At 70.6% G+C, this 57098-nt stretch carries 46 protein-coding genes (1 of these 46 running past the window's edge); 16 read left to right on the plus strand and 30 right to left on the minus strand.

Annotated features, from left to right (window positions below; translation table 11 throughout):
- Positions 1–67 precede the first annotated feature (67 nt).
- The 3 genes from AB0J78_RS21610 to AB0J78_RS21620 form a co-directional block, all read right to left on the minus strand.
- Positions 68–442, minus strand: a complete 375-nt coding sequence (locus tag AB0J78_RS21610) for a cupin domain-containing protein (RefSeq protein ID WP_363791716.1) — start codon at positions 440–442, stop codon at positions 68–70.
- A gap of 78 nt (positions 443–520) precedes the next feature.
- Positions 521–1177: an SDR family NAD(P)-dependent oxidoreductase gene (locus AB0J78_RS21615; protein WP_363791717.1), complete on the minus strand. Its 657-nt coding sequence runs from the start codon at positions 1175–1177 to the stop codon at positions 521–523.
- Positions 1178–1275: 98 nt separating this feature from the next.
- Entirely contained in the window at positions 1276–4719 is a 3444-nt protein-coding gene (locus AB0J78_RS21620; protein WP_363791719.1) for an indolepyruvate ferredoxin oxidoreductase family protein, read from the minus strand.
- Positions 4720–5098: 379 nt separating this feature from the next.
- On the opposite strand from AB0J78_RS21620, the gene AB0J78_RS21625 reads away from it, so the two are divergent.
- Entirely contained in the window at positions 5099–6517 is a 1419-nt protein-coding gene (locus AB0J78_RS21625; protein WP_363791721.1) for an SLC13 family permease, read from the plus strand.
- A 5-nt stretch (positions 6518–6522) separates the two neighbouring features.
- On the opposite strand, the gene AB0J78_RS21630 is transcribed toward AB0J78_RS21625, so the two are convergent.
- On the minus strand, positions 6523–7005 hold the full coding sequence (locus AB0J78_RS21630; RefSeq protein WP_363791723.1) for an Lrp/AsnC family transcriptional regulator: 483 nt from the start codon (positions 7003–7005) through the stop codon (positions 6523–6525).
- Between the two features lie 157 nt (positions 7006–7162).
- Between AB0J78_RS21630 and leuC the strand changes: the two genes are divergently transcribed.
- Entirely contained in the window at positions 7163–8563 is a 1401-nt protein-coding gene (leuC, locus tag AB0J78_RS21635; RefSeq protein WP_363791725.1) for a 3-isopropylmalate dehydratase large subunit, read from the plus strand.
- Positions 8564–9175 carry a 3-isopropylmalate dehydratase small subunit gene (gene leuD / locus AB0J78_RS21640; protein ID WP_363791727.1) on the plus strand — a complete coding sequence of 204 codons (612 nt, stop codon included), beginning with the start codon at positions 8564–8566 and terminating at the stop codon, positions 9173–9175.
- A gap of 4 nt (positions 9176–9179) precedes the next feature.
- Here the strand turns inward: leuD and AB0J78_RS21645 are convergent, their stop codons facing one another.
- The 8 genes from AB0J78_RS21645 to AB0J78_RS21680 all read right to left on the minus strand — a co-directional run bounded on the left by AB0J78_RS21645 (position 9180) and on the right by AB0J78_RS21680 (position 25735).
- Positions 9180–10391, minus strand: coding sequence for a helix-turn-helix domain-containing protein (locus tag AB0J78_RS21645; protein WP_363791729.1), 1212 nt, complete (start codon positions 10389–10391; stop codon positions 9180–9182).
- Between the two features lie 464 nt (positions 10392–10855).
- Positions 10856–11842 carry an alpha/beta hydrolase family protein gene (locus AB0J78_RS21650; RefSeq protein WP_363792263.1) on the minus strand — a complete coding sequence of 329 codons (987 nt, stop codon included), beginning with the start codon at positions 11840–11842 and terminating at the stop codon, positions 10856–10858.
- 50 nt (positions 11843–11892) lie between these two features.
- Entirely contained in the window at positions 11893–13470 is a 1578-nt protein-coding gene (locus AB0J78_RS21655) for an acyl-CoA carboxylase subunit beta (RefSeq protein WP_363791731.1), read from the minus strand.
- Positions 13425–19817 carry an SDR family NAD(P)-dependent oxidoreductase gene (locus tag AB0J78_RS21660; RefSeq protein ID WP_363791733.1) on the minus strand — a complete coding sequence of 2131 codons (6393 nt, stop codon included), beginning with the start codon at positions 19815–19817 and terminating at the stop codon, positions 13425–13427. Before AB0J78_RS21660 ends, AB0J78_RS21655 begins: the two co-directional genes overlap by 46 nt.
- Positions 19817–21574 carry a fatty acyl-AMP ligase gene (locus tag AB0J78_RS21665; protein ID WP_363791735.1) on the minus strand — a complete coding sequence of 586 codons (1758 nt, stop codon included), beginning with the start codon at positions 21572–21574 and terminating at the stop codon, positions 19817–19819. Before AB0J78_RS21665 ends, AB0J78_RS21660 begins: the two co-directional genes overlap by 1 nt.
- The gene (locus AB0J78_RS21670; RefSeq protein ID WP_363791737.1) at positions 21469–23139 is read right to left on the minus strand and encodes an MFS transporter; all 1671 of its coding nucleotides are present in this window, start codon (positions 23137–23139) and stop codon (positions 21469–21471) included. Before AB0J78_RS21670 ends, AB0J78_RS21665 begins: the two co-directional genes overlap by 106 nt.
- A gap of 2 nt (positions 23140–23141) precedes the next feature.
- Positions 23142–24128 (minus strand): R2-like ligand-binding oxidase, encoded by a 987-nt coding sequence (locus AB0J78_RS21675; RefSeq protein ID WP_363791740.1) that lies wholly within the window; start codon positions 24126–24128, stop codon positions 23142–23144.
- Positions 24125–25735, minus strand: a complete 1611-nt coding sequence (locus AB0J78_RS21680; protein WP_363791742.1) for an alpha/beta fold hydrolase — start codon at positions 25733–25735, stop codon at positions 24125–24127. The genes AB0J78_RS21675 and AB0J78_RS21680 overlap by 4 nt, the downstream gene beginning before the upstream one ends.
- A 229-nt stretch (positions 25736–25964) precedes the next feature.
- On the opposite strand from AB0J78_RS21680, the gene AB0J78_RS21685 reads away from it, so the two are divergent.
- Complete coding sequence (locus AB0J78_RS21685; RefSeq protein ID WP_363791744.1) at positions 25965–27200, plus strand: lipase family protein; 1236 nt, start codon at positions 25965–25967, stop codon at positions 27198–27200.
- Between the two features lie 63 nt (positions 27201–27263).
- Here AB0J78_RS21685 and AB0J78_RS21690 read toward each other — a convergent pair whose 3' ends face one another.
- The 5 genes from AB0J78_RS21690 to AB0J78_RS21710 all read right to left on the minus strand — a co-directional run bounded on the left by AB0J78_RS21690 (position 27264) and on the right by AB0J78_RS21710 (position 32374).
- Complete coding sequence (locus tag AB0J78_RS21690; RefSeq protein ID WP_363791746.1) at positions 27264–29066, minus strand: NAD(P)/FAD-dependent oxidoreductase; 1803 nt, start codon at positions 29064–29066, stop codon at positions 27264–27266.
- Positions 29067–29208: 142 nt separating this feature from the next.
- Positions 29209–29343, minus strand: coding sequence for a hypothetical protein (locus AB0J78_RS21695; RefSeq protein WP_363791748.1), 135 nt, complete (start codon positions 29341–29343; stop codon positions 29209–29211).
- Between the two features lie 22 nt (positions 29344–29365).
- Entirely contained in the window at positions 29366–29527 is a 162-nt protein-coding gene (locus tag AB0J78_RS21700) for a hypothetical protein (protein ID WP_363791750.1), read from the minus strand.
- The gene (locus AB0J78_RS21705; protein WP_363791752.1) at positions 29524–30756 is read right to left on the minus strand and encodes an FAD-dependent oxidoreductase; all 1233 of its coding nucleotides are present in this window, start codon (positions 30754–30756) and stop codon (positions 29524–29526) included. The genes AB0J78_RS21700 and AB0J78_RS21705 overlap by 4 nt, the downstream gene beginning before the upstream one ends.
- 100 nt (positions 30757–30856) lie before the next feature.
- Positions 30857–32374 (minus strand): helix-turn-helix domain-containing protein, encoded by a 1518-nt coding sequence (locus tag AB0J78_RS21710; protein ID WP_363791754.1) that lies wholly within the window; start codon positions 32372–32374, stop codon positions 30857–30859.
- A gap of 242 nt (positions 32375–32616) precedes the next feature.
- On the opposite strand from AB0J78_RS21710, the gene AB0J78_RS21715 reads away from it, so the two are divergent.
- The 5 genes from AB0J78_RS21715 to AB0J78_RS21735 all read left to right on the plus strand — a co-directional run bounded on the left by AB0J78_RS21715 (position 32617) and on the right by AB0J78_RS21735 (position 37073).
- The gene (locus AB0J78_RS21715) at positions 32617–33588 is read left to right on the plus strand and encodes a thiamine pyrophosphate-dependent enzyme (protein WP_363791756.1); all 972 of its coding nucleotides are present in this window, start codon (positions 32617–32619) and stop codon (positions 33586–33588) included.
- Entirely contained in the window at positions 33581–34570 is a 990-nt protein-coding gene (locus tag AB0J78_RS21720; protein WP_363791758.1) for an alpha-ketoacid dehydrogenase subunit beta, read from the plus strand. Before AB0J78_RS21715 ends, AB0J78_RS21720 begins: the two co-directional genes overlap by 8 nt.
- A complete protein-coding gene (locus AB0J78_RS21725; protein WP_363791760.1) occupies positions 34563–34883 on the plus strand; it encodes a biotin/lipoyl-containing protein in 321 nt (106 codons plus the stop codon). Before AB0J78_RS21720 ends, AB0J78_RS21725 begins: the two co-directional genes overlap by 8 nt.
- Positions 34884–34886: 3 nt before the next feature.
- On the plus strand, positions 34887–35531 hold the full coding sequence (locus tag AB0J78_RS21730) for an alpha/beta hydrolase (protein ID WP_363791762.1): 645 nt from the start codon (positions 34887–34889) through the stop codon (positions 35529–35531).
- Positions 35532–35600: 69 nt separating this feature from the next.
- Positions 35601–37073: an amidase gene (locus tag AB0J78_RS21735; RefSeq protein WP_363791764.1), complete on the plus strand. Its 1473-nt coding sequence runs from the start codon at positions 35601–35603 to the stop codon at positions 37071–37073.
- A 39-nt stretch (positions 37074–37112) separates the two neighbouring features.
- Here AB0J78_RS21735 and AB0J78_RS21740 read toward each other — a convergent pair whose 3' ends face one another.
- Genes AB0J78_RS21740 through AB0J78_RS21755 form a run of 4 tightly spaced genes read right to left on the minus strand, consistent with a single transcriptional unit; the run spans position 37113 to position 40593 of the window.
- Positions 37113–38465 carry an acetyl-CoA carboxylase biotin carboxylase subunit gene (locus AB0J78_RS21740; RefSeq protein WP_363791766.1) on the minus strand — a complete coding sequence of 451 codons (1353 nt, stop codon included), beginning with the start codon at positions 38463–38465 and terminating at the stop codon, positions 37113–37115.
- Positions 38462–38701, minus strand: coding sequence for an acetyl-CoA carboxylase (locus AB0J78_RS21745; protein ID WP_363791769.1), 240 nt, complete (start codon positions 38699–38701; stop codon positions 38462–38464). The genes AB0J78_RS21740 and AB0J78_RS21745 overlap by 4 nt, the downstream gene beginning before the upstream one ends.
- Before the next feature lie 21 nt (positions 38702–38722).
- Positions 38723–39703, minus strand: a complete 981-nt coding sequence (locus AB0J78_RS21750; RefSeq protein ID WP_363791771.1) for a biotin-dependent carboxyltransferase family protein — start codon at positions 39701–39703, stop codon at positions 38723–38725.
- Complete coding sequence (locus AB0J78_RS21755) at positions 39700–40593, minus strand: carboxyltransferase domain-containing protein (protein WP_363792265.1); 894 nt, start codon at positions 40591–40593, stop codon at positions 39700–39702. The genes AB0J78_RS21750 and AB0J78_RS21755 overlap by 4 nt, the downstream gene beginning before the upstream one ends.
- A 179-nt stretch (positions 40594–40772) precedes the next feature.
- Between AB0J78_RS21755 and AB0J78_RS21760 the strand changes: the two genes are divergently transcribed.
- A complete protein-coding gene (locus AB0J78_RS21760; protein ID WP_363791773.1) occupies positions 40773–41543 on the plus strand; it encodes a 5-oxoprolinase subunit PxpA in 771 nt (256 codons plus the stop codon).
- Position 41544: 1 nt separating this feature from the next.
- Here the strand turns inward: AB0J78_RS21760 and AB0J78_RS21765 are convergent, their stop codons facing one another.
- Both AB0J78_RS21765 and AB0J78_RS21770 read right to left on the minus strand, forming a co-directional pair.
- A complete protein-coding gene (locus AB0J78_RS21765; protein ID WP_363791776.1) occupies positions 41545–42477 on the minus strand; it encodes a nitrilase-related carbon-nitrogen hydrolase in 933 nt (310 codons plus the stop codon).
- Positions 42478–42496: 19 nt separating this feature from the next.
- The gene (locus AB0J78_RS21770; protein ID WP_363791778.1) at positions 42497–43780 is read right to left on the minus strand and encodes a glutamate decarboxylase; all 1284 of its coding nucleotides are present in this window, start codon (positions 43778–43780) and stop codon (positions 42497–42499) included.
- Between the two features lie 390 nt (positions 43781–44170).
- Here AB0J78_RS21770 and AB0J78_RS21775 point away from each other — a divergent pair, with 390 nt between their 5' ends.
- Complete coding sequence (locus AB0J78_RS21775; protein WP_363792267.1) at positions 44171–44407, plus strand: response regulator transcription factor; 237 nt, start codon at positions 44171–44173, stop codon at positions 44405–44407.
- Between the two features lie 259 nt (positions 44408–44666).
- Here AB0J78_RS21775 and AB0J78_RS21780 read toward each other — a convergent pair whose 3' ends face one another.
- Positions 44667–45983 (minus strand): MFS transporter, encoded by a 1317-nt coding sequence (locus tag AB0J78_RS21780; protein ID WP_363791780.1) that lies wholly within the window; start codon positions 45981–45983, stop codon positions 44667–44669.
- Between the two features lie 92 nt (positions 45984–46075).
- On the minus strand, positions 46076–46942 hold the full coding sequence (locus AB0J78_RS21785; protein WP_363792269.1) for an amidohydrolase family protein: 867 nt from the start codon (positions 46940–46942) through the stop codon (positions 46076–46078).
- Positions 46943–47065: 123 nt separating this feature from the next.
- On the opposite strand from AB0J78_RS21785, the gene AB0J78_RS21790 reads away from it, so the two are divergent.
- A complete protein-coding gene (locus AB0J78_RS21790) occupies positions 47066–47905 on the plus strand; it encodes a PaaX family transcriptional regulator C-terminal domain-containing protein (protein WP_363791782.1) in 840 nt (279 codons plus the stop codon).
- A 57-nt stretch (positions 47906–47962) separates the two neighbouring features.
- Positions 47963–48571, plus strand: a complete 609-nt coding sequence (locus tag AB0J78_RS21795) for a class I SAM-dependent methyltransferase (RefSeq protein WP_363791784.1) — start codon at positions 47963–47965, stop codon at positions 48569–48571.
- Here AB0J78_RS21795 and AB0J78_RS21800 read toward each other — a convergent pair.
- From AB0J78_RS21800 to AB0J78_RS21810, 3 genes are read right to left on the minus strand one after another with little or no spacing between them, the layout of a single operon-like run.
- The gene (locus AB0J78_RS21800; RefSeq protein ID WP_363791786.1) at positions 48555–49769 is read right to left on the minus strand and encodes a CoA transferase; all 1215 of its coding nucleotides are present in this window, start codon (positions 49767–49769) and stop codon (positions 48555–48557) included. The genes AB0J78_RS21795 and AB0J78_RS21800 overlap by 17 nt on opposite strands.
- Positions 49766–50845: an acyl-CoA dehydrogenase family protein gene (locus AB0J78_RS21805; protein WP_363791788.1), complete on the minus strand. Its 1080-nt coding sequence runs from the start codon at positions 50843–50845 to the stop codon at positions 49766–49768. The genes AB0J78_RS21800 and AB0J78_RS21805 overlap by 4 nt, the downstream gene beginning before the upstream one ends.
- Positions 50845–51963, minus strand: a complete 1119-nt coding sequence (locus tag AB0J78_RS21810; protein ID WP_363791790.1) for an acyl-CoA dehydrogenase family protein — start codon at positions 51961–51963, stop codon at positions 50845–50847. The genes AB0J78_RS21805 and AB0J78_RS21810 overlap by 1 nt, the downstream gene beginning before the upstream one ends.
- A 152-nt stretch (positions 51964–52115) precedes the next feature.
- Between AB0J78_RS21810 and AB0J78_RS21815 the strand changes: the two genes are divergently transcribed.
- On the plus strand, positions 52116–52916 hold the full coding sequence (locus AB0J78_RS21815) for a crotonase/enoyl-CoA hydratase family protein (protein ID WP_363791792.1): 801 nt from the start codon (positions 52116–52118) through the stop codon (positions 52914–52916).
- Between the two features lie 127 nt (positions 52917–53043).
- Here the strand turns inward: AB0J78_RS21815 and AB0J78_RS21820 are convergent, their stop codons facing one another.
- Entirely contained in the window at positions 53044–54222 is a 1179-nt protein-coding gene (locus tag AB0J78_RS21820) for an NADH:flavin oxidoreductase (RefSeq protein WP_363792271.1), read from the minus strand.
- A 144-nt stretch (positions 54223–54366) separates the two neighbouring features.
- Between AB0J78_RS21820 and AB0J78_RS21825 the strand changes: the two genes are divergently transcribed.
- Positions 54367–54957 (plus strand): TetR/AcrR family transcriptional regulator, encoded by a 591-nt coding sequence (locus AB0J78_RS21825; protein ID WP_363791794.1) that lies wholly within the window; start codon positions 54367–54369, stop codon positions 54955–54957.
- A 184-nt stretch (positions 54958–55141) separates the two neighbouring features.
- Positions 55142–55807 carry a GntR family transcriptional regulator gene (locus AB0J78_RS21830; RefSeq protein ID WP_363791796.1) on the plus strand — a complete coding sequence of 222 codons (666 nt, stop codon included), beginning with the start codon at positions 55142–55144 and terminating at the stop codon, positions 55805–55807.
- A 191-nt stretch (positions 55808–55998) separates the two neighbouring features.
- Here AB0J78_RS21830 and AB0J78_RS21835 read toward each other — a convergent pair whose 3' ends face one another.
- Positions 55999–57098: the 3' portion of an FAD-dependent oxidoreductase gene (locus AB0J78_RS21835; RefSeq protein ID WP_363791798.1), read on the minus strand. 64 nt of this gene lie beyond the right edge of the window; only the last 1100 of its 1164 coding nucleotides appear in the window; its start codon lies beyond the right edge, outside the window; the stop codon is at positions 55999–56001.

Below are 57098 nucleotides of genomic sequence, written 5' to 3' on the forward strand. Positions count from 1 at the left end.
TCGCCGCGCCCCCCCCGCGGGGGGGGGGGGGGGGGGGGCGCGCCCCCCCCCCCCCCCCCGCCCGCGATCAGCTCCGCTTCGCGTAGTCGCTGGCGCCGTACCAGTCGACGATGACGACGTCCTCGTCGCCGACGACCCAGGCGTCGTGGCCCTGCGGCAGGGAGCTGACCGAGCCGGGGCCGACGTCGAACTCGTTGCCGTCGGACATCTTCACGTGCAACGTCCCGGAGACGTGGTACTGGAAGTGGGGTGCCTCGCACCAGTCGGTGCCGGCGATGGGTTTGACGTCCTGGCTCCACCGCCACCCGGGGTGCAGCACGAGACGCCCGATGGTGCCGCCCGCCATCTGCAGCACCTCGGCGCGGCCGTGCTCGAACTCGCGTACGTCGTCGGGACGGTCGAAGCCGCGGCATTCGACCGCTTGTGTGCTGTGCATGGTCATGATCCGCTCCTTCCGAGCGCTACCCGACCAGCGTGTTCCCGCCGCGAAACAGGTGCCAGGGGCTTTCTGCCCCGCCCGTCACGCCGGCCCGACGGTGACGCGGAAGTTGCCGCGCTGGACGTGCATCGTCCAGAGCTTCTCGGCCAGCGCGTCCGGGGCGAACATGGGGTCTCCCCCGCCGATGGTTCCGGGAACGACCAGCTGCCCGACGTGGATCCTGGGTGCGAGGGCGTCGTGCAGCATCGTTCCGTAGGCGGACTCGCCGGCGAACGCGACGGATGTGCCAGCGACGTTGCCGTTGGGCGTCGCCGCGCTGCCGCCGTTGACCAGCAGGATCGTGCCCTTGCCCAGCTCGGTCATCCCGGGCAGCACCTGCTGCACGGCGGTGACCGAGCCGTGGAGGGAGAACTCGACGGCGGCCGCGAAGTCGTCGACACCGGTGTCGAGCACCGGACGCAGGAATTCCCTGCGCGGTGCCGGGCTGTACTGCAGGACCTCGATCGTTCCGAGATCGTCTGCGGCGGATTTCAGCGCCTCCACCACGCGTTCCCGGTCCTGCACGTCGGCGGCGTACCCGCGTGCCCGGACCCCGTCGTTGCCGAGTTCGGCGGCGAGGCGGTCGACGTTGTCCTGCGTGCGCGAGATCAACGCGGCGGAGAAGCCCTCCCGCCCGAACCGGCGCGCCGCGGAGGCGCCCAGTCCCGGACCGGCACCGATGATCGCGATGGTGGTCATGGCTCTCCTTTCATCGGACGAACGTCCGGCACGTCGTGCCCTGCCCTCGGAAGCGCCGGGCCTCCATCCAACACCTCCGAGGCCGCTCCAGCGAGTGGTCAGGCCGGTACCTCCGCGGAGAGTTCGGCCAGGGTCTCGCGGATCGCGGTCATGCGCTCGCGGTACTTCTCGACCGAGTCGAGCTTGATCTGCTCGTAGCCGCGGACCATGTCGGGCAGTTCGGCGAGTTCCAGCGCCGCGGGCAGGGTGGTTCCGCTGAGGGCGGGCAGCGCTTCTTCGACGGCCGTGCGGTATTCGACGATGAGGGCGCGTTCGACCTTGCGGACGTGGGCGTGGCCGAACGGGTCGAGGGCGCTGCCGCGCAGTCGCCGGAGTCCGCGCAGCGCGCGGAACGCGGGGCGGAACCACGGGCCCAGCGCGATCTTGCGCCGCATGCCCAGGGCCCGGAGCACGGGCGGGTGCAGCCGGTAGCTCACCCGGGCACCCGGCCCCCACTGCGCGCGGACGTCGTTCTCCAGCGCCGGGTCGAGCGAGAGCCGGGCGACCTCGTACTCGTCCTTGTAGGCCATGAGCTTGAACAGGTGGCGCGCCACCGCCTCGGTGAGCGCCGTGCTGCCCGGGACAGCCTCGGCCTCGCGGGCCCGGACCTGGTCGACGAAGCGCCGGTAGTCGGCGGCGTAGCGGGCGTGCTGGTAGTCGGTGAGCTCGTCGGTGCGGTGCGCGATCAGCTCGTCGAGGGTCATCGGCGCGGGTTCGGGAGCGGGCTCGCCCACGAGGGCGCGGCGGCCGTGGCCGAAGGCCAGCAGGTTCTCCTCGACGCGCACGCCGTTGAGGCGGATCGCCTGTTCGACCGCCTCGGCCGGCAGCGGGAGCGCCCCGGCCTGGAAGGCCGCCCCGACCAGCAGCATGTTCGCGAACTGCTCGTCGCCGAACAGCTCCAGCGAGAGCCGGTCTGCGGCGAGGTGGTGCGCCCGCGCCACGTGCTCGTCGACGGCCGAGCGGATGCTGCCCTGGTCGGGGAAGGTCGCGGTGGGGTCCACGACCATGTGCCCGGTGGGGACCTCCGCGGTGGACACGACCGCGATCGTCCGGTCCGGGCTGGTGGACTTGAGCTGGCCGGGGTCGGTGGCCACGAGGGAATCGCATCCCAGGTAGAGGTCGCACTCGCCGTCGGTGATCTTGGACGCTCGCGCGATCGGGGTGGTGCTGATCTTGACGTCGGAGACGACGGCGCCGCCCTTCTGCGCGAGGCCGGTCTGGTCGAGGGCGCGCACGTGCCTGCCGTCGATGGCCGCGGCGGTGGCCAGCACCTGGGCCACGGTCACGACGCCGGTGCCGCCGACTCCGGTGATGCGCAGGGTGAAGTCGTCGACCGGGACCTGCGGCACCGCCTCGGGCAGGGGACCCACCGGCGGCACGACCGGTGTCGCGGAACGCTTCTCGGTGTCGGGGACGACGGTGACGAACGACGGGCAGTCGCCGTCCAGGCACGAGTAGTCGAGGTTGCAGGAGGACTGGTGGATCTGCGTCTTGCGGCCGAACTCGGTGTCGACCGGGCGGACCGAGAGGCAGTTCGACTTCTGCCCGCAGTCACCGCACCCCTCGCACACCCGCTCGTTGATCACGACCTTGGTCGCCGGGGTGGGCAGCGATCCGCGCTTGCGCTTGCGCCGCTTCTCGGCCGCGCACTCCTGGTCGTGCACGAGGACCGTCACGCCCGGTTCGCGGGACAGCTCCGTCTGGACCTCGACGAGTTCGTCCCGGTGGCGCACGCTCACCCGGTCGCGGAGCACTCCGGCTCGGCGCAACGCCTTTCGCACCCGGTCCGGCCGGTCGCCCGTCACGACGATGCGGGAGACCCCTTCTGCGAGCACGGTTTCCACCAGCTGCGTCAGGCCACCGCGAGCGCCGACCGCGTCCTGCCCACCGGTCATGGCGACCGTCGAGTTGAACAGGATCTTGAACGTCATCGGCGCCCCGGCGGCCACCGCCGCCCGGATCGCGAGGCTGCCCGAGTGGGCGAAGGTCCCGTCGCCGAGGTTCTGCAGGTAGTGGGTGGTGCTGACGAAGGGCGCCATGCCGATCCAGTGCACGCCTTCGCCGCCCATCTGCGTCAGCCCGGTGACGGTGCCGACCTGTTCCTCCGGCATCAGCAGGACCATCGCGTGGCAGCCGATGCCACCGCCGACGAGCGCACCTTCCGGCGGTTTCGTCGAGGAGTTGTGCGGGCACCCGGAGCAGAAGTAGGGGGTGCGGGCGGCCAGCGGCAGCATGATCCGCTCGGGTCGCTCCGCGTCCTGTTCGGACTGAACGGGGAATCCGTTGTCGCGCAGACGTCGTCGCAGTCCGGCCCCGGCTGCGCCCGGGTCGAGCTCGCCGACGTCGCTGAACAACCGGGCACCGTGCGGGTCCCGCTTGCCGGTCACGCGCGGAGCACCCGGAAGCCCGTAGAGGATCTCCTTGAGCGCGACCTCCAGGAAGGCCCGCTTGTCCTCCACCACCACGATCTCGTCGAGCCCGCTAGCGAACTCGCGCACGATCTCCGGTTCGACCGGGATCACCGCGCCCAGCTTCAGAAGCCGGATCCCCAGGTCCTCGCAGGCCGGTTCGTCGAGGCCGAGTTCGTCCAGCGCCTGCCGCACGTCGAGGTAGGTCTTGCCGGCCGCGACGATCCCGATCCGGGCCGAGCCGGTCGCGCCGAGGATCCGGTTGACGCCGCTGCGCCGCAGGTACTCGAGCGCGATCGGCATCCTGACCTGGTTCAGGCTCCGCTCCAGCTCGGCGAGCTCGGGGCCGAGCAGGCGCGCGTGCGGGACGTGCGAGTAGGCCTGCAGGCCACCGGGAAGCCCGTCCATGTCCGGGGCGGTCCACCGGGGATCGACGTGGGCGGTGGAGGCGCCGTCGGCGACGTTGGTGGCGACCTTCATCGCCGTCCACAGCCCGCTGGCGCGGGACAGCTCGACGGCGTGCAGACCGTGGTCGATGACCTCCTGGGAGTCCGCCGGGTAGAAGGTCGGCAGTTGCAGGTCCGCCAGGGCCGGTTCGGACGAGCAGGGCACGGTGGAGGACTTCGCGCTCGGGTCGTCTCCGACGAGCGCGACGACACCGCCCTTCGGGGACGTGCCGATCAGGGCGGCGTGCCGGATCGCGTCGGTGGCCCGGTCCAGGCCCGGGGCCTTGCCGTACCAGAAGCCGGTGACGCCGTCGGTGGTCAGCTCGGCGACCTGCCCGGCGAGCTGGGTGCCGACCAGCGCGGTCGCGGCGAGCTCCTCGTTGAGCGCGGGCGCGTGCACCACGCCGTGGTCCGCCATCAGCCGGGAACGGCGCTGGATCTCCAGGTCGTAGCCGGCCAGCGGGGACCCCTCGTAACCGGTGACGTACAGCGAACCGCGGTGCCCTGCCCGCCGGTCGTGCCGGCTCCGGTCGAGCAGGGCTCGCACGAGCGCCTGCACGCCGGTCAGGTACACCGCACCGTCCTCGGCCAGGTAGCGGGCGTCGAGCGAGAACGAACCGCGGGTCGGCGTGTCGATGGTCGTGCTCAAGCCGGCACCTCTTCCAACGCGTCGAGACGAGACGCGGGTCACGTTATGCCTGGTAAACCCGGTTGTTCAACTGATTCCACACTTTCTGGTCCAACGGCCAGATTTCGCGGTGCGCCGCGTTCCAGGAACTGTGCCAACGGTCGTATCGGATGTACTTCTGGTGCACAACCGGACCTCAGCCGACGGTTCACTGATCCCTTGGCTCGCCGTGGCAGGCAAAACCGTGATCAATTTGCACAACTGGTCCAGAAATCAGCCTGACTATTTACGCATTGGACACCGGCGGTTACGTTCTCGCTCCACAACGGCCCACCCGCAGCCCTCACGACAACGACGTCCGATCGCTCATCACCGAGCGCGACACGGGGATGCCACCGCCATGACCAACAGCCTGATCCTGCTCAACACCGCGTTCGCGATCCTCGCCGCGGTACTGCTGATCACCCGGTTCCGGGTCAATCCCGTGATCGCCCTGCTGCTGAGCTCCTCCTACCTGGGGATGACCTCCGGCCTGGGCGTCGACGGGACCATCGAAGCCATCACTCGGGGTTTCGGCGATCTCATGGCCGAGATCGGCCTGCTCGTCGCCTTCGGCGTCCTCGCGGGATCGCTGCTGCAGCGGTCGGGCGCGATCGAGCGGCTGATCGAAGCCCTCCTCAAGCACATCGGGCCCAAGCGCATGCCGTACGCGCTGTCGGTGAGCGTCGCGACCGTGCTCCAGTCGATCTTCCTGGACGTGCTGGTCGTGATCGTGGCGCCGCTGGCGCGCGGACTGGGAATGCGCATCGGCAAGGCGGGCACGCCCCGGATGATCTCGGCGATGGCGATCGGCATGGAGGTCGGCGTCGTCATGGTCGTGCCGGGCATCGCCACGCTCGCCCTGGCCGGCGTGCTCGGCGTTCCGCTGGGAACCATGCTCTCGCTCGGCCTGCTCGTCGCGGTTCCCACCACCGTCATCTCGGTGGCGATCATGCAGTTCGTGTTCCGCCACGGCTGGTGGGACGAGAGCAAGGACGAGCTGCCTGCGTCCGCGGCGGCCGGCAGCGACGCCGAGAGCGCACCGGGCCCGCGTGGTTCAAGCGGTACGCAGCCGGCGAAATCCGTTGCGTCCAGCGCTGTTGCGTCCGAGACCGAGGTGACCACGACCTCCCGGCCGCCGCTGGTCCTGCTGTTCGCCCCCGTGATGGGAGCGCTGGGGCTGATCGCGACCGGTGCGATCCTCGACATCGTCGAGCTGGAGATCGCGCCGCTGGCCTTCGTGTGCGACCCGGTCATCGCGCTGCTGGTGGGCCTCATCGGCACCATCCTCGTCACCCGGCGCGCGGTGGGGAAAGCAGCGATGGACGAGGCGCTGCGCAACGGGTTCCGGGAGAGCGGGCAGATCCTCATCCTCAACGGGGTCGGCGGCTCGCTGGCGCTGACGATCGAGAACATCGGCCTCGGCGACATCCTCGGCCGGCACTTCTCGGCGAGCACCGCCTTCCCGCTGCTGATGGTCTGGGTGGTCGCAGCGATCCTGCACATCGCGGTCGGCTCGGTGTCGATCTCGGCGATCACGGCGGCCGGGATCCTCGCGCCCCTCGCGCCGATGATCGGGCTCGACGCGGTGTGGATCGCGCTGGCGGCGGGAGCGGGATCGCTGTTCGCCATCCACGTCACCAGCAACACCTTCTGGCTGTTGCAGTCGCTGACCGGACTGACCACGCGCGGCACGCTCAAGACCTTCTCGGCATCGGTCTCGGTGGCCTCGGTCGTGGCCATCGCGGTGATCGTGCCGCTGTCGATGGTGCTCGGATGAGGCGCTCAGCGGCCGAGTTCGTCGTGCAGCTTGCGGATGAGCGGCGAGATCCTCGGCATGATGCGGCGGCTCAGCACCACCTCGGTGGAGATCCGCTCGACGCCGTCCACGGCGATGATCTGCTGCAAGACTTCCTCCAGCCCCGCGTTGTCCTTGGCGACCACCCGGCACAGCAGGTCGGCGTCACCGGCGACCGCGTTCGCCTCGATGACCTCGGGAATCCGGCTGAGACCGTCGAGCGCGTGGTCCAACCTGCCCTGCGCGAGGTTGAGCCGGACGTAGGCCAAGCCCTGATAACCCATGGCGGCCGGGTCGAACTGCGGTCGCCAGCTGATCAGGACGCCGAGGCGCTGCAACTTGTCGACTCTGGACTGCACCGTCGCTCTGGCCACGCCGAGCCGGCGGGCGTACTCGCGCACACCCGCACGGGGTTCCTCGGCGATGAGCCGGAGCACGGCCATGTCCAGCGGCTCGAAGGGGGATGACATGAGGGCTCCTCCTGGGCGAGTGATCTGGCTCCTGGACGTTGGCATCCAGCATCGTCGATCTGTTGTACCAGATGCTCACCCGTTCGGTTGCTCGCTGACTCAGAAGCAACCAGGAACCAGTCCGAACGAAACCGACGAGCTGAACGAGGAGGCCCCGTTGGCCCGGACGCTGGCCGAGAAGGTCTGGAACTCCCACGTCGTGCGCACCGACGGCGCGCAGGACCTGCTCTACGTGGACCTGCACCTGCTCCACGAGATCAACACCCCGATCGCGTTCGACGGCCTGCGCGCCGCGGGACGTGCGGTGCGCCGGCCCGACCTCACCCTCGGCACCGAGGACCACCTCGTCCCGACGCAGAACCTGCTCAAGCGCATCGAAGAACCCGCGATGCGGCGGCAGGCCGCGCTGCTGGCCGAGAACTGCGCGGAGTTCGGCATCGAGGTCTACCGGCGCGGCGACCCCGAGCGGGGCATCGCCCACGTCATCGGGCCCGAGCTCGGACTCGTCCACCCCGGCATGACGGTCGTGTGCTGCGACTCGCACACCACGACGATGGGTGCGTTCGGAGCGCTGGCGATGGGCATCGGGACCTCGCAGGTCGAGCACGTGCTCGCCACTCAGACCCTGCCGCTGACCAGGCCGAAGACGATGCGGGTCACCGTCACCGGGACGCTCGGAACGGGCGTCACCGGCAAGGACCTGATCCTCGCGCTCATCGCGCAGATCGGCACTCTGGGCGCGCAGGGCCACGTCGTGGAGTACCAGGGCCCGGCGATCGAGGCGCTGTCGATGGAGGCGCGGATGACGGTGTGCAACATGACCGTCGAAGCCGGTTCGCGCGCAGGCATGATCGCTGCCGACGACACGACGATCGACTACCTCGCAGGGCGTCCGCACGCCCCCACCGGGGCCGAGTGGGAAGCCGAGGTCGCCCACTGGCGGACGTTGCGCTCGGACGACGACGCCACCTTCGACAGCGAGGTCGTCGTGGAGGGCGACGAGATCCGCCCGTTCGTCACCTGGGGAACCAATCCCGCTCAGGGCGCGCCGATCGATGCGACCGTGCCCGATCCCGCCACCTTCGCGGACCCGCAGGAACGCGCCGCGGCCACCAGGGCTCTGTCCTACATGGACCTGAGGCCGGGCACGTTCTTGCGCGACGTCGAGATCGACGCGGTCTTCATCGGTTCCTGCACCAACGGCCGGATCGAGGACCTGCGCGCCGCCGCCGACGTGCTGCGCGGTCGCACCGTCGCCGAAGGCGTGCAGGTCTACCTCGTGCCCGGCTCGGACGCGGTCCGCGGGCAAGCCGTCGCCGAAGGTCTCGACGAGGTGTTCACCGCGGCAGGGGTGCAGCTGCGCACCTCCGGGTGCTCGCTGTGCGCGGCGGTCAACGAGGACCGGCTGCGTCCCGGGCAGCGGGCCGCGTCGACCAACAACCGCAACTTCGAGGGCCGCCAGGGCAAGGGGGCGCGCACGCACGTCGTCTCCCCTGCCGTGGCCGCCGCCAGCGCCGTCACCGGCCGCCTCACCTCACCCGCGGATCTGGAGCGCTAGATGCAGGAGTTCACCGTCCACACCGGACAGGCCGCGCCGCTGCGCGCCGGTGACGTCGACACCGACCAGATCATCCCGGTCCGGTTCCTGACCCGGCTGACCAAGGCCGGTCACGGCCAGGACCTGTTCGCCGACTGGCGCGACGACCCCGATTTCGTGCTCAACGTCGAGCCCTACTCGGCCGCGACGATCCTGGTGGCCGGCCCGAACTTCGGCACCGGCTCCTCTCGCGAGGGCGCGGTGTACGCGCTCACCGACTACGGCTTCCGCGCGGTCATCGCACCGCGCTTCGGCGACATCTTCGCCGGCAACGCCCACCAGAACGGACTGCTGCCGGTGGTCGTGCCCACTCCGGTCGTCGAACGGCTGTGGCGGCTGCTCGAAGCCGAGCCCACCGCGCCGGTCACCGTCGACCTCGTCGCCCAGCGGGTTCGGGCACGCGGGATCGACGAGCCCTTCCCGATCGAGCCCGACGTGCGCGAACGCATGCTCGCCGGGCTCGACGACATCGGCCTCACCTCGCAGCACACCGACGACATCGCGGGCTACGAATCCCGACGACGTCCGGCTTTGCCCACCACCGGCAGGAGGTGGGCGGCAGGCTGCCGGTGACCGGTCAGGTGCTGCGGGCCAGGAGGGTTTCGGCGCGGAGGGCGATCTCCATGGTGAGGCGGTCCTCGGGGTCGTTGAGGCGGTCGCCGAAGAGCTGTTCCAGCTTGTTCATGCGGTAGCGGACGGTCTGCGGGTGCACGCCCAGGCGTTCGGCGAGCTCCCTGGCGCTGCCGCGCGATTGGAGCCAGACCAGCAGGGTTTCGCTCAGCCTCGCCCGCTGCTTGACCGTGAGCTCGCCGAGCGGGGCGAGGCAGTGGGCTCCGATCTGGCGGACCAGGAACTCGTCGCTGAGCAGCCACAGCGTGGTGAGGTGCTCGGCGCAGCGGGTCAGGGGGCGGTCCGGGAGGACACCGCGCTGCACCAGGTCGATGGCTTGGCGCGCCCAGCGCAGCGAGCGGGCGGCATCGCCGAGCCGGACCTTCGGGCCGATCGCGGCGCGCCTGCCGCGGAGCTCGGCCGCCAGCCCCGCCGGGTCGGCCGGTTCGTCGGGAACGAGCATGCAGGGGGTGCTGCCGTCCACGTTCGCCAGCACCTCGCCGAACGGTTGCGCGGGGTCCTGCTCCAGCTCGTCGGGGCTGGGTTCGAGGGCGACGAGGGTGACCCATTCGGGCACGTCCCACCGGGCGCTGTCGGCGAGGTCGCCGATCGTCTGCGGGGATGCCGGCGGGTCGGCCAGCAGCAGTTCCAGGAGTCGGCGCCTGCGCCGGGCCAGCGTTCCGACCTCGCGCTCCTGGGCGGTGGTGTAGCCCTCGATCGACAGCTTGGAGAGGTCGTCGACGTAGGCGAAGATCGCCTCGGCGCACAGGCACAGCAGGTCGACCTGGACGTCGAGGCGCTTGCCGAACTCAGCGAAGTGCCGCCAGGCGACCCGGCCGCCCACGCGGTAAGCGGTCTGCAGGCTCTCCAGGCCGCGGCCCGCGGCGAACTCCAGCTTGCCCAGCAGGCGGAAGTACTCCGACCAGCTGTCGACCCCGTCCTCGCCGTCGTCGCGAATGTTGTTGAGCGGCTGGATGATCGCGTGCTCGATCCCGCGCGTGAAGTACACGCCGAAGGCGGTGTCCAGGGGTTGCGCGTACTCCGGAACCACGCCCTGGATCTCCCGCACGATCGCCTTGGCCAGCGGGGCGACGTAGGGCCGGAAGCCTTCCCCGATCTCCTTCGGCAACGCGGTGAACAGCGTTCTGGCCCGGCCGTTCTCGGCGATCCCCGGCCTCATCTCGTTGTGCGATGACGGAGTCCGACGCCGGGGATCCGTCCGCTGGCCGACGCCGCCGAACTGGGTTCTCCCGCGCGACCCCCCTTCTCGGACAGCTCCGGACCCGACGTCGATCGGCATATCTCTCCCCCAAGCGCAGCGAATCGGGGCTCAACGCGTTTCATTAGATAACGCGTTCGCAATCATGAGAACATATGGACGACAGCCGGAACTGTCAACGCACCACCCTTCCGGTTTGCATGCGCACATGTCGCTTTCGGCTATTCGGGTGGCAATTCTTCTGGCCGGTGCTAATTTTGCGGATTCCACTTGTGCCGGGATGACAAAACCCGCTCACGCCGTTGCGTTCACACCGCCGAGCTCCTACTTAAGCATCACGACCAGGACTTCGCGAAGAAGATTCACATCACCGTTTTTCCCACTTTTCTCGACCGGAGACGATCGGGGCAATTGATTCAACGCGACTAATCGGTCCGTTTTGACGAATTCCCGTCGTTCCCGTAACCGAATCCACCGCGCGCGGAATTCAACCCGAGAGCCGGGGCGAGCACCGGCCACGCGGATCGCAGCTCCCGCCGCCAGTAGGGCCAATCGTGCGTTCCGTCGCCGTAGAAGTGCGCTGTCACCGCAATTCCTTCGGCCGCCAGCCGATCGGTGAAGCTCTTCGACGTGGCCAACGACGCCGACTCCAGCGGGTCCATCTGCCCCGGCGGGTCCAGCGGTCCCGTCAGCCCGTTGCCGGACGAGATGTGCACACCGATGCCGCGCAGCTCCGCCACGTGGTCGAACGGGTTGTGCTCCGACCAGATCCGGTGGTTGACCACCTCGTCCCCCCACAGCGACAGCGGGTTCAGCCCCTCCCGCACCAGGAGCCCCTTGATCACCGAGGGCGCGCCGGGGTGCAGCGTGTTCGGGATCCCGCTGAGCGACGCGGCGGCGCCGAACATCCCCCGGTGCCGGAAGGCGTAGGCCAGGGCGCCGTACCCGCCCATGGACACGCCGGCCACCGCCCGCCGGGTGCCCGCGCGGTAGCTCCGCTCCAGGATCTGGCGCAGCTCGGTGACGTGGAAGGTCTCCCAGTCCGGCGTCCCGCCCGCGCCGAAGTTCCACCACGGCGAGTACATCCCGGCCGGACCGCCGCTGGGCATGACGACCAGCACGTCCTCGTCCGCGGTGAACTCCTCGACGTCGGTGAACCACGTCCACGCCTGGTAGTCGGCCGTCTCGCAGCAGCCGTGCAGCAGGTACAGCACCGGCCAGGCCCGGTCCGGCTCCGCCGCCCAGCGGGTGGGCAGCAGCAGCCGGACCATCGCGGTTCCGCCCAGCGCGGGCGAGGCGATCTCCAGATCGACCTCCCGATCGTCCACCCTGGACTCCCGAACCACCCTCGCCCCGTCGTCCGCGGCGGCGCCGGGCGGCGCCGCCGCGCTGGAACCGGCGCCGACCAGCATCGCCGCCACCACCAGCACCGCCAGCACCCGCGGGGAACGCGTTCCCCGCGTCACAGCGGCAGGTTCCCGTGCTTCTTGGCGGGCAACGACTGCCGCTTGGTGCGCAGCATCCGCAACGCCCGCGCGACGTGGAACCGGGTCCGGGAGGGCTGCACGACCATGTCCACGTGCCCGCGCTCGGCCGCCCGGTAGGGGTTGGCGAACGCCTCCGCGTACTCAGCGGTGAGCCGCTCGTGCAGGGCGTCGCGCTGCTCGTCGTCGGCCTCCCCCAGCTGCTTCCGGTGCAGGATCGCCGCGGCACCCCGCGCTCCCATCACCGCGATCTCCGCGGTGGGCCAGGCGATGTTGACGTCGGCGCCGAGGTGCTTGGAACCCATCACCGCATAACCACCCCCGTACGCCTTGCGCACCACCACGGTCACCTTCGGCACCGTCGCCTCCGCGTAGGCGTAGATCAGCTTCGCCCCGCGGCGGATGATCCCGCTGCGCTCCTGCGCGACGCTGGGCAGGTACCCGGGCACGTCGGCGAGGGTGAGCAGCGGGATGTTGAAGGCATCGCAGAACCGCACGAACCGCGCCGCCTTCTCCGAGGCGTCGATGTCGATCACCCCGGCCAGCCGCTTGGGCTGGTTGGCCACCACGCCGACCGTGTTGCCCTCGATCCGCGCAAACGCGCAGATCATGTTGGGGGCGAACCTGCCGTGCGCCTCCAGGAACTCCCCGTCGTCGACGACGCGCTCGATGAGCTCGTACATGTCGTAGGCCTGGTTCTCCGAATCCGGGACCAGGCGGTCCAATTCCTCGTCCAGCGCGGCCGGCTCCTCGGGTTCGTACGCCGGGGCCGCTTCCAGGTTGTTGGCGGGCAGGTAGCCGAGCAGGGTCCGCACCCAGGAGAACGCGTCCTCCTCGTCGGAGGCCACGTAGTGGGCGTTCCCGGAGACCTCGCCGTTGGTGGCGGGACCGCCCAACTCCTCCAGCCCCGGCCGCTCACCCGACACCGCCTGCACGACATCGGGCCCCGTGACGAACATGTGCGAGCTGCCGTCGACCATCACGGTGAAGTCGGTGATGGCCGGCGAGTACACCGCACCGCCCGCGCACGGTCCCATGATCATCGACAGCTGCGGCACCACGCCCGAGGCGTGGGTGTTCAGCCGTCCCAGCTCCGCGTAGTAGGCCAGCGATTCGACGCCCTCCTGGATGCGGGCGCCGCCCGAGTCGTTGATTCCCACGACCGGGCATCCGATGCTCATCGCCAGCTCCATCACCTTGAGCACCTTGCGCCCGAAGGTCTCCCCCATGCTCCCGCCGAACACCGTGAAGTCCTGCGAGAACACGCACACCGGACGGCCGTCGACCGTGCCGTGGCCGGTGACCACGCCGTCCCCGAAGGGCCTGCTGCGGTCCATGCCGAAATCGGTGCACCGGTGCCGGGCGAACTCGTCGATCTCCACGAACGAATCGGCGTCGAGCAGCAGGTCGATGCGCTCGCGGGCGGTGAGCTTGTGCTTGGCGTGCTGGCGGTCCCGCGCGCGCTTCTCGGCCGCCTGCGTGACCTCCTCGTGGCGAGCGGCCAGGTCGGCTATCCGATCCGCGGTGGTCGCGCGATCGACGGTCGCTTCGAACATGCCAGTTCTCCCTCCAGGTGGTGCGCGATCACCGAGATGTGCGGCGGGTCGATCATGGACACGTGGTCGCCGGGCACCCGCACGATCCGCAGGTCGGAGCAGAACTCGTCCCAGCCCAGCGAATCGTCGGTGCGCAGGTAGCGCGGGTCCAGCGAGGTCGTCAGCGGATGCGGTTCGCTGGAGCGGAACAGCACCACCCGGCCCGGGTAGGGGCGCGGCCGGTACCGCTCGGCGATCCGGGCGTCCACGTAGGACGTGTACTGGTGGTGCAGCACGGCTTCGCCCATGTCGGGGACCCGCTCGGCGATGCGGTCCATGACGAAGCGGATCTGCTCGTCCTCCGAGAGCCCGCCCAGCTCCTCGACGCGGATGCCGAGGCTGGTGCCGTAGGTCTGCTCGACGTACTCCAGGAACCGGCCGTACCGGCTCAGCAGCAGGTCCTGCTGCGCGTTCTCCGCCGCGGGCAGCGGCAGGATGCTGTCGATCATGGCCACGACGTCGACCTGCTCGCCGAGTTCGGTGAGCAGGCGGGCGACCTCGTAGGCCAGGCAGCCGCCGAACGACCAGCCGGCGAGCCGGTACGGTCCGCGGTCCTGGATCTCGCGCAGCATCCCGATGTAGCGCTCGGCGATGTCCTCCACCGAGTTCGCCTCGTCCAGCCGCTCGAATCCGTAGCAGGGCTGCTGGTCGTCGAGCAGGTCCACCAGCGGCCGGTAGACGCCGGTGGAGCCGCCGGCCGGGTGGAACAGGAACAGTGGGGTGCGGTCACCGCGGTCGCGCAGCGCCAGCACCGGTTCCGCCGCGGCCTCGACCTCCGGCCGCAGCAGGTCGGCCATTGCGGCGATGGTCGGTCTGGCGAACAGCTCCGCGCGACCGGGCGCCCCGGGGTGCTGCTCGACGACCCGCGCGTGCACCTGCTGGGACAAGCCCTCGTCGCCGCCGAGGGCGAAGAAGTCGTCGTGCACGTCGAGGACCTCGACGCCGAGCGCCTCGCGCCACAACGTCGCGACCCACCGCTCGACCTGCTCGCGGGGTTCCAGCACCGACCGCGCGGCGTCGGCCCGCTGGGGCTCCTCGGCCGGTCCCAGCCCCAGCTCGGCGGCCACGTGCGCGGCCACCTCGGCCAGGCTCGCGCCCCGCAGCAGCATCGGGATCGGGACCGTCATGCCGAAGTCGCGCTCGAACGCGGTTCTGGCGCGCATCGCCATCAGCGAGTCCAGGCCGAGCCGGGTCAGCGGTGCGCCGGTGTCGACGTCCGCCTCCGCCAGGCCCGTCAGGGCACCGATGCGACCGACCAGGGCGTCGAGGATCGTGCGGTGGGCCTGCGCGGGTTCCATCCCCCGCAGCGCGTCGACGTCGGGTCCGGCCTCGTCGAACTCCGCTCCGTCCTGCCCGGCCGCGACCTCCGCGGCGAGTTCGCCGAACATCGGGCGCCTGGCCAGTTCGGGGAACAGCGCCAGCGTGCCCGCCACGTCCAGGCGCGTGATGCCCGTCGCGGCACGTCCGCTGGCCAGCACCGCTTCCAGGGCCTCCACGCCCTCCGCCGGGGTGAGCGGCCGCAGCACGGCCGAGTCACGTCCGACCGCACCACCGAGCTCGTCCCACGGGCCCCAGTTGATGGTCGCCGCGGGCAACCCGCGGTCGCGGCGCCACTGGACGAAGGCGTCCAGCCAGGCGTTGGCGGTGGCGTAGGCGGTCTGGCCGGGAGAGCCGAACAGCGCGGCCGCCGACGAGAACACCAGCCACCAGTCCAGTTCCAGTCCGGCGGTCGCCTCGTGGAGCCTGCTCGCCCCGAGGACCTTCGGCCGCCACACCCGGGCGAGGTCGGACTCGGTCAGGGTGCTGACCGTGGCGTCGGCCAGCACGCCTGCCGCGTGCAGCACGCCCCGCACCGGCATGCCGTCGGCGCCGGCCTCGCCGACGAGCTGCTCGGCCACGCCGTTCTCGGCGATGTCGCCGAGGACCAGTCGCACCTCGGTCCCCCTGCCGCGCAGCTCCTCGAACACCGCCTCGGCCTCCGCCGACGGGGCGCTGCGCCCGCAGAGCACGACCCTGCTCGCACCGCGCTCGGACAACCACCGCGCCACGAGCAGGCCCAGCCCGCCGAGACCGCCGGTGATCGCGTAGGCACCGTCGCGCACCGCCGGAACCCCAGCGGTTTCGGGGATCTCAGCCCGCACGAGGCGGGCGGCGTAGCGGGTTCCCTCCCGCCAGGCGACCTCGTCGTCCGGCGGTCCGGCGTCGAGCTCGGTCATCAGCGCACCGGCGCTGGAGGGGTCCAGGTCGAGGTGGGTGACGTGCAGCTCCGGGTGCTCGAAGGCCAGCACCCGGACCAGGCCCCGGAGGAACGCCGCGCCGGGTGCTCCCGGCTCGCCGTCGCGCACCGCCACCGCGTCCTGGGTGACCAGCCACAACCGGCCCTCGGCGGCAGTCAGCTCGTTGGCCGCCGTGGCCGCGTTGAACAGCAGCCGCCGGGAGTGCTCCGAGGAGTCGTAGTGCTCTGACGATCCCGCCACCAGCAGCACGCCCGCCAGCGGGGCGTCGGGTCCCGCGTTGGCCTTCGCCTCGCGCAGGCTCACGATGTCCGATGTGGACAGGATCAGCGGATCGTCGCCGTCCTCGGCGATCTCGGCGGCCAACCGGCCGGCGGGATCGACGAGCTGCACGGTGCCGACCAGCCCGTCCCCCTGCTCGTCGGCGGGGTCGAGCACGGCGTCGGAGCGCACGCCGTCGGACGGGTCGCCGAACACCCGTACCGAGCCGATGGACATCGGCAGGTAGAGCGTCTGCTGCTCGGCGACCCGGTCGGCCGCTGCCGCGGCCAAGGTGTGCAGGCACGCGTCCGCCAGGGCCGGATGCAGGGCGAAGTGCCTGCTCGGCGGTGCCTCGGAGGGCAGCGCGATGCCCGCCGAAGCGCGGCCGGGCGCCGCCCGCACGCCGCGCAGACCCCGGAACGCGGGGCCGTAGCGCTGCCCGATCTCGGCGAGCTCGCGGTACACGTCGAGCGGGCGTGCCCCGGGGGTCTCGTCGGTGACCTCGTCGAGGGGCACCTGGTCGGGCCGGTCGGGGGACTCGGCACGCACGGTCGCCACCGCGTGCCGGATCCAGCGGCCCGCCGCGGACTTGGTGTGCACGCCCACCTGAACGGAGTCGGGTCCGGTCTTGCGCAGCGAGGTGTGCGCGGTGGTGCCGCTGGTCAGCGGCAAGGGCTGGCGCAGCTCCAGGTCCCGCACGCGCAGCGGCCGGTCGGTCCCGAACGCCACGCGGGCGGCCGACAGCGCCGCCTCCAGGTACGCCGTCGCGGGCAGCACCGGGACGTCGTGGACCACGTGGTCGGCCAGCCACGGCTGCACGTCGGTGCCCACCTCGGCGCGCCACACGTGGTGGTCGCTGTCCGGGATCTCGATGTGCGTGCCCAGCAGCGGGTGCTCGCCAGGTGCCGACCGGCGTGCGCGCCGCACCCAGTGCGGCTGGTGCTCCCACACCGGTCCGGGCAGGTCGACCACCGGGGCCTGCGGGTACCGGCTCGCCAGCGCGGTCGCGTGCCCGGCCACGTGCAGCGCGGCCAGGCCGTGCAGCAGGCTGATCTGGTCGTCGGCGTCGCGGACCAGCGTGGGGATCGCCGAGACCCGGTCGATCCGGGCCGCTCGGGCGGTGCCTTCCACGGCGGATCGCGCGATGGGGTGCGGGGAGATCTCCAGGAAGCCGCGGTGGCCGTCGGCCATCGCGGCGGCGAGGGCCTGGGTGAAGCGCACCGGGCGCCGCAGGTTGCTGGCCCAGTAGTGCTCGTCGAACTCCGGAACTCCCGTCACGTCGTCGAGAACCGTGCTGTAGCAGGTGATCTCGGCTTCAGCGGGGTTGAGCTCGCCGAGGCGGACGACGAACTCGTCCAGGACAGGGTCGACGGCCGGCGAGTGCCCGGCGCCCCGGACGTCGAGCGTTTTGGCCATCCGGCCCATCGCCTCCACGCGCTCGACCAGGTCGTCGACCTGTTCCGCCTCACCGGTGACGGTGCACTGGGTGGGCGAGGCGTGCACCGCGATGGACACGTCGGGGTAGTCCTCGGCGAGTTCGCCGAACTCGGCGGTGGAGAGCTCGACGGCTGCCATCCGGCCCGCACCGGTGGCGTCGATGACGCCCAGCAGCCGGGAGCGCAGCGCCATCACCCGCAGGCCGTCGGCGACCGGCAGCGCACCGGCGACCACGGCCGCGGCGACCTCGCCCATCGAGTGGCCGATGATCGCAGCGGGTTCGACGCCGTGCGCGCGCCAGGTCGCCGCCAGCGCGACCTGCGTCCCGAACAGGACCTGCTGCCGGGCGGCCAGGTCCGGTGCCGGGACATCGCCTCGGAGCACGTCGCCGAGCGAGAACTCGGCCTCTGCCTGGAAGACCGGGTCCAGGCCGTCCACCGCGGAGCGGAAGGCGGGTTCGGTCTCCAGCAGTCGTCGTCCCATCCCCGACCACTGCGATCCGTACCCGGAGAACACGAACACGACGCCGGGGTCGCCGGTTTCACCGACGAGGGCGCCATCCTCCGGGCGGGCCCGCGCGACGGCCCGCAGCCGCTCGGCCAGTTGGTCGCGGTCGGTGGCGACCACGGCCGCGCGCTGCGCGAGGTGGTCTCGCCGCGTGGCCAGCGCTGCGGCCACGTCGCCGAGCCGGGCATCGTCGTCGAGCCGGTCGGCGAGGTCGGCGGCGCGGCGGCGCAGCGCCGACGGGGTGCGCGCGGAGAGGGCGAACACGTGCGGGACGCCGTCGGGTTCCGGATCGGGTTCGGCGTCCGGCCACTCCTCCAGCACGACGTGGGCGTTGGTGCCTCCGAAGCCGAACGCCGACACGCCCGCTCTGGCGATCCCGGAGTAGCGGGGCCACCGCGTGCCGGTGCCGGCGACGCGCAGCCCTTCGGCGACGAAGTCGATGTGCGGGCTGGGTTCGTCGAGGTGCAGGCTCGGCGGGATCCGCCCGTGCACCATCGCTAGCACGACCTTGATCAGCCCGATGAGGCCGGCGGCGCCCTCCAGGTGCCCGAGGTTGCTCTTGACCGAGCCGAGCAGCAGCGGGCGGTCGGCGGAGCGCGAGCCACCGAGCACCGCACCGAGCGCCTCCGCCTCGATCGGGTCGCCCAGGGCCGTTCCCGTCCCGTGCGCCTCGACGTAGTCCACGACGGAGGGATCGAGATCGGCGGCGGCGTAGGCGTCGCGCAGCAGCGCCCGCTGCGCGTCCGGGTTCGGGGCGACGATCCCGTTGGAGCGGCCGTCGGAGTTGGTCGCGGTGCCGCGCACGAGCGCCAGCACCCGGTCGCCGTCGCGGCGGGCGTCGGTGAGGCGCTTGACCAGCACGACGCCGCACCCCTCGCCCCGCACGATGCCGTCGGCGGAGGCTTCGAAGGGCTTGCAGCGCCCGTCGGCCGAGAGCACGCCCGCGCGGTGGAAGTTCGCGGTGATCCCCGGCGACAGCATCAGGTTCACCCCGCCCACCAACGCCAGGTCGGTCTCACCGGCGCGCAGGCTCGCCGCCGCCTGGTGCACCGCGACCAGCGACGACGAGCACGCCGCATCGGTGGTGAGGCTCGGTCCGCGCAGGTCGAGCAGGTAGGACAGGCGGTTCGCGGCGATCGCCGCCGCGGCCCCGGTTCCCGTCCAGGCGTCGACCGCGTCGAGCTCGCCCATCGTCAACGACCCGTACTCGCTGGAGGACAGCCCGACGAACACACCGGTCCGGCTGCCGCGCAACGACTTCGGCGGGATTCCCGCGTGCTCCAGCGCCTGCCAGGTCACCTCCAGCAGGATGCGCTGCTGCGGGTCCATCGCCGCGGCTTCGACCGGGGTGATGCCGAAGAACGCGGCGTCGAAACCGGCGACGTCGTCCAGGAATCCGCCGCGCCTGGGCAGGTCGTGCCAATCCTCGGCCGGGGCGAAGTCGGTCCAGCGACCCTCGGGCAGGTCCCGGATGGCCTCCCGACCACCGTCCAGGAGCCGCCAGAAGTCCTGCGGGGAGTTCACTCCCCCGGGCAACCGGCAGCCGAGCCCGACGATCGCGATCGGCTCGTCGTGACCGATCCGCGGTCGCGGGATCTCGATCTCCTCGTCCTCGTCTCCGTCGCCGGACAGCCGCGCCGCCAGGGCCGCGATCGTCGGGTTCTGCCACACCAGGGTGGGCGAGAGCCGCCTGCCGAGCCGCTGCCCCAGCTCCGCTGCCAGCGCGACCGCGTCCCGGGAGGACAACCCGAACTCGTGCAACGGCCTGTCCACCTCGACGCGGTCGGCCGGCAGACCGCTCGCGTGCGCGATCCGGTCGGCCAGCCACTGCCGAACCTCGGCTTCGCTCATCGTGTTTCGGGCGTTCATCACGAGCTCCCTCGCAGAGTTCCGGTGAGGTAGTGCTTGCGCGCCGCCGAGCGCGAGATCTTGCCGCTGGAGGTGCGGGGCACCTCACCGGGGCCGAGGACGACGAGCTCGCGCACGTTGAGCCCGTGCCTGCCGGTGACCGCGCTGCGCACCGCCTGGCGCAGCTCGTCGAGGTCCACCTCGTGCTCGGCGAGCCTGCTTGCGCGCTCCACCGCCACCACGGCCGACTCCCCGTCGTCGGTGGGCACCGCGAACGCCGCCGCCGAGTGTCTGCGAACGGCCGGGTGCGCCTGCTCGACGGTCTCCTCCACGTCCTGCGGGTAGTGGTTGCGACCGTCGACGATGATCAGGTCCTTGATGCGGCCGGTCACGTACAGCTCGTCCTCGTGGATCACCCCGAGGTCCCCGGTGCGCAACCAGTGCCCGGCGCCATCGGTCGAGGGGACGAACGTGCACGCCGATTCCTCCTGCCTGCGCCAGTAACCGCGTCCCACGTTGGCGCCGCGGACCCAGATCTCGCCCACCTGGTCCTGCGGGAGCTCCCGCTCGGTGTGCTGGTCGACGATGCGCACCAGCTGGTCCACCGGATGCCCGCAGGAGACCAGCGTGCTGACGTCCTCGCCCTTGACCGGCACCGCCCGGCCCGCCGCCAGCTGCTCGCGGTCGAGGTGCACGCGCTGCGGGGCGGACCCGGCCGGGCTCGCCGAGACCAGCACGGTCGCTTCGGCGAGCCCGTAGGAGCTGCGGTGCACCCGGGCTTTGAGCCCGCACTCGGCGAAAGCCCTGTGGAAGCGGTCGATCGCGCCCGCCTGCACCGGCTCGCTGCCGTCGATCAGCGCCCGCACGTGGTCCAGGCGCAGCCGCACCTTGTCGGTGTCCTCGACGCGCGCCGCGCAGTAGGCGTAGGCGAAGTTCGGGGCCGCGCTGATCGCACCGGGGTTCGCCGACAGGGCCTGCATCCACCGGACGGGCCGCTCGATGAACGCCACGGGGTCGATGAGCACCGAGCGGGTTCCGGCGACCAGCGGTGCGGCTAGCGCCAGCATCAACCCCATGTCGTGGAACAGCGGCAACCAGCTCACCGTCGGGGTGCGGCCGGCGACCGCCTCGTAGGCCGACATCGCCTGCGCCGCGTTGGCCACCACGTTGCCGTGCGTGATCATCACGCCGGTCGGTGCCTTGGTGGAGCCCGAGGTGTACTGCAGGTAGGCCAGCTCGTCCGGCCGCTGCTCGACGGGGTCCCAGTCCTCGGCGGCGGAGTCGGGCACCTCGTCGACGGCGACCACCTGCGGGCCGTCCAGCTCGCGTTCGCGCAGGAAGTCCCGGACCGGGTCGAGCTTGTCGGCGACGGTGAGCACCACGCTCGGTTCGCAGTCGGCGAGCACCCCGGCGAGCCGGTCGGCGTGGCCGGGCAGGTCCGGTGCGAACAACGGCACCGCGACCAGCCCCGCGCGGCAGGCTCCGAGGAAGGCCACGAGGTAGTCGACCCGCTGCGGCACGAGAATCGCGACCCGGTCTCCCGCGGCCGCGAGTCGTTGCAGCGCGCCCGCCACAGCGCTCGCCCGGCGGTCGAGCTCGGCCCACGTCAGCGACACGGCCAGACCTTCCGGGCTCTCGCCGTAGTCGAGGTGCGTGACCGCCAGGCGGTCGCTCATCTCCTGCCCGCACCGCGCCAGCAGCGCGGACAGCGACGCCCCTTCGACGTCCCGGAGCCACGAAGCGGGCGCGTCGGCAATGACCTCAGCAGTCGTTCGCATGATTCTCCAAACGGTTTGCGGGAAATGCGGATCCGGGCGGAAATCGGCGCGGAACGCATTCGACGAAAAGAGGAGGAACAATTCCCGTCGGACGAATTTCTCGACCGGTCACCGCCGCCGGAATCGGCGGTTTCCCGGTGCTGGTCGAATTCGCGGGTCCGGAAGCAGGCGAAGGTGACCGCCGCTGCCAGCAGTTCCACCACCGCGGCGGTCACCAGCCCGGCGGTGAACCCGGAGGCCAGCGCTTCCGGTTCGGGCGCGCCGGCGGACAGCTCGGCGCTCTGGCGGACGGTGAGCACGAGCCCGATCAGGGCGACGCCGAGCGCGCTGGACAGCTCGCGGGAGGCGGTGAGCGCACCGGAGGCGATGCCCGCGTCCCGGGTGGCGACCACTTCCAGCGAGAACGACGTCAGCGGCGTGGTGAACGCCGACCCGGCACCGATGAGCAGCAACCCCGGGATCCGCGGCGGGACCGACGGGACGTGGTTGACGACCGCGATCGCCAGCAGCCCCGCGCTGACCAGGACCAGCCCGACCAGCACGGTGTACCGCGGACCCCAGCGGTCGACGGCCGGTGCGACCAGCGGTGTCGCGGCGACGATCGCGACCGCGACCAGCACCAGCGGCAGTCCGGCCCCGGTGGGGGTCAGTCCCAGCGACTCCTGGTGCAGCAGCGGTGTGAAGAAGAAGACGCCGCTGACCCCCAGTCCCCAGAGCAGCTGGACCGACACCCCGCCGACGAACGCCCGCTCGGCTACCAGCGCGCGCGGCAGCATCGGGTGCGCGGTGCGGCACTCGACCACCACGAACGCCACCAGCCCCAGCACGCCCAACCCCGCGGGGACGATCCGGCCGAGCAGGTCCGGGGTCTGCTCGCCCGTGCCGACCAGCGCCATCAGGAACAGGATCATCGCGGTGGTCACCAGCAGCATGCCCCGCACGTCGGCCCGGCCCGGCGCGGGTCGGCGGGTCGTCGCCGCCGCGACGGGAGCCAGGGCGGCGGCCGCCACCGCGAAGGGCACGTTGCTGAAGAAGATCCAGCTCCAGTGCAGGTGTTCGCTGAGCATGCCGCCCGCGGCCGGTCCGACCGCGATCGCCACCGCCAGCGCCGCCGTCCAGATGCCCGCGCCGATCGCCCGTCCCCTGACGTCGAGGTTGGTGCGCAGCAGGCTCAGGGTCGCCGGTACCAGGACCGCGGCCGCGGCGCCCTGCACCACGCGGGCGGCGATGAGCGCGGCGGCGTCGCGGGCGAAACCACCGGCCAGGGCCGCCGTTCCGAACACCAGCAGCCCGAGCAGCAGAGCGCGGCGCTGCCCCCACCGGTCCACGAGGTTGCCCGCGACCAGCAGCAGACCCGCGAACGGCAGGATGTAGCCGAGGCTGATCCACTGCAGCTCGGTCAACCCGAGCCCCAGCTCCCTGCCGATGGAGGGAACCGCTGCCGCCACGATGTTGTTGTCCAGCGTGGTGACGAACGCGACCAGGGCGATGATCAGCAGCGTCGGCAGTGCCGCACCGCGGGGTCGCGCGATGCCGATCGGACCGGTGAGTCGGCCGGACACCATGATCACATCTCCACGTTCTGCTTCTCGGCGAGCGCGGCGTCGTCCTCGGCGCCGAACTGGTCCTCGAGGCCTTCCGGGCTGTAGTCGACGTCGATCGCGGCAACCTCCGCACCGCGCGCGGCCTCGATCGAGCTGAGCCTGCGGGCGGCCCGGTCGGTGGCGTAGCCGAACACGTCGCCCAGGTCGAAGCCGAAGGGGTCGTCGTCGAGCTGGTCGAGCGAGTGCTGGATCTGTGTCATCACGTGCGGCAGGAGCTTGTCCATCTGGTCCTGCACGATCGCCCAGTTGGCGTCGTCGGCGGCGACGTGCCGCCGGCAGGTGAAGGTGCCCCAGGCCATGTGCCTGCGCTCGTCGTCGCCGATCCGGCGGATGAGCTGCTGCATCCCGGGCAGGATTCCGGCGTGCTTGCAGGCCTTGTTCCAGACGAAGTAGCCGGTCAGCGCGAGCACGCCCTCGACGATGTGGTTGTAGGTCACCGAGGCGCGGACCTGGTTCTCCGGGCTCGGGTCGTCGTGCAACCGGTTCAGCGCCTCGGGCAGGGCGTCGAAGAAGATCGCCCGGTAGCCGGGGTTGTCGGACACGTGGTGGTGCAGGTCGTCGGTGAGCCCGACCGCGTCCAGCCACAGACGGAAGACCTGCGCGTGCTTGGCCTCCTCGAAGCAGAACTGGGTCAGGTACATCTCGTCAGCGATGCGCCCTTCGGCCCGCATCGCGGCCAGGAACGGCTGGATCTCCTCGGCGACGGCTTCCTCGCCGCCGAGGAACTGGGCGCACAGCATGGTCCCGGCGAAGCGCTGCTGCTCGTCGAGTCCTGCCCAGTCCTCGGAGTCCTGGCTGAAGTCGAGTTCGGCGGGGTTCCAGAACTTCGCGTTGCCCTTGTCGAACAGGCGGAGCGGGAGCGAGTCCCAGTTCAGGCCGCCCTCCTGCAGCGAGTGGAAGCCCTCTCGGGAGCGCTCTCGCGGACGGGCGTCGATCACGTTTCCGGTCACAGTGCTGTCCCCTCTCCACGTCCTACGGGAATGTCCACATGGGATGGCTCCGCTTCCGGTGAGGTGAGCGCCACCCGCCCACCGCCGGAGTTCCAGTCGATGAACAGCGGATCCTTGGTGTCGATCACCAGTCCCAGCCGGTGGTCGGCCGGGACGTCGTACGCCGTCGGCGAGAACCGCAGGTCCACCGTCCTGGGCTCGCCCGGTGCGGCGTCGGTCCAGCTCATCGGCAGGTAGTTGATCAGTCGCGCGCCGTCGGTCGGGTCCACGTCGTAGAGGTAGGCGACGATCGTGCCGGTCGGGCCCGGCGGGACGACCGTCAGGTGCACCGACACGGCCCCGCGCACCGGAAGCGGTTGCGGCAGTTCCGGGCTGGTCCACACCGCACCGCGCTCGCGGTCGACGGCGGGCAGCCACGTCCTCGGGGGTTCGCCGGAGAGCGCCTCGAAGCTGTAGCTCGCCAGCGGCACCCCGCCGTAAGCCGCGGTGTCGCGATCGGTGTCGATCTCGACGTGCCACCCCGGCCGCGGTGCGTCGCCGATCACGCCTTCGCCTTCGTCCTGGCCGGGACCGAGGTAGAAGCGCCTGGGCTCGCCTTCCGCCGACCGCCAGTCGGGGTGGAACTCGGGCTCGTGGGTACCGGGACGAGCCCGCAGCACGACCGGCTGCTCGTGGAGGACGGACGGGTCGGTGCCCGCGACGGTGGCGTCGAACCACCGGTGGACGGTGTCCCAGGTCTCGCTCGGAAGACCCAGCAGACCGCCGGATTCGGCCGACGCGTGCTCGCCGGGGATCAGGTCGAGGCGCTTGACCCCGGCGTAGTCGTTGAAGAGCTCGACCATCTGGTCCGGCGGGAACACCGTTTCGCTCCAGGTGTGCCCGATCAGCAGTGCCGGCCGGTTCTCGTTGAGCCGGTCGAGATACCGGCTGGGCGAGCGGACCCGGGCCCACTCGTTGATCACCTCCCGGTCGGCGGGGTCCGGGTCGGGGTCGAAGAAGGTGCGCAGCATCCAGTCGGTCTCGCGGCTGAGCCTGCCGTGAGCCCAACCGGAGGTGTAGAGGATCAGCGCGACGAGACCGCGCCGGGTCTCGTTGCCGTACAGCGAGTGCACCAGGTCGTACCAGCCGCTGAGCGAGACGACCGAGCGGATCCGCTGGTCGAAAGCGGCTGCGATGAGCCCGATCCCCGCTCCGTAGGACACCCCGGCGAGCCCGATGCGGGCCGGGTCGGTCGCGGTGTTGGCGCAAGTCCAGTCGAGCACGGTGGTGACGTCGCCGATATCGGCGGGACCGGCCGTGTCGACCTCGCCCGCCGATTCGCCGAATCCCCGAGCCCCGTAGGCGACCACGACGTAGCCGTGAGAGGCCAGGGTGCGAGCGGGCATGACGTTCTGGGTGGATCCACCTCCCCACGCGCTGACCAGGACCACCGCCGGATGTGGTTGCGGCGTCCGGGGTTCCATCACCATCGCTTTGAGCGCGACGCCGTCCGCGGCGATGATGTCGACGAAGCGCGTGGTGAAACCGGTCTCCGCTCGCGCTGCGGGCGCGGCGGCACCGAGGAGGGCCAGCGCCGAGACCGATACAAACGTCCTGCGGCTGTGCATTTCGTCCGCCTTTCGTTGTTCGCCATTCGCGACTCGCGGCGACGGGGCGGAACCATAAGCACGGAATTCAACTTCCGGCAAGGACGCGTATTTCCGTTTCCGCGCACGTGACAATCGCCGAAAACGTTTTTGTCATGCGGCGTACAACTAATCGGTCAAGCACTCGACAACGCGATCAGCTCCGCTAATCTCCGCCCATCGCAACCAGCCAAGCAATCGGAGGTTGGCAGTGCCTGAATTCGCACATCGCACACGGGTGGTGGCGCTGGTGGTGACCGCGCTGGGCGTCGCGTGCGGCACCGCCGCGGTCGCACCCGCGGCCACCGGAGAGCGCCCTGCCGGGATCGCTCGGACCGCGCAGCAGCCGGGCCCGTTCGACGACACCTTCTACGTGCCACCGGAAACGCTGCCGGCGGGCGAACCGGGAGACGTCATCCGGTGGCGCCCGGCGTTACCGGCGCTGAACTCCGCCAACGCCGACGCCTGGCAGGTCATGTACCTGTCGACCAACGCGCTCGGCGCGCGCAACGCCGTCACCGCAACGGTTCTGGTTCCGAAGAACGCCGACCCCGCCGAGGCGCCGATCGTCGGATACGCGCCCGGCACGCAGGGGCCGGCGTTCAAGTGCACCGCGTCCAAGGCGATCGAGCGCGGAACCCTCTACGACCAGCCGGCCGTCAACGACCTGATCAGCCGGGGATACGCGGTCGCGGTCACCGACTACGAGGGCTACTCCCCGGAGACCACCCCGACCTACATCACCGGCCGGTCCGAAGGTCCCGCGGTCATCGACGCGGTCCGGGCGGCGCAGCGCTTCCCGCAGGCGAACCTGGCACCGGACGCCGAGGTCGCATTCCAGGGCTATTCCCAAGGCGGCGGCGCGGTGATGTGGGCCGGCGAGCAGCAGCCGACCTACGCCCCCGAGCTCAACCTGGTCGGCATTGCGGGCGGCGGTGTTCCGGCCGATCTCAACGAGGTCGCCAAGGGGCTCGACGGTTACGTCGGCTTCGGCTTCCTGGCCTTCGCCGCGGTCGGGCTGGACGCCGCCTACCCGGAACTGGACCTGGATTCCTACCTCAACGACACCGGCGAGCAGGCCATCGCCGATGCCAAGCAGCAGGACTGCGTGGTCGAGCTGCTCGCGAAGTACCCCGGCAAGAAGATCAGCGACTACACCACCCACGATCCGCTGCCCACCCCGCAGTGGCAGGCGCGGATCGAGGAGAACCGGTTGGGCACCAAGGCGATCGAGGTCCCGGTGTTCCAATACCACGCGACCACCGACGAGATCGTCAACACGCCGCAGGCCGACGCGCTGCACCGCCGGTACTGCGAGATGGGTGTCCCGGTCACCTGGAAGACCTACGTCTCGGACCACCTCTCCGGGATCTTCGCGGGCAACGCCGACGCCGGGCAGTTCCTCGCCGGCCGGTTCGCGGGCGAACCGGCCGAGCCGAACTGCTAGCACCTCACCGAAGCCGCCACCCCGGCTCCCCTTTCCGGGGTGGCGTCTTTCGGCACGGGAGCGTCAGCTCGCGTCGCCGAGGACTTCGTCGATGCCGTCGCCGGTGCGCCAGTCCCGGAGCAGCCGCTGGAACACGGCCGGGCCGGGTCCGAAGGTGCGGCGGGGGCGGGCCGAGCCCTCGTTGTTGTAGTAGCCCGGCGTGCACTCCGCGTCGAACCAGCCGCGCTCGGGCGACGAGGCCTCGATCGTGGCGACCCAGTCCATTTCGGCGTCCACCGCGGGTTCGACGCACTTCACGCCGCGCTCGCGTGCTGCGGCGATGACCGCGCCGACGTGGATCGCCTGCTCGTCGAGCACGTGGACGAAGTTCACCGAGGGGGCGTTCTGCAGCGCTCCCAGGTGGAACAGGTTCGGAAAACCGTTGCTGCAGAAGCCGTGCAGCGTCCGGACGCCGGTCTCGCGCCAGGCGTCCAGCAGCCGCGTGCCGTCCCTGCCGTGGACCGGGAGGCGGCCGGTCATGACGTCGGACTTGCCGACCTCGAAGCCGGTCGCGAAGATCACGCAGTCCACTTCGTACTCCTGCCCGCCGACGACCACGGAGTTCTCCGTGAACCGCTCCACCCCGCCGTGGTCGGCGGTGTCGACCAGCGTGACGTTGGGCCGGTTGAACGCCTCGAGGTACTCGTCGCTGAAGGTGGGCCGCTTGCAGCCGTACCGGTACCAGGGCTTGAGCAGCTCGGCCGTGGCCGGGTCGTGCACGACCTCCTCGACCCTCGCGCGCAGGCGGTTCATCTTCTCGAAGTCGAGCAGTTCCTCGACCCGCTCCCACTCGTCGACGTCCCAGTCCGCGCGCGCGTCGGTGGCGATGATCTTGCCGAGCACGTTCGCACTCGCCGTCCAGGCGTCGTCGACGAGGTCGACCTCCGCCGGTTGCCCGGTCACGACGGCCTGGAAGTTCTCCCGTCGCCGCGCGTGCCAACCGGGTTCCAACGACGCCGCCCACTCCGGGTCTGTCGGGCGGTTGTCGCGCACATCCACAGAGGACGGCGTGCGCTGGAAGACCTGGAGCCGCGCCGCGTCCCGCGCGACGTGCGGGACGACCTGGATCGCGGTCGCACCGGTGCCGATGATCGCGACCCGCTTGTCGGCGAGCCCGTCCAGCCCGCCGTCCGGTCCGCCCCCGGTGTAGCCGTAGTCCCAGCGGCTGGTGTGGAAGGTGTGCCCGCGGAAGGACTCGATGCCCGGGATTCCCGGCAGCTTCGGGTGGTCGAGCGTGCCGTTGGAGACGACCACGTAGGCGGCCCGCATCTCGTCGCCCCGGTCGGTGCGCACGATCCACTCACCGTCGTCCCAGCGGAGCTCGGTGACACCCGTCTGGAAGCACGCGTCGCGGTAGAGGTCGAAGGTGCGGCCGATTGCCATCGCGTGCTGCCGGATCTCCTCCCCCGGTGAGTACTTCCACTTCGGCACGTACCCCACTTCCTCCAGCAGCGGGAGGTAGACGTAGGACTCGATGTCGCAGTGGATGCCCGGGTAGCGGTTCCAGTACCAGGTCCCGCCGAAGTCCCCGCCCTTCTCGATGATCCGGATCCGATCCAGCCCGGCCTGGCGCAGTCGCGCACCCGCGCACAGGCCGCCGAACCCGCCACCGAGCACGATCGCGTCGACCCGGCCGTGGAGCGGTTCCCTGCTGAGCTCCTCCGCGTGCGGATCCTCGGCGTAGTAGCCGAAGTTCCCCTCGGCCCGCGCGTACTGCCCGCTGCCGTCGGGCCGCACCCGGCGTTCACGCTCCGCGCGGTACCGCTGACGCAGCGCGTCGACCTCGTCATCGGAGAACTCGGGGATCGAGGGAGGGAGCGTCGACATCGCGGCCTTTCTCGCTGCGCGCCTGCGTCCACGGGGCGCGACGACCTTGGGTTTAAGTCAGGTGACTTATTCCAAGTTAGCACGTCGCGCCTCGGCGATCCGAACCAGAGCCGACACATCGGGCACGCTCGCAGCCAGGCGATCAGCCCATCGGCGAGGGAGATCGGTTCTCCGACCTGCTCTTGCGCAGGCCGTGGGCGCGCCGGGTCAACCAGTGGTTCAGGGCCAGCAGGAAGAAGGCGAGCAGCGCGAGGCTGAATTGGATCCACTCCGGCAAGATGACCTCCATGAGCGTCCGGTCAGCCGTGGTTCTCGCGCGGCGGTCCGGGGTTGCGGTGTTCCAGTGCGTACTCGGTGGCGATGCGGAGCAACATCTCCTTCTCCGTGCGCAGGAGCCTGTTCTCCTTGCGCAGCCATTCGAGTTCGCGACGTTCGGTCGCGGACAACTCGCCGGTCGTCATCGCAAGGGGTCGAAAGGCCGCACTGCGGCGGGACGTTCGCCGGTGACGATCTGCTCCGACAGCAGGCGCCCGGTGATCGGTCCGAGCGTGAGCCCCCACATCCCGTGCCCTCCGGCGATGTGGACGCCGGGCATCTTCGACGCCCCGATCAGCGGCAGGCCGTCCGCGGTGACCGGCCGGGGGCCGACCCACTCGTCGTGGCGGCCTTCCCAGTCCACGCCGCGCAGGAACGGCCGGGCGGACTGCACGATCGCCTCGATGCGGCGACCGTCGAGCGCCGCGTCGGGCGACCGGAACTCCATGGTGCCCGCCACGCGCAGACCACCCTGGTACGGCGTGCAGGCGACCCGCGCCGCGGGCAGGTAGATCGGGCCGACAACGGGTTCTTCCACGGGAAGGGTGAACGAATACCCGCGCCCGGCGCGCACTTGTCGCTTGACGCCGGCCTTCACCGCGAGCTCCGGCAGCCACGCACCCGTGGCCAGCACGACCGAATCCGCGGAGACGTAGTCGTTCTGCGTGGATTTCACGACCAGCCTGCCGCCGTCGCGGACGACGTCGCGCGCGGTGAACCCGGCGTGGATCCGCCCGCCTCGGCCCTCGACGGCCTCGGCGAGCGAGCGGGTGAACTCGCCCGGGTCGATGTAGCGCTGGCCCTCCACCCGCAGCGCGGTGCTCACCAGCGACGACAGCTGCGGGACCTCGGACGGGGCCGCGTCGGCGAACCAGATCTCCTGGCCTCCGAGGCGGGCGCGCTCGAACTCCTCCCGCAGTTCTCCTGCCTGCTCCGGCCTTTCGAAGGCGGCCACGATGGGGGCGGTCTTGGTGGGCGCACCGACGCCGCCCTTGGCGAGTTCGTCGAAGGCGTCGAGGCAGTCCGCGTTGAGGCCCGCCAGCGACCGCATGGACCGCTGCCAGGTGCGGTGCGTGCAGTTCCGCGCGAAGCCCGCGAGGAAGGCCCACAGGCCCGGGTCCGCGGTCCGGGGCACGTGCAGCGGGGCGTTGGGGTCGAACAACGAGCGCACGCCGTAGCGCAGCACGGCGGGTTCGGGCAGCGGAACGCTGAACGCCGGGGCGACGTAGCCCGCGTTTCCCCACGACGCGCCGGCGGCGACGCCGCTGCGATCCACGACCGTCACCTCGACGCCGCGCTCCTGCAGGAACCACGCGGTCGACAGTCCGACCACACCGGCGCCCACGACGACCGCGCCGCCCGCTGCAGACCCCATGACCACACTCCTTCTCGTCGCCACGAAGCATGCTCGACCAGGACGAGAACGACACTGTGGATTCCGCACAACCAATCAGTCCCCGGTTGTGCGGAATCCACTACTGCTCGGCGGCGAGAGCGATGACCAACGCCAGCCGGGTGTCCGGGTCCTCCAGGTCGAGGGCGCCCACCTGCGTCACCTTGCGCATCCGGTTGCGCACCGTGTTCGGGTGGATCTCCAGGCGAGCCGCCGCGGCGCCGAGGTCGCCCTGCACCTCCAGCCAGGTCCGCAGCGTCGTGATCAGCCGGGTTCCGTGCTCCAAGTCGTGCCGGCGCAGCTCGTCCACCGGACCGCGCGCGGGCGTGCGCCCGCCCGCGGCGACGTGCTGCAATCGGCGCAGCAGGATCTCGTGCCAGGAGTCGTCGTAGACCACGACGGGCGATCCCGCCGGTTTCGCGGCGTGAACCGCGAGGCTCTCGTCCGCCTCCCGCCTGCTGTCGACCAGTTCGTCCGAGCTGGCGGGGCCGCCGATCCCGGCGGAGACCGCCACGCCCTCGGGCATCTCGCGCGCGAGCGCCCGCACCCATTCGCGCGCGGCTTCACCGTCCTCGTGGGGCAGGATCGTGTAGACGGTGTTGGCGAACAGGGCGCTGCGCCCGGGCCGCGACCAGCCGAAACCCACGGTCGCGAGTTCGAAGACGAGCAGCGCCGCCGAGTCGTGCTCCCCCTGGTTGTGCGCCTGGACCGCGACGACGCGGAACCGGTCGCCGCGAAAACCGAGCCGGCTCAGCACGGTGACGACGTCGGAGTGGCCCTCGACCAGCCCGATCACCAGATCCGATTCGACCTGCCGCTCCAGGTCGGCGCTGGCGCGCGTGCGCAGCAGGTGCGCGGCGGCGGTGCGGGACGCCTGCACCAGGGCGGACTGGCGCTCGGCGTCCAAGGGCGAAGAGGTCCCGACCCAGATCGAGCCGAGCAGCGCCTTGCCCGCGCGGACGGCGACCACGGCCCGTCCTCGCCGGGCACCGGAGGGCTCGACGAACACCGGTTCGTCGGACTCGGCGAGGTGCTGGAACACCCCGCGCTCGCTGAGCTCGCGGCGGACCCCCTCCGGCACCCGCCTGCCCAGGATCGTTTCCAGCCTGGCCTGGTCGGCCGTCTCCTGGCGCTGCGAGTAGGCGAGCACGCCCGAGCGGTGGTCCTCGATCGTGACCGGACCGCCGACCGATTCGGCCAGCGCGTCCGCCAGCGCGAACAGGTCCGTCGGGCCCCGGCCCGCCTCGGTCTCGCGCCCTTCGAGCACCAGTCCGTAGACCACGCCCGCGAGCTGTCCCCAGGACACCGCGGGGTCGACGAGCAGCACCGCGACCTTCCTCTCGCCGGCGACGGCGAGCGCGCGCTCCTCGATCCGGTCGAGCCGGAACACCACGACCACCGCGCTGGTCTCCGACAGCACCTCCGCTGCGCGCTGCTCGTCGACACCGACGGCGAGCAGCACTTCATCACCACCCGGCACCTGCTCGTCAGGGTCGTGCAGCGCCACCGCCCGCAACTCGGTCGACCGGCTGCGCGGCGAGCACACCAGCCGCGCCCCGTACCCACCGAGGACGTTGATCAGTCGGTCCAGCTTGACCATGCACCCATGATCAGGCTTCGAGCGCCGAGCGCAGGGCCGGGGTCCTTCCAGCAGGGCCGGGTTGCTGATCGCCGAGGGCGGGAGGACCGCGGCGAGTGCGCTTGCACGTTCGGAGTACCGGGGGTCGGGGACTGGACAACTTGCACAGCGCGATGCTGCTGCCGCTCGGCAAAGCGGACAACCTGAGCAGTCGAGAATCGCACTGTTGCACTGTCGGGGACCCGGTGCGCACGCTTTCGTTCATGGACGACGCAGATCTCCGCGAGCTCTTCCGCCTGATGGTGGTGACGCGCCGCCTCGACGAGGAGGCGGTCGCGTTGCAGCGGCAGGGCGTGCTGCCCGCCTACGCTCCGGCCAGGGGCCAGGAGGCCGCTCAGATCGGGAGCGCGGCGGCGCTGGACCGCGCCCGCGACTTCGCCTTCCCCACCTACCGCGAGCTGGGCGCGGCGGTCGCGCTGGGGGTGGATCCGGTCGCCTACATGGCGATGCACCTCAACATCTGGCACGGCGGCCTCTACGACCCGAACGTCGCCCGCCTCGCGCCGCCGAACGCCGTCGTGGGCGGACCCGTGCTGCACGCCGTGGGCTGGGCGATGGGTGCGAAGCTGGACGGCACCGGCGGGGCCGCGCTGACCTACTTCGGTGATGGCGCCAGCTCGCAGGGCGACGTGCACGAGGCGATGAACTTCGCGGGCATCTACCGCTTGCCGGTGGTGTTCTTCTGCCAGAACAACGGCTGGGCGATCTCGCTGCCCACCGGTGACCAGGTCGCGGGCGGCTCGGTGGCGGCGCGCGCCGCCGGATACGGCATCGAAGGCCTGCGCGTGGACGGCAACGACGTCACCGCGGTGTTCGAGGCGACCCGGGCCGCGCTCGAACGCGGCCGCGCGGGCGGCGGGCCCACGGTGATCGAGGCGATGACCTACCGGCTCGGCCCGCACTCCACATCGGACGATCCGAGCCGCTACCGCAGCACCGAGGAGGAACGTCTCAGCGCCGAGCAGGACCCGATCACCCGGGCGATGCGATCGGTGCCCGCCGAGGAGATCGCCGACGCCGAGGAGCACGCAGCGGACGTCGTGCGCAAGACGACCGCCGGATTGCACGCCATGCAGTCGCCACCCGCCGACGAGCTGTTCAGCTTCGTCTACCGCGAGCCGACCACCGCCCTGCTCGATCAGCACCGCGCTTGGAAGGAGTCGCAGGATGCCTGAGCTTTCGCTGCAGCAGGCGCTCAACACCGCGCTGCGCCACGCCTGCGAGGACGACGACCGGGTGCTGATCTTCGGCGAGGACGTGGGCACGCTCGGCGGCGTGTTCCGGGTGACCGACGGCCTCCAGGACAAGTTCGGCGAGCAGCGGGTTTTCGACACCCCGCTGGCGGAGTCGGCGATCATGGGCATGTCGGTGGGGCTGGCGATGGCGGGCTGGCGCCCGGTTCCGGAGATCCAGTTCGACGGGTTCAGCTACCCGGCGATCGACCAGATCGTCAACCAGGTGGCCCGCATGCACTACCGCAGCCGGGGGACGCTGGGAATGCCGATCACGTTGCGGCTGCCCAGTTTCGGCGGGATCCGGGCACCGGAGCACCACGGTGAGAGCTTGGAGTCGCTGTTCGCGCACGTCCCCGGCCTCAAGGTCGTCTCGCCGTCGGGCCCTTCGGAGGGCTACCACCTGCTCCGCCAGGCGATCGCCGACCCGGACCCGGTGATCTTCATGGAGCCCAAGTCGCGCTACTGGCAGCGCGAGGACTTCGACCCGGCCGAGCCGGTGGAGGCGCTGCCGGTCGGTCGCAGCCGGGTGGTGCGCCGGGGCAGGCACGCCACGCTCGTCGCCTGGGGCGCGATGGTGTCGCGCTGCGAGCAGGTCGCCGAGCTCGCCGCGGAGGACGGCGTGGAGCTGGAGGTGCTGGACCTGCGCTGGCTCAAGCCGATCGACGCCGAAGGGCTGGGTGAATCGGTCGCCCGCACCCGCCGCGCCGTGGTCGTGCACGAGGCGCCGCTGACCGCCGGTCTGGGCGGCGAGGTGTCCGCGCTGATCACCGAGCGCTGCTTCGGAGAACTCCGCGCCCCCGTTCAGCGCGTCGCGGGCTTCGACGTGCCCTACCCGTCGGGGTCGCTGGAGGACGAGTACCTGCCCAGCGTCGACCGCATCCTGACCGCCGTGCAGACCGCATTGGAGTACCGCCGTGGCTGAAGTGACGTTCCCGCTGCCCGACCTCGGCGAAGGTCTGATCAGCGCCAGGGTCCTGGAATGGCTCGTGGCCGAGGGAGAGTGGGTGGAGCGCAACGCCCCGCTGGTGGAGCTGGAGACCACCAAGTCCGCGGTCGAGATCCCCTCACCGCAGAGCGGCCGGGTGTCGCGGCTGCACGTCGGCGAGGACGAGGAGCTCGCGGTCGGCGCCCCGCTGGTGACCTTCACCGTGGAGGACCACGCCGGCATCGTCGGCACGGTTCCGGTCGACCACAAGCCGCAACGACGCGTCCACCTGACGCCGCCGGAGGACTGACCGATGCCCGCGACCGCGCGTGACGGCGTGAAGCTCTGGTACGACGGCGAACCCGGTCCCCGGCCGGTGCTGCTCCTGCACGGGTTCGCCTCCGACTCGGAGCGGACGTGGGAGCGCACCGGCTGGCTCCGCGCGGTGGCCGATCGCGGCCACGTGGTCACCGACCTGCGCGGGCACGGCCACAGCGAACGCGCCACGACGGGCTACTCCCCCGACGACCTCGCCCGCGACGTCCTCGCCGTGCTCGACGCGGCGGAGGTGCCCGCGGTGGACGTGGTGACCTATTCGATGGGCGGTGTCGTCGGCTGGGCCCTGGCCCGGCTGGCCCCCGAGCGGGTCCGCGCCCTCGCGCTCGGCGGGATCGGAGGCGGCCCGGTCCAGCGCGAATCCATGCTCCGCGTCCAGCAGGCCCTCTCCGGCGAGGACCTCGGCCCGTGCATCGAAGGCATGGCGGGTCACCGCCTCTCCGGCCGGCCCCCGGCCCCCGTCCTGCTCGCCGCGGGGGACGACGACGAAGTGGCCGCGGACGCGCGCTCCTTCGCGACGGCCCTGAACGTCCCGTACGTCTCCCTGGGCCGTCGCAACCACTTCAACGCCGTGTCGAGCAGAACCTTCAAGACCTCGGCCCTGGAGTTCTTCGACGGCTGAGGAGCGGACTTCTCCGTTGCGCGAAGCGGAATTTCATGGCCTGCGCGGCGTGCGGTTAGCGTCCGAGCCATGGATGAGAACTTCCGGTCGGCCGGAGAGCTGGCGGCCGCGTTGCGCGCTGGTGAGGTGTCCTCGGCGGAACTGACCGAGGCGGCGATCGCCGGGATCGAGCGGGACGACGGGGAGATCAACGCGATCTGCGCGCCCGACTTCGATCGTGCTCGGGCGGCCGCGCGTCAGGCCGACCAGGCGCTCCACCGGCGCGAGGATCGGCCGCTGCTGGGCGTTCCGGTCACGGTCAAGGAGTCCTACGACGTGGCCGGGATGCCCACGACCTGGGGCATGCCGCAGCACCGGGACTTCGTACCGGCCCAGGACGCGGTGCAGGTGTCGCGACTCAAAGCCGCCGGTGCGGTGGTGCTCGGCAAGACGAACGTGCCGTTGGGCCTGCAGGACCTGCAGAGCTTCAACGAGATCCACGGCACCACCAACAACCCGTGGAACCACGGCCGCACGTCCGGCGGGTCCTCCGGCGGATCCGCGGCGGCCCTGGCGTCCGGGTTCGGTGCGCTGTCCATCGGCTCCGACCTCGCCGGTTCGCTGCGCACCCCCGCGCACTTCTGCGGCGTCTACGCCCACAAGCCGACCCTCGGACTAGCACCGACCCGCGGCATGGTCCCGCCGCCCGGACCCGCGTTGCCGGTCGAGCACGACCTCGCCGTCGCCGGTCCGATGGCGCGCACCGCCCGCGACCTCGCGCAACTTCTCGACGTCATGGCCGGACCGGACCCGCTGACGCTCGGCAAGGCGCACCACCTAACGCTGCCACCCGCGCGCCACGATCGGCTCCGCGACTTCCGGGTCCTGGTCCTCGACGAGCACCCGTTCATCGCGACGGGGGCCGCGGTGCGAGCAGGCGTGAACCGAGTTGCCGACGCGCTCGTCGCCGGAGGTGCCCGCGTCGAACGGCACAGCCCCCTGCTGCCCGATCTCGCTGAATCAGCCTCGCTCTACACACAACTGCTGTTCTCCGGCTCCGTCGCCCGCTTTCCCATCGACGCCTACGAACAGCTGCGGGCCCGCGCAGCCCGCCTGAGCGCGGAGGACCAGAGCCTCGACGCGGCGCGGCTGCGCGGGATGGTGTTGAGCCACCGCGAGTGGATCGAGGTGAACCACCGCCGCGAGCTCCACCGCCACGGCTGGCGGCAGCTGTTCGACGAGTTCGACGCCGTGGCGTGCCCGATCACGCCGACTCCCGCGTTCCCGCACGAACACGACCCCGACCTGCTGGACCGCCGGCTCGACATCGACGGCGTCGAGCACCCGTACTTCGACCAGCTCGTCTGGGCCGGTCTGGCCACCATGCCCGGCCTGCCCGCCACCGCGATTCCCGCGGGCCTGTCCCCCGAGGGACTACCAGTGGGAGTGCAGCTCATCGGTCCGACGTTCGAGGACCGCACCCCGCTGCGCCTGGCCGAACTGCTCGAAGACCAGATCGGCGGCTTCCAGACACCGAGACGAGGCGGGCAGCCACTCCGGTAAGCACCTGCGGCGCAACGAATTCCACCGACGACGGCAGGATCACCGGCCGTTGCTGAGGTGGTGTTCCAGCCACAGGGTGTGGACCGGGCCCGCTGCCAGTTCCGGGTCGTTGGTGAGTTCTCGGTGCAGGGCTGCCGTGCTGGCCACGCCTTCCACGTGGAACTCGGTGAGCGCTTGCCGGGCTCGGGCGTAGGCCTGGTCCCGGTCCGCGCCCCAGCAGATGATCTTCGCGATGAGCGAGTCGTAGAACGGGCTGATCCGGTCTCCCTGCGAGATGCCCGTGTCGACCCGGACGCCGGGTCCTCCCGGCAGTCGCAGGACGGTGATCTCGCCGGGTGTGGGGGCGAAATCGCGTTCCGGGTCCTCGGCGTTGATGCGCAGTTCGACGGCCGCGCCACGACGCTCGATCGAGGACTGGTCCATCGACAGCGCTTCGCCACCGGCGATGCGCAACTGCTCCGCGACGACGTCCACGCCGGTGATCGCCTCGGTGATCGGGTGCTCGACCTGGACCCGCGCGTTCATCTCGATGAAGTAGAAGTTGCCGTCACCGTCGACGAGGAACTCGACAGTGCCCGCACCCCGGTACCCCACGTGCTCGGCCAGCCGCACCGCCGCGGCGGTGATGGCCTGCCGGGTCTCCTCGTGCAGCGCCGGTGCCGGCGCCTCCTCGATGAGCTTCTGCCTGCGCCGCTGCACCGAGCAGTCCCGCTCGAAGAGGTGCACCACGTTGCCGTGGTCGTCGGCGAGGACCTGCACCTCCACGTGCCTGGCGTTGGCCACGGCGCGCTCCAGGTAGACCGCCGGGTCCCCGAACGCCGAACGCGCCTCCGCCTGAGCGGCGGGAAGTGCGTCCAGCAGACCGTCGAGGTCGTGGACCGGCCGGATGCCGCGTCCTCCGCCTCCTGCGGCCGCCTTGAGCAGCAACGGGAATCCGATCTCCGCGGCCAGCCGGGGTACGTCGGCCGGATCGTCGATCGGGTCGGTGCCGGGAACCACCGGAACACCGGCCGAGGCCGCCGCACCGCGCGCGGCCGCCTTGTCACCCATCTGCTCCAGGACCGCCGGTCGAGGACCGATGAACACCAGTCCCGCCTCGTCGATCGCCCTGGCGAAAGCACCGCTCTCGGAGAGGAAGCCGTAACCCGGGTGCACCGCATCGACCTCGGTGGCACGCGCCGCCTTGAGCAGCGCGTCCGGATCCAGGTAGGACTTCTGCGCGGCGGAACGACCGATGTGCACCGCATCATCGGCCATTCGAACCCATTTCGAGTGCTCGTCGGCGTCGGAGTAGACCGCCACCGCTTCGACACCCGCCACGTGGCACGCACGGATGATCCGAACCGCGATCTCGCCGCGGTTGGCCACCATCACTCGCCGCAGGCCGCTCATACGTCATCGACCTCGAACATCGTCTGGCCGATGTCCACCTCGTCACCGTCGTCGAGCAAGATCTTGCTGACCCGGCATTCGCGGTCGGCCTTGACCTCGTTGAAGGTCTTCATCACCTCGATGAGCCCGATCGTCTGCCCGGATCGCACCACGTTCCCGGGCTCGATGTACGGGTCCGATTCGGGCGATGGGCGCCGGTAGAAGACCCCGGGCATCTGAGCATCCACTGTGGACATCGTTTCCCCCTCCGCCGGCTCTCAGGCGCCGGCTACCGCCGCCCGCGCTTTTTCGAGACGTGCACGCCGTTCGGACCGAGCGGCCACCGCACCATCGATGTCCACCCGCTCGAACTGCACCTTGCTCCCGGTCCTGGCCTGCGCCATCCGATCCCGGTCCACCGAGATCACGGTGCCGATGGTCGCGTACCCGCCACCGGTGACCGCGTCGTTGAGCAGCACGATCGGCTCGTCACCGCCGGGAACCTGCACCGACCCGACCGGGTAGCCGAGGTCGACGACGTTGGCCTGGTCGCTTCCCGCGCCGAACGGCTGCTCCCGCTCGACGAATTCCAGCGACCCGCCGCGCAACCGGTAACCCACCCGGTCGGCGTCCTTGGTGACCTTCCACTCCGTGGTGAGGAACGACTCCAGCGCTCGCTCGGTCAACCGGTAGGCGCACAACCCGACGACCAGCCGCAGCACCGTGGATTCCGGGAACTCCGGGATGAGTTCGGCGGGAATCACGGTGCCCGGCGCGGGCGATTCCACTGCCCCGCCGAGCGGGACCCGGTCCCCGTCGACCAGCGCGCGGCCTTCGAAACCGCCGATGCCGGTGAGCATGTAGGTCGAGCGCGAACCGAGGTAGAGCGGCACGTCCACGCCGCCGCTGACCGCGATGTAGGGCCGGGCACCCGCGCGCACGGCCTTCACCGCCAGCACGTCACCGGCCTTCATCCCCAGCGTCTGCCAGGTCGGCGCCGGTTCGCCGTTGATGGTGACGACGCTGTCGGCTCCGGTGACCGCGACGCTGCGGGAATCGGTGAACTCCAGCTCGGGCCCGATGTAGGTCGCCTCCAGCACGGCGGCTCCGTCGGGATTGCCGACCAGCATGTTCGCGACCGCGTAGGAGTACTGGTCCATCGCGCCCGAAGGCGGCATCCCGATGGCGTACTGGCCGTCCCGACCCGAGTCCTGAACCGTCGTGGACAGGCCGCTCGTGCGCACGATCAAGGAACTCATCTGTACAGCACCTCCAACAGCCCGCGGTTGACCGCGTCCGGGTCGGCGAGCAGTTCCGCCGGAACCAGTTCCGCCTCGCGGATCCGGTAGCGGAACCGGCCCTCCTCGACCTCCACGCGCGTGCGGTCGTACTCGTCCCGGTCGATCGCCCGGTACCGCAGCACATCGCTGGGACGCGGGAACGCGATGTCGTCGGCGAAGTCGGGAAGCCGCTGCGCCAGGTCGAAGACCGGAGCCGGCGCGATCCCGAACAGCTGGTACCCACCGGCCCCTCGCACCGGGTACACCACGGAGAACGCGCCGCCGTAGCCGAACGCGCGCTCCGGTGTGTCCGTGCGCGGGCGCACGTACTTGGGCACCTCGATCTGCCGGTCGCGCGGAACCATCTGGTAGCAGAACGGAAGCCCCGGGACGAACCCGAGCATGGTGACCAGGAACGGCGCCGAGGTGATCGACTCGATCAGCGACGGGACATCGGAGAACCCGTTGATCCGGGCGGCGTATTCGAGGTCGGTGACCTCCGGGTCCTGGTGGCGATCGCGGAACCTCATCAGGGTTTCGCGAGTCCACGGGTCGTCGAAGAGCACCGGCACGTCCACGATCCGGGTGCTCACAGCATCATCGCTGCGCAGCTCCCCCGCCGTGCGTTCCAGTCGGCGCAGTTCCTCCACGAGTTCGGTCGGATGCAGGCGATCCGGATCCAACCGAACGAGGTATGAAGCGTTCGACGGGCAGATGTCGATGACCCCGTCGATGTTCTCCCGGCGCAACGCGCCGGTGATGGCCATCGCCTTGAGATTGGCCTCCAGGCTCATCTCGCGGTCGATTTCGACGAAGATGAACTCATCCCCGCCGAATTCGTACCGAGCCGGTGGTAGTTGAACCTCCATCACGGTCACGGCGCACCTCCGCATCCCCCGACGAGTGCCAGTCGAGAATGCGCCGCGGGACGGCTCGACGCAGCGCGTCGGTCACCAATCGACCACCTTCGAGTGAGAGGATAGGCTGATTGATCTGCGTGCGCAATCACCGGAAACTAAGGTGGGCGCCCGGATCCGGAGGTGAGTCCATGCGCACTCTCGTCGATCTCAACGCCGATGCCGGGGAGAGCTTCGGGCGGTGGCGTCTCGGTGACGACGCCCGCCTCATCCCCCTCGTGACGTCGGTGAACATCGCTTGCGGCTGGCACGCCGGGGACCCGGCGACGATGCAGCGCTCCGTCGAACTGGCACGCGACGGGGACACCGCTGTCGGCGCGCACCCCGGTTTTCCCGACCTCGCCGGTTTCGGCAGGCGCGCCATGGCGCTGAGCCCGGAGGACGCCGCGCGCGCCTGCCTGTACCAGTTCGGGGCGCTGCAGGCGATCGCCGCTCGTTGCGGTGAGACGATCCGGCACGTCAAGCCGCACGGCGCGTTCTACGGGCTGACGCTCAAGGACGAGGGGGTCGCCGAAGCCATCGTGGAGGCCATCGCGACCGCGGCTCCCGGCGTGCGGGTCGTGCTGCTGGCCGGGCCCGTGTCCGAACGCCTCGCCGAACGCGGGTTCCCGGTGATCCGCGAAGCCTTCGCCGACCTCGACTACGACGACTCCGGGCACATCATCATCGAACCGGAGCCGCTGCCGAAGTCGCCGGAGACCTGCGCGGATCAGGCGGAGGCCGTGCTGCGGGGCGAGGTGCGCTCCGTGTCGGGCGAACCCATCCCGGTCGACGCCGACACGATCTGCCTGCACGGCGACCGGCCGAACGCGGTGGACATCGCGGAGGCGATCCGCGAACGGTTCGCCTCCGCGGGTGTCCGTCTGGCCCCGATGGCCGAAGTGGCGGACGCTCGAGGCTGATTCAGCCCGCGGGCAACAGCCTTTCGGATTCGGCCATCCGCGAATCGCTCAGGTGGTCACCTTCCGGGCTGAACGGCGGCACAGCTTCGGGCAGGCAGTCGGCCAGCAGCAACGAGTCCACCGCGCGTTCCTCCGGCCCGGCGCTGACGACCGGGGAGCCGTCCGGCGCCCAGATGCCGGAGTTGCCCCGGTACTCCCACTGCCCTCGGTCGGACACCTCCCAGCCGCGCCGGTTGGCGTAGGCCACGAAAACCCGCCAGACGGCGGCCATCGCGGGGATGATGTGCTCGGTGGCGTCGGGATAGGCCACCAGCGTCGGGTGCCCGTTCTGGAGCGTGAAGTGCCGGTCGGCGGCCGTGGGGCCGACGATCAGCCGCGCTCCCCGCCGCACCAGGCTCTGGTACAGCGGCGGGAACTCGCACTCGTAGCAGTTGAGCAGCCCGACCGGGAACCCGTTCACCTGGACCACGGGTGGCAGGTCGTGCCCCGGCGTGAAGTTCACCCGTTCGGCCTCACCGTAGAGATGGGTCTTGCGGTAGTTGGCCTGGAGCTCCCCATCGGCGACGAGGGCCACCGAGTCGTGCAGCGCACCGTTGGCGCCCCTTTCGACGTAGGGCAGGGCGACCGCGATCTCGTGCTGGGTGGACAGCTTCCTGGCCAGTTCGACACTCCTTCCGTCACTCGGCTCGGCGAGCTGCTCGCACAGCTCGCGGTTGAGCGCGTAGCCGGTGTTGAAGCATTCGGGGAAGGCGCACAGCTGGCTTCCGTAGCCGGCGGCGAGCGCCAACACCTCCTCCATCCGGAGGAGGTTCTCCGCCACCGCCTCGGGCGTTCCCGAGGGGTTCTCGCCCTGGAAGAGCGCGAGGCGAATCCCGGTGCCGGACCGCGGTGGTTCGCGGTCGGTCAACCGGCTGACGATTCGGACGGGACGCATGGATGTTCTCCTTTTCCGATCAGTTCGCGTGGGAAACGAATTCCTCGACGGCGGTCGCGAGCTTCTCGACCGCCTCCGACGTGAGATCACCGCGCACGACGATGCGCATCACCTCGACGTCGTCGAGCTTCGGCGGGAAGGTGTAGACGGGTACGGACCAGCCGATCTCGGCCAGTCGCTTGGACACCTCCCGCAGGTCGACGGGCGGTTCCGCGGTCACCACGACCACGGGTAACTCACTGCCGTCGCCCAGGACCCGGAGCCGTCCGGTCGCCTGCAACCGCGTGGCCAGCTGCTGCGCGAGCGATCTGGACCGGGCGTGCACGGCGCGGAAACCGGCGAGCCCGAGGCGCACGAAGTTGTAGTACTGGATGACCACGGGAGCCGCCGACCTGGAGAAGGTCAGCTCGTAGTGGGCGTCGTCGCCGCCGAGGTAGTTGATCCGAACCCCCAGTTCGGGACTGCGACGGCTCCGGTCCCGCCACAGCAACCAGCCCAGGCCCGGCAGCACCAAGCCGGACTTGTGGCCGGAGGCGTTGATCGAGACCACTCGCGGGATCTGGAAGTCCCAGAGCAGCTCCGGGTCCAGGAACGGTGCGATGAAACCGCCCGATGCGGCGTCGACGTGCAGCGGGACGTCGATACCGCGCTGCTCCTCCAGCTGGTCCAGCCGCTCCGCGATCTCGGCGATGGGTTCGTAGCGGCCGTCCAGAGTGGACCCCAGGATTCCGACGACGCCGATGGTCCGCTCGTCGCACAGGCGCTCGACCACGCTGCCGTCGAGCGCCGGCCCGTTGTCGGTCGCCGGAGCGACGCGGGCCTCCACCCCCCAGTGACGGCAGAACTTCTTCCAGCAGGCGTGCGCGCCGGCACCCATGACGATGTTCGGCCGGCTCAGCCGATCGCCGGTGCGGTCCTGCCAGGTCCGCAGCAAGGACGCACCGGCGAGCATCGCCGCCTCGCTGGACCCGGTGGTGGCACTGCCCACGACCTGGCCCGCATCGCCGTGCCACAGCGCGCTGATGATGTCGACGCACTCGCGCAGCAGCGCGTCGATGGCCGGGTACTGCTCTCGGTCGACGAGGTTGTAGTTCAGGTACTCGCGGTACAGCCGGTGAGCCTCCGGTTCGATCGATGTGGTCAGGAAGGTCGCGAGGTTGCGCTCCGGCGGGCCGTCTCCGCTCAGCCTTTCGGTGACGGCTTTGAAAGCCTCATCCGCGTCCATTCCGAATAAAGGGATCCCGCCCCGAAGTTGCGTCGAGCAACCCGATGATTCCTCGAACGCCTTCGGCAAAGCAGACATCGTCGAATGCTCCTGTTCCTGGTTGTGTGCGAAACACGATCAACGCTACGACCAGGCAGGACCAGTTACCATGAACAATTCGCCCCAGATCTTCCGAACTAGTCCCAGGCCGCTGTGACTGGTCCACACGGGGCAATTACCCACTCATACGAGGGATTCGCAGACAGGGTCGTAATTCGCGCGTAATGCTGTGGCGAAATGGGAAGTAGGAAAGGACGGGTGCAGGGTGCCCCCGGACGATCCGCCCAGTGGAGGCATTTCATGGCCCGTTCCTCTGACCGGGCTCTGGACCGGGCGATCACCGCGTTGCTGCACGAGGCCGTCGAGCACTCGCGTGCGATGCGTCAGGTTCTGAACCAGGTCGGTCAGCTAGCTTCATTAAGGATCAACATGCTCGAATCATCGGATTCTTCCGAAACCACGCTGACCGAGGTGCTTTCACCGCTGACCAAGCGGGAACGAGAGGTGCTCGATCACCTGGCTCGCGGCTCCTCCAACAAGCAGATCGGACGATCACTGGGGATATCGGAACGCACGGTCAAGAACCACCTCCGGAACATCTTCACGAAACTCGGTGTGGGCGACCGGACTTCAGCCGTGGTGAAGGCGCTGGGCCGCATGGGTTAGCTCGCGGAAGTGGTACCGCAGAACCGCTCCAGGTCCGCGTCCGAATCCTCGTGCACCTCCGGGCGCCTCGCCCGGAGGTGTGCCGCGCAGGCGAGCCCGCCCACCGCGGGGCTGTGAGGTGGCCACATCGGCTCCTTCCGTCCGAACAGGATCAGGCGTGGAGGTGGCGGAGCGGATCTCAGGAGCAGATCACCACCGTCCGACAGAGTCGACCAGGCGCGCGATCAGTTCAATACGGCAAGGAGGTGGTTGTCGGATCTCAGGGAAGCGTCCCGCCCTCCACGCGCTGCGCCTGCGCGGTGCCGCTCAGGTCGTGGCCGCTGGTCTCGCGGAGGGCCAGGACGCACCCGACGGTGAGCGCGCAGAAGGCGGTGATCGTGCCGGAGAGCGCGATCGTGCCCGCTCCGCTGCTCTGCAGCTGCGCGAACAGCACCGGGGCCAGACCGCCGCCCAACCCCGCCAGCTGGTAGCCGAGGGAGGCTCCGGTGTAACGGCTCCCGGTGCTGAACAGCTCGGTGTACAGCGCGGCCAGCGGGCCGTACATCATCGGGTGCAGCACGCCCTGCCCGAGCACCAGAGCGGTCACCAGCAGGGCTCCGCTCCCGCTGTCGACCATCGGGAACAGGGCGAAGCTGTAAGCGGCCATGGCGATGGCGCCCACCAGGACCACCGGTCGCCTGCCCAGGCGGTCCGAGGCGGCCGACCACGCGATGATGCCCACGACCGCGCACGCGGAGGAGATCGTGATCGCGTTGAGCACCACCTGCCTGCTGAACCCCGCCTGCACGCCGTAGGCGAGCACGAAGGTGGTCAGGGTGGACTGCGCCACGAACGCCGAGAGCCCCACGCCGACGCCGAGCGCGAGCTGCTTCGGCCTGGTGCGCAGCACCTCGATCAGCGGTGCCGTCTTGGCGCGCTCGGACTCCTGGAAAAGCCGGGGTTCGGCGACCTTCAACCGCACGAACAGCCCCAGCACCAGCAGCGCGATGCTCAGCAGGAACGGGATGCGCCAGCCCCAGCCCAGGAACGCGTCCTCGCCGAGGACGGCGGCCGTGCCTGTGAGCACCGCGGTGGACAGCACCATGCCGCAGGGCGCGCCCGCGTTGGTGAAGCTGGCCCACAGACCGCGTCGCGAGGTGGCGTGCTCGGCCGACATCAGCACCGCACCACCCCACTCACCGCCGACGGCGACGCCTTGCAGGACCCGCAGCAGCACCAGTCCCAGCGGCGCCCACGCACCGATCTGCTCGTAGGTGGGCAGCAGTCCGATCAGCGAGCTGGCGATGCCCATCAGCAGCATCGTGAGCACCAGCATCCGCTTGCGGCCGAGCCGGTCGCCGAAGTGGCCGAAGACCAGACCGCCGATCGGGCGCGCCAGGTAACCGGTGGCGAACGTGCCGAAGCTGGCCACCGTCGCCACCAGCGGGTCGAGGTTGGTGAAGAACACCTGGCTGAACACCACGGCCGACGCCGTCGCGTAGAGCAGGAAGTCGTAGTACTCGATCACGCTGCCCAGGAAGCTGGACGCGACGGCGCGTCGGAGCTGCGCCGGTGGAGGTGTGGCCGGATCTGTCATGCTGAGACCCTCGTCGTCGGGGGTGCCACCGGCACCAGCGCGGATTGACTGTCCACAGCGGATGGTTCAGCGGTTCTGGCACCGCTGGTCGTTCATTTCAGCCCGAGCAGGGTGACCGCGTTGTCCTTGAGGATCTTCGGCCGGACGTGCGGTTTCATGTCGAGCTTCTCGAAGTCCGACAGCCAGCGGTCGGGCGTGATCACCGGGTAGTCCGAGCCGAACAGCACCTTGTCCTGCAGAAGCGAGTTCGCGTAGTGCACGAGCTGCGGCGGGAAGTACTTCGGGGACCAGCCCGACAGGTCGATGTAGACGAAGGGCTTGTGCGTGGCCACCGCCAGCGCCTCGTCCTGCCACGGGAACGACGGGTGCGCCAGGATGATCCGCAGCTCGGGGAAGTCGACGGCCACGTCGTCGACGAGCATCGGGTTCGAGTGCTTCATCCGGATCCCGCCACCACCCGGCACGCCCGCGCCGATACCGGTCTGCCCGGTGTGGAACAGCGCCGGCACGCCGAGCTCCTCGATCGCCTCGTACAGCGGGTACGCCATCGGGTCGTTCGGCGAGAAGCCCTGGATGCTCGGGTGGAACTTGAACCCGCGGACCCCGTGCTCGGCGACCAGGCGACGCGCCTCGCGCACCCCCGCCTTGCCCTTCCACGGGTCCACGCTCGCGAACGGGATCAGCACGTCGGAGTGCTCGGCGCAGCTCTCGGCGACCTCCTCGTTGGCGATGCGCGGATGCCCGGTGGCGTGTTCGGCGTCCACGGTGAACACCACCGCGGCCATCCGCCGCTGCCGGTAGTGATCGGCCATCTCGGCGATGCTCGGCTGCCGGTGCCCCTGGGCCTTGAAGTACTCCTCCGACGCCCCGAACAGCTCCGGGCTCAGCGAACCGTGCCCGTCCTTGGAGATCTCGGCGTGGGTGTGCACGTCGATGGCGACCAGTTCGTCGACGTTCATGGCGTGTCCGGTCATGTCAGTCGGAGGTCCCTTCCGCGAGCGTGCCGACCGGACCGAAAGTACGGCGATGTGATGACGGCCGTCAACATTGTGCCCAACATTGAGCGTGACTACGCTGGTCACGTGACCACCTCCGCCGATGACGCGCTGACCTACTCGGCGCGGCCGCAGTCGCTGATGCTCAGCTTCCTGGGCCTGCACGTGCTCGGCCGCGGCACGGCGGTCTACTCGGGCAGCATCATCGACGTCTTCGACCGGATCGACGTCTCGGAGGAGGCGGTGCGCTCGACGCTGAGCCGCATGGCCAAGCGCGGGCTGCTGACCCGGCACCGCCAGGGCCGCCGCGTCTACTTCGGACTCACCGAGCACGCCAGCCAGGTCCTCGAGGACGGCGAGCGGCGGATCTGGCAGACCGGCGCGGTCAACCGGGACTGGGACGGCAACTGGACCCTCGTGGCCTTCTCACTGCCCGACGCCCGGCGCAGCGACCGCCACGACCTCCGCTCCAAGCTGATCTGGGCCGGGTTCGGCCCGCTGCAGAACGGTCTGTGGATCGCACCGGGCGAGACCGACGTCGTCCGCATCGTCGACGAGCTGGGGCTCAACGACAACGTCACGGTGTTCACCGCGCAGCGGGCGAAGCCGACGGAGGCCGCCGACCTGGTCCGCAAGGCGTTCGACCTCGACGCCATCGCCGAGCGCTACCGCGCCTTCCTCGCGCGCTGGGACGCTCCGTCCCCGCTGCCCTCCGCCCCGGACGACCTGGCGCGGCAGCTCGTGCTGCACACCGACTGGCTGCAGCTGGTCCGCCAGGACCCGCACCTGCCTGCCGAACACCTCGACGTCGACTGGCCGGCCATCCGCGCGGAGACGCTCTTCCGCGACCTCGCCCGCCACTACGACACCACCGCCTCTCCCCTGGCCGAGCAGGCGATCGAGCAGATCCGACCCACCAGGCCCTGAGCCCCGCGCCGCTGGGGCGCTGACCGGCGGACCACCTCGACGCGCACAATGGGAGGCATGGTCGAGCAGAGCGTGTGGATGCAGAAGGTGGCGGCTGACCCGGGGCATTCCGCCTGGTACATCGGTCGGATGCGCGGTCTGGCCGAGGCCGGTGAGGACCTCGCGGGCGAGGCTCGGCTGATCGACGCGATGGCCGAGCGCGGCTCGCGCATCCTCGACGCCGGATGCGGTCCGGGCCGCGTCGCCGGTGCCCTCGCGGCGGCCGGTCACGAGGTGGTCGGGGTGGACGTCGACCCCGCGCTGATCAAGGCCGCGGAGGAGGACCACCCGGGGCCGCGCTGGATCGTCGACGACCTCGCGGAACTCGACCTCGCCGCGCACGGCATCACCGAACCGTTCGACGTGATCGTGTGCGCGGGCAACGTGATGACCTTCCTCGCCCCGAGCACGCGCCGCACCGTGCTGCAGCGGTTCCGCGAGCACCTGGCGCCGCAGGGCCGGGTGGCCGTGGGGTTCGGGACCGGACGCGGGTACGAACCCGACGAGTTCTTCGCCGACGTGGAGGCCGCCGGGCTCGCGCAGGACCTCGCGCTGGCCACCTGGGACCTGCGCCCGCGCCGCGCGGACTCGAACTTCCTCGTCGCGATCCTCAGCCCGGCCGAGTGATCTCGTCGGTGGTGCCGAGCGCTCCCGCGTCGATGAGGCGTTGCACGTCCTCGTCGGCGATACCGGCTTCCGCCAGGACCTCCCGGGAGTGCTGGCCCAGCAGCGGTGCCGGTCGCGGTGGTGGCGGTGGCGTTCCGAAGTCGATCGGTCGCCGGGCCAGCCGGACCGGGCCCACGCCCGGCTGATCGACGGTCTGGAAGAAGTCGGTCGCCACCAGCTGCGGGTCCGCGAAGAGGTCTTCGATCGAGTTGACCGGCCCGTGCGGGATGTCGGCGCGTTCGAACGCCGCGCTCCACTCCGCCGAGGTGCGGTGCACCATCTCCTCGGCCAGCAGCGCGTAGAGCTCGTCGATGTGGGTCGTGCGCGCCCCGATGTCGTGGAACCGCGGGTCCTCGGCGAGCTCCGGGCGGCCGATCAGGTCGAAGAACGCGATCCAGTGCTTGTCGCCGTACATCATGACGGCCAGGTGACCGTCCTCGGTGGCGTAGGGACGCCGGTGCGCGGAGTCGGTCCTCGGATAACCGGTGGGGCCCGACGGCGGATCGGTGAGCCAGCCGCCCTGCCGGTCGAGCAGCATGAACGACGCCATCCCCTCCAACATCGGGACCTCCACCGAGCGGCCGGCACCGTCGATCTCCCGAGCGCGGAGGGCGGCGCAGGTGGCCGCGGCCCCGTAGAGACCCATCACCTTGTCGGAGGCGGCCGAGCGCCAGTACTCCGGCTCACCGCCCGCGGCGGCCTGGGCGTCGGCGATGCCGGAGGCCGCCTGGATCACGTCGTCGTAGGCGGGGCGGTCGGCGTGCGGGCCGTTCCTGCCGTAGCCGCGGAACGCGCACAGCACCAGCGCTGGGTTGACCTCGCGCAGGTCGTCCCAGGCGAGTCCCAGCCGGGCCGCCGCCGGAGGGCGGATGTTGTGCAGCAACACGTCGGCCTCGCGCACCAGCGCGTGCAGCACCTCGCGGGCGTCGTCGCTCTTGAGGTCGACCGCGAGGGAGCGCTTGCCCCGGTTGGCGTTGACGAAGATCGGCCCGGCACCAGCGCCCGAAGTGTCGCCGACGCCCCGCACCTGGTCGCCGCGCAGCGACTCGACCTTGACGACGTCGGCGCCCCACTCGGCGAGTACCTGCGCCGCGTAGGGCCCCATGAACACCGTGGACAGGTCGAGGACCCGCACTCCGGCCAGCGGTTCGCCGCTCATCGGTGACCTCCCGGGAGGGTGGGCGTCTCGGCCGGACCGCCGAGGACCACGTCCCACAGCGAGGAGGCCCTCGTGGTCTCGCCCAGGAATCGGTCCCAGTCGCGGGTGGTGCCGAACTCGCCGCGCCAGTCGAGCGCGGGCAGCGTGAACAGCTGCAGCGGGTGCTCCTGGGTCGTGCCGATCGCCCCGTGGACCTGGTGGGCGTTGCGCACCACGACCGATACCGCGTGACCGGCGCAGGACCGGGCCGCCGCGACCTTGACTGCGGAGGGCGCACCGGTTTCGGCCGCGTCCAGCACGGCCGCGTCCACCGCCGCACGCGCCAGAGCCGCTTCAGCGGCGGCGTCGGCCACCAGGTGCTGCACGGCCTGGAACTTCGCGATCGGACGCCCGAACTGCACCCGAGTCCGACTGTGCTCCACGCACAACCGAACGACCTCGTCCAACGCCCCCACGATCTGCACTCCCCGAGCCAAAGCCCCCCGCAGGACCAGCTCGTCCAGCACCCCCGAACCGACCTCCACAACCCCAGGAGGTTCCTCAACCCCCCGCAGCTCCCCCCGAGGCAACCCGGACCGGGTTCCCGGATTACTCCCGTAATCCGGTCCCTGATTACGGGAGTAATCCGGGTTGGGTGGGGTGGGGGTTTCGGCTGCGGCGCAGGTGCCGTTGGGGCGGCGGAAGAGGAGGACTGCGGGGACCTGGCCCAGCCAGGGCACCGCACGGGCCGTCCCGTCGGGATCGACGATGGCGACGGTGAGTGGAGCCGTCGGATCGGCTGCGGGTCTTCCGGCCGCGCGGAGGAGCCAGTGGGCCAGCAGGTCGCTCTCGGCGAACGGGAGATGTCTTGCCGCGGCGGCGCTTTCGTTCAGGAGGGCGGCGGCTTCGGGCCATCCCGCGCCTGCTCCGCCCTGCTGTTCCGGGGCGGCCAGGGCGGTGAAACCGAGTCTGCTCAAGCGTTCCCACAGCTCCGCGTCGAAACCGACGCCGCTGGTGCTCTGGTCGAGCCGGTCGTGGAGGTCGCCGGCGAGGACTTCGCGCAGCACGTCGCGCAGCTCAGGGTCGACGGTGGTCATCAGCGCATTCCCAATCCGCGTGCGATGACGCCTCGCAAGATCTCGTTCGTCCCGCCGCGCAGCGTGAACCCGGGCCGCTGCTGCACGGCTCGGCGGGTGAGCGCGGCGATGTCGCCGGTTTCGCCGGACGGGGTCGCGAGGTCGGCCAGGTCGGCGATGTCGCCTTCGAGGACGGTTCCGAGCACCTTCACCAGCGCTGCCGGAACGTCCGCGCGGTCTCCGCGCTGGAGCGCGGCGGCGATGGACAGCGACATCTGGTGCAGTCCGGCCAGCCTGCCGGTGATCCTCCCCGCCTCGGCCGGTTCCAGGCTCCCGACCAGGGATTTCGCCAGCTGGTAGGTGGACAGGAACCGCTCTGGCCCGGAGCGCTCGAACGCCAGCTCCGAGGTGACCTGGTGCCAGCCCGCGCCGATCTCCCCCACGACGTGATCGTCGGGCACCACCACCCCGTCGAGGTGGACCTCGTTGAAGTGGTGCGACCCGTTCGCCGAGAGGACCGGCCGGATCTCCACGCCCGGGGAATCCAGCCTCACCAGCAACTGGCTCAGCCCGCCGTGGCGGTCCTCCCCCTGCGGCGAGGTGCGGACGAGGGCGATGAAGGCGTCCGCGACGTGCGCCCCGGAGGTCCACAGCTTGGTGCCGCGCACCCGCCAGCCACCGTCGACCCGTTCGGCCCGCGTCCGCACGCTGGCCAGGTCGGAGCCCGAATCCGGCTCGCTCATGCCGATCGCGAAGAACACCTCACCGGTCACGATGCGCGGCAGGTACTCCCGCTTGAGCCGCTCGCTGCCGAAGCGCAGCAGGTTCGGCGCGACCTGCCGGTCGGAGATCCAGTGCGCGGCGACCGGCGCACCTGCGGCCAGCAGCTCCTCGGTGACCACGAACCGCTCCAGGAACGTCCTCCCGTGGCCGCCGTACTCGGTGGGAACGGTCATGCCCAGCCATCCCCGCTCGGCGAGCGCGCGCGTGAAACCCACGTCCCACCCGCTCAGCCAGCTGTCCACGGTCGGTTCGAAGGCACCCGCGGCGACCTGCTCCGCGAGGAAACCCCGCACCTCCCGGCGCACCACGTCCAGCTCGTCGTCCTCGCGAACGGGCGGCGGCATCAACGACGGCATCGACCACTCCTGCACTGGATCCGGAACGGTTGCGCTCACCACGTAACCGGTACGCACGTCGCAGGTCAACGGGCCTTGCCGATGACCTGGTGCCGCACGGGCACGTAGGGTGTCGCCGAGTCAGGCCCGGCTGCTTTGGAGGAACGCTTCTCATGTCCGATGTGCTGCTGGTCGAGCGCGCCGATCACGTGGAGACCTGGACGATCAACCTGCCCGATCAGCGCAATCCGATCTCCGGTGCGGACGTGATCGAGGCGTTCGAGGACAACGCGCGGCGGGCGCAGCAGGACCTCGACGTGCGGTGCGTGGTGCTCACCGGAGCGGGCAAGGCGTTCTCCGCCGGCGGCAACGTCAACGACATGCGGGAGAAGGCCGGCATGTTCAGCGGCAGCCCGTGGGAGATGCGCAACGGCTACCGCGACGGCATCCAGCGGATCCCGCTGGCCCTGTCCGAGTGCGAGGTCCCGATGGTGGCCGCCGTCAACGGCCCGGCGGTCGGGGCCGGATGCGACCTGGCCATGATGTGCGACCTGCGGGTGGCCTCCACCAACGCCTGGTTCGCCGAGTCCTTCGTGCAGCTGGGCATCATCCCCGGCGACGGCGGCGCCTGGTTCCTCACCCAGGCCATCGGCCCGCAGCGCGCGGCGGAGATGGCGCTCACCGGCGACCGCGTCACGGCCGCGAAGGCCCTCGAATGGGGCATGGTCGCGCACGTCGTCGAGCCGGAGCAACTGCTCGACGAAGCCCGCGCGCTGGCAGCCCGGGTCGCCAAGAACCCGCCGCACGCGACCCGGATGGCCAAACGGCTGCTCAAGGAGTCCCGGACCAACGACCTGCGCCACGTGCTGGAGCTCTCGGCCGCCATGCAGGCCCTCTCCCACCACACCGCCGACCACGCGGAAGCCATGGACGCCGTGCTCGACAAGCGCACCGCCACCTACCGAGGCCGCTGACCGTTCCGCAGCTGGTGTCCCGGATTTCAGTGGAACTCGGGTCCCCGACTTCCACTGAAATCCGGGTCCCAACTTCCACTGAAATCCCCGACTTCCACTGAAGTCCGGGGCCTGAGTTCCACTGAAATCAGTGTTGTGGTGGGTTCTCCGGGGTCAGGACACAGCGGGAGCCGGTGAAGATGGTGACCATGCAGCGGTTGTTGTGGTTGCACAGCGACCGGGTGCCGGAGTCCGCCGCGATGCGGTTGACCAGGTCGGGTTCGCGGAGCAGGGCCCGGCCCATCGCCACGAACTGGAAGCCCTCCCGCATGGCGGTGTCCATGATCCGCCGGTCGGTGACGCCTCCGAGCAGCACCATCGGCAGGTCCACCGCCGCGCGGATCTGGCGGGCGTCGTCCAGCAGGTAGCCGTCCTGGTAGGGGTACTCGCGGAGGAACCTGCTGCCGACCAGCTTCACGCCGGTGCGGATGGGTTCGCGCATCACCGAGGCGAACTCGCGGACCGGGGCGTCGCCCTTGAACAGGTACATCGGGTTGAGCAGCGAACTGCCCGCCGTCATCTCCAACGCGTCCACGGTGCCCTCGGCTTCCAGCCACTGCGCCACCGTGATCGCCTCGTCCAGCCAGAACCCGCCGGGCACACCGTCATCCATGTTCAGCTTGGCCAGGATCGCGATCCGGTCGCCGACCGCTTCGCGAACCGCGCGCATGATCCGCAACGCGAAGCGGGCCCGGTTCGCGAGACTTCCGCCGTAGGAGTCGGTGCGCCTGTTGAGCTTGGGGCTGAGGAACGAGCTGGCCAGGTAGTTGTGTCCCAAGTGGATCTCGACGGCGTCGAAACCGGTCGCCACGGCCATCTTCGCGGCTTCTCCGTGCGCCTGGACGACCCGGTCGATGTCGGCGGGGGTCGCGGCCTTGACCGGGCGCAGCGATTGCAGGCTCAGCGACCTGCTCGGCCCGAGCGCGGGCAGCTTCGTCTTGGTGGAGTCGGCGACCGGCCCGGAGTGGCCGACCTGCGCGGAGATCGCAGCGCCCTCGGCGTGCACGGCCTCGGTCAACCGCCGCAGGCCCGGGACGGCCTCCTCGCGCCAGACGATCTGGTGCCCGTCGGTGCGCCCCTCGGGCGCGACCGCGCAGTAGGCGACCGTGGTCATCCCGACACCACCGGCGGCGTGCCGCACGTGGAAGTCGATCAGCTCGTCGGTGACCAGTCCGCGACGGGCCCTCTTCTCGTAGGTCGCGGCTTTGAGCACGCGGTTGCGCAGCCGCAACGGCCCCAGCGTCGCCGGGCCGAGCACATCGGGCATGACCTTCTCGCGCATCGCTTCGTCCTCACCTCGTCGGAAGTCCCGCGTTGCGATCGGCACCCTACCAGCATTTTGGCGCATCGAGCCAAAATCATGAACCGGAGCCGACCAGCGCGGAGACCTGGGTCGACTATCGTCGGCGAGGTGAGCAACAGCGACGTGTCCGCACCGCAGCGCGGCCGCCCGACCGTGCTCGACCGCACCGCCATCGCCACCGAGACCTTCCGGCTCTGGACCGAGCACGGCTACGACCGCGTGGGCTGGAAGGACATCGCCGAGGCCACCGGGATCAGCGTCCGCACCCTCGTCCGGCACTTCGCGCGCAAGTCCGACATCGCCTGGATCGGCGTCCCCGCCGCCACCCGCCGACTGCGCGACGCGCTCGACGGCACCCCCGAGGCCACCCCCGTCAGCGACGCCGTCCGCCGCGCGATCGTCGCGTCCATTTCGGACGATCCGATGACACCCGCCGGCCCCGACTGGATCCGAGTCGTGTGCGCCGAACCCGAGATCGCAGGCACGGCCCCCACCGCCTACCGGCCCTGGATCGCCGAGCTCGCCCGCTTCATCGACCACCGCGTCCCCGGCATCACCCCCGCCGCCGCCACGGTCCTGGCCAGCGGATATCAGGCGGCCACCTTCGCCGCCCTGGTCGAGTGGAGCGAGAGCGGCTCCCACGAACGCGCCGCCGCGGCGGCGGACGAAGCCCTCACCTGGCTGTCCGTCGTGCCGTGAACAGGCATCGCCACTACGGGCGATTCCCGCGAATCGCACGTCCGGTGCCGTGGAAATCACAATTCAGAATGATTTCACCGCGCACTCCAAAAGCTTCGAATGGTCCCGGAATGCTTTCTGCTATACTACTGATGTACCAGAATTCGATGTGTCAGAACTCTGTTCTGATGAAGTCGGGGCGATGATGACTGCTGCGAGCGAGGAGCAACCGGGCAACAACCTGTCCATGGCGGAGAAGGCGTACCTGGCGATCAGGGACCGGCTGATCATGCTGGACATCCCGCCGATGACGGCCATCGACGACGCGGCGCTGGCGCGCTCGCTGGAGATCGGCCGCACCCCTGTGCGCGAGGCGCTCAAGCGGCTGGAGATCGACCGGCTGGTCGTGTCCTACCCGCGCCGGGGGACCTTCGCCACGGCCGTGGACATCACCGATCTGGCCTACATCTCCGACCTGCGCGTCCACCTCGAACCGCTGGCCGCCCGGCGAGCAGCGGAGATCGCCGGTGAGGCGGACCTGGAAGAGATCGGCGGGCTCGTCGACCAGCTCGACGGCATGGACTTCCGCTCGATGTCACGCGACGAGGTCATGCGCTGGGACCTGCACGTGCACCGCACGATCTACCACGCGTCGGGCAACCCGCACCTCGAAGACACCCTGATCCGCTACGACAACCTCGCGACGCGGATCTTCTGCGTCTTCCTGGACCGCATGCAGGACTTCGACAGCCACGTCATGGAGCACTCGGCGCTGCTGCGAGCCATCGGATCGCGCAAGCCCGACAAGGCGGAGCAGCTGGCCAGGGAGCACGTGCTCAACTTCGACAAAGCAATGCGCTCCCTGGTGTAACAGCTGTTGAGGGATTGTTTGCGTGGCGGTGCGGGTGGCGGAACCTGAGCGGCTTCGTGGACTCCGTGCGCCACTCCTGATGTATGTCCAATACACGGCGTCGCGGCGTACTCGCCCACGAAGCCGCTCAGAACCCGCGGCGGTGCGGGCTGAGTCCCACACCTGAAACAGCGGCTATCCCTTGACTGCGCCTACAGGCGCTGGGCGAGCTTGCGGCGCCATTGGCTGAAGGGGCGGGCGCGGTCGACCGCGAGCACTCCGACGGGTTCCTCCGCCGCGTCGACGTAGAGGGCGAGGAAGTCGCCGGATTCCGGGTCACCCTCCTCGATCTGAACGGTGCAGTCCTCGGTGCGGTGGCCGGCGAACTGGATCTTGTGCCCGTACTGGTCGGACCAGAAGTAGGGAACCGCGTGGTGCGCGGGGGCCGAGTGCTCCCGGCCGAGCAGCGCCGCCACGGCGGCGGCCGGTTGCTGCAGCGCGTTGGTCCAGTGCTCCAACCGCATCGGACGCGCGGTGTAGTCGCGGTAGGAGTGCGCGCAATCGCCCGCTGCCACGACCTCCGGCACCGCGGTCCGGCCGCGTGCGTCGGTGCTGACCCCGTGGTCGACGTCGAGGCCGGAACCGGCGAGCCAATCGGTGTTCGGCTCGGCCCCGATGCCGACCACGACGACGTCCGCGGGAAGTTCCCGCCCGTCGGACAGCCGCACGCCGGTCACGCGGGACTCCCCCAGCAGCTCGGCGACGCCGGACAGCGGGTGCACGCGGACGCCGTTGCGGGCGTGCAGCCGCGCGCACACCTCGCCCATGTCGGCCCCCAGCGCTCGTCGCAGCGGAACCGGGCCGTTGTCGACGACGTCGACCTCGCACCCGAGCGCGACCGCCGTCGAGGCGACCTCGGCTCCGATGAACCCGGCGCCGATCACCACCAGCCGTGCTCCTGCGACCAGCTCCGCGCGCAGCGCTCGCGCGTCGTCCAGGGTCCGCAAGGTGTGCACGCCTTGAAGCGGCTTGCCGGGCAGCGGCCGCGCCCGCGCACCGGTGGCCAGCACGACGCCGTCGGTGCCGATGCGGGTTCCGTCGGCGAGCACGACCGCGCGGCCGGCCGTGTCGAGAGCGCTGGCGGGCCGCCCGAAGCGCCAGTCCACGTCGAGCTCGTCGTCGTCGGAGTCGGTGAGCCGGATGTCGTCCTCGTCGATCGCGCCCGCCAGGAACTCCTTGGACAGCGGTGGCCGGTCGTAGGGGCGGTGCGGCTCGTCGCCGACCACCGCGATCTCACCTTCGAAACCCTGCT

Source organism: Saccharopolyspora sp. NPDC049426, assembly GCF_040676935.1.
Taxonomy (GTDB): domain Bacteria; phylum Actinomycetota; class Actinomycetes; order Mycobacteriales; family Pseudonocardiaceae; genus Saccharopolyspora.

Coding starts and splice junctions, on each gene's coding strand:
- AB0J78_RS21700 (WP_363791750.1), bottom strand. CDS start 29,527: ATGACGACCGGCGAGTTGTCCGCGACCGAACGTCGCGAACTCGAATGG.
- AB0J78_RS21730 (WP_363791762.1), top strand. CDS start 34,887: ATGCCCGCGACCGCGCGTGACGGCGTGAAGCTCTGGTACGACGGCGAA.
- AB0J78_RS21795 (WP_363791784.1), top strand. CDS start 47,963: ATGGTCGAGCAGAGCGTGTGGATGCAGAAGGTGGCGGCTGACCCGGGG.
- AB0J78_RS21670 (WP_363791737.1), bottom strand. CDS start 23,139: ATGGTGTCCGGCCGACTCACCGGTCCGATCGGCATCGCGCGACCCCGC.
- AB0J78_RS21665 (WP_363791735.1), bottom strand. CDS start 21,574: ATGCGAACGACTGCTGAGGTCATTGCCGACGCGCCCGCTTCGTGGCTC.
- leuD (WP_363791727.1), top strand. CDS start 8,564: ATGCAGGAGTTCACCGTCCACACCGGACAGGCCGCGCCGCTGCGCGCC.
- AB0J78_RS21650 (WP_363792263.1), bottom strand. CDS start 11,842: ATGCTGGTCGGCGCCGGTTCCAGCGCGGCGGCGCCGCCCGGCGCCGCC.
- AB0J78_RS21680 (WP_363791742.1), bottom strand. CDS start 25,735: ATGCACAGCCGCAGGACGTTTGTATCGGTCTCGGCGCTGGCCCTCCTC.
- AB0J78_RS21745 (WP_363791769.1), bottom strand. CDS start 38,701: ATGTCCACAGTGGATGCTCAGATGCCCGGGGTCTTCTACCGGCGCCCA.
- AB0J78_RS21770 (WP_363791778.1), bottom strand. CDS start 43,780: ATGTCTGCTTTGCCGAAGGCGTTCGAGGAATCATCGGGTTGCTCGACG.
- AB0J78_RS21625 (WP_363791721.1), top strand. CDS start 5,099: ATGACCAACAGCCTGATCCTGCTCAACACCGCGTTCGCGATCCTCGCC.
- AB0J78_RS21760 (WP_363791773.1), top strand. CDS start 40,773: ATGCGCACTCTCGTCGATCTCAACGCCGATGCCGGGGAGAGCTTCGGG.
- AB0J78_RS21655 (WP_363791731.1), bottom strand. CDS start 13,470: ATGTTCGAAGCGACCGTCGATCGCGCGACCACCGCGGATCGGATAGCC.
- AB0J78_RS21815 (WP_363791792.1), top strand. CDS start 52,116: ATGTCCGATGTGCTGCTGGTCGAGCGCGCCGATCACGTGGAGACCTGG.
- AB0J78_RS21660 (WP_363791733.1), bottom strand. CDS start 19,817: ATGAACGCCCGAAACACGATGAGCGAAGCCGAGGTTCGGCAGTGGCTG.
- AB0J78_RS21810 (WP_363791790.1), bottom strand. CDS start 51,963: ATGCCGTCGTTGATGCCGCCGCCCGTTCGCGAGGACGACGAGCTGGAC.
- AB0J78_RS21780 (WP_363791780.1), bottom strand. CDS start 45,983: ATGACAGATCCGGCCACACCTCCACCGGCGCAGCTCCGACGCGCCGTC.
- AB0J78_RS21750 (WP_363791771.1), bottom strand. CDS start 39,703: ATGAGTTCCTTGATCGTGCGCACGAGCGGCCTGTCCACGACGGTTCAG.
- AB0J78_RS21820 (WP_363792271.1), bottom strand. CDS start 54,222: ATGCCCGATGTGCTCGGCCCGGCGACGCTGGGGCCGTTGCGGCTGCGC.
- AB0J78_RS21645 (WP_363791729.1), bottom strand. CDS start 10,391: ATGAGGCCGGGGATCGCCGAGAACGGCCGGGCCAGAACGCTGTTCACC.
- AB0J78_RS21740 (WP_363791766.1), bottom strand. CDS start 38,465: ATGAGCGGCCTGCGGCGAGTGATGGTGGCCAACCGCGGCGAGATCGCG.
- AB0J78_RS21735 (WP_363791764.1), top strand. CDS start 35,601: ATGGATGAGAACTTCCGGTCGGCCGGAGAGCTGGCGGCCGCGTTGCGC.
- AB0J78_RS21615 (WP_363791717.1), bottom strand. CDS start 1,177: ATGACCACCATCGCGATCATCGGTGCCGGTCCGGGACTGGGCGCCTCC.
- AB0J78_RS21630 (WP_363791723.1), bottom strand. CDS start 7,005: ATGTCATCCCCCTTCGAGCCGCTGGACATGGCCGTGCTCCGGCTCATC.
- AB0J78_RS21830 (WP_363791796.1), top strand. CDS start 55,142: ATGACTGCTGCGAGCGAGGAGCAACCGGGCAACAACCTGTCCATGGCG.
- AB0J78_RS21690 (WP_363791746.1), bottom strand. CDS start 29,066: ATGTCGACGCTCCCTCCCTCGATCCCCGAGTTCTCCGATGACGAGGTC.
- AB0J78_RS21705 (WP_363791752.1), bottom strand. CDS start 30,756: ATGGGGTCTGCAGCGGGCGGCGCGGTCGTCGTGGGCGCCGGTGTGGTC.
- AB0J78_RS21765 (WP_363791776.1), bottom strand. CDS start 42,477: ATGCGTCCCGTCCGAATCGTCAGCCGGTTGACCGACCGCGAACCACCG.
- AB0J78_RS21755 (WP_363792265.1), bottom strand. CDS start 40,593: ATGGAGGTTCAACTACCACCGGCTCGGTACGAATTCGGCGGGGATGAG.
- AB0J78_RS21720 (WP_363791758.1), top strand. CDS start 33,581: ATGCCTGAGCTTTCGCTGCAGCAGGCGCTCAACACCGCGCTGCGCCAC.
- AB0J78_RS21715 (WP_363791756.1), top strand. CDS start 32,617: ATGGACGACGCAGATCTCCGCGAGCTCTTCCGCCTGATGGTGGTGACG.
- AB0J78_RS21710 (WP_363791754.1), bottom strand. CDS start 32,374: ATGGTCAAGCTGGACCGACTGATCAACGTCCTCGGTGGGTACGGGGCG.
- AB0J78_RS21610 (WP_363791716.1), bottom strand. CDS start 442: ATGACCATGCACAGCACACAAGCGGTCGAATGCCGCGGCTTCGACCGT.
- AB0J78_RS21785 (WP_363792269.1), bottom strand. CDS start 46,942: ATGAACGTCGACGAACTGGTCGCCATCGACGTGCACACCCACGCCGAG.
- AB0J78_RS21805 (WP_363791788.1), bottom strand. CDS start 50,845: ATGACCACCGTCGACCCTGAGCTGCGCGACGTGCTGCGCGAAGTCCTC.
- AB0J78_RS21775 (WP_363792267.1), top strand. CDS start 44,171: ATGCTCGAATCATCGGATTCTTCCGAAACCACGCTGACCGAGGTGCTT.
- AB0J78_RS21800 (WP_363791786.1), bottom strand. CDS start 49,769: ATGAGCGGCGAACCGCTGGCCGGAGTGCGGGTCCTCGACCTGTCCACG.